The sequence below is a fragment of the Nocardiopsis sp. NPDC058789 genome (assembly GCF_042745575.1).
In the GTDB taxonomy this organism is placed as follows: domain Bacteria; phylum Actinomycetota; class Actinomycetes; order Streptosporangiales; family Streptosporangiaceae; genus Nocardiopsis; species Nocardiopsis eucommiae.
The window spans coordinates 100594-158264 of the sequence record NZ_JBHYOW010000013.1; the positions used below are offsets into that span (position 1 = coordinate 100594).

Below are 57671 nucleotides of genomic sequence, written 5' to 3' on the forward strand. Positions count from 1 at the left end.
GATGCGCCGACTCCGTTCTCAGCCGGATCGTGGAGGTCATCGGGCGGGACACGGGTCCCGCCGCACAGCGGAAGGGCAGCACCGTGTTCCACCCCGACTTCGTCCTCAGGGACGACCGCGCCCGCTCCGAGGCCGCCGCCCGTCGCAGCGAGCAGCTCACGGCGGTGCGCCGGGCCAGGGCCGAGGCCCGCGCCCGAGCCCGGGAACGGGCCGCGAAGCGCCGCCGACGCGCCTCCTGACCCCGCGCGCACCAGGCACGCCGCCCCGAGCACCGCACAGACACCACGGAAAGGACACCACCGTGCCCCTCAGAGACCTACGGGCGGCCACCGCCCAGGCGATCATCCAGGAGCGCCTCCGCCGGGCCGAGCTCCACCGCCGAGCCCGTCTCCTGAGTGCCGAGGAGCGGACCCGAACCGGGAAGACCCCGGAGCCGCCGCGACCCCGGCGCGCATAATGGGGGGTATGCCCCTGTTCTCCGCAGTGAGTCCCCTCTTCGTCGGCCGCCGGGACCACCTCCGGCTCCTGGCCGACCAGGCCGACCGCGTACGCACCGGCCCCCCGGAGACACTGCTGGTGGGCGGGGACGCGGGGGTCGGCAAGAGCCGCCTGGTCTCCGAGTTCGCCGCCACCCGGCCCGCCGGGACGGTGTTCGTCGGGGCCTGCCTGCAACTCGGCGTCGACGGCCTGTCCTACGCCCCTTTCACCGCCGTGCTCCGCCAGATCCTGCGCGAGCGCGGACGCGCCCCGTTCGACGCGGCCGCGCCGGGCGGGGTCGGCGAGTTCGCCCGGCTCCTCCCCGAGCTGGGCGAGCCCGCCTCGGACCGCCGGGAGAACCGGGGCATCCTCTTCGAGCAGGTACTGCGCCTGTGCGAGCAGGTGGCCGGGGAGGACGGGGTCACCGTCGTCCTGGAGGACCTGCACTGGGCGGACGGCGCCACCCGGGACCTGTTGGCCTTCCTCGCCCGCAACCTCTCCCGCCCCGGGACCCAGGTCGTCGCCACCTACCGCAGTGACGACCTGCACCGCGCGCACCCGCTGCGGCGGCTCCTCCCCCAGCTCGAACGCCTGCCGGGCGTGCGCCGGATCGTGCTGGAGCCGTTCACCCGGGAGGAGGTGGGCGTCCAGGCCGCGGCGATCCGAGGCGAGGAACTGGAGCACGACGCCCTGGACACGCTCTTCCGGCGCAGCGAGGGCGTCCCGTTGTTCGTGGAGGCCCTGGCCGCCGCCGAGACCTGCCCCTCCGACGACGACCCCGACCTGCCCGACCACTTCCGCGACCTGCTCCTGGAGCCGGTGCGCCGCTTCGACGAGACCACGCTCTCCGTCCTGCGGGCGGCGGCGGTGGGGGCCGTGGCCGACGGCATCGAGCACGAGGTGCTCCACCACGCGGCCGGGCTGCCCGAGCGTGACCTGGAGGCCGCCCTGCACGCCCTGGTGGACGCCAACGTGCTGCGGCCCGGACGCACCGGTTACCGCTTCCGGCACGCACTGCTGCGCGACGCGGTGCACGACGAGATCCTGCCCGGGCCGCACTCCCGGCTGCACCTGCGCTTCGCCCAGCTCATCGACGCGTACCCGGACGCCGTCCCCGAGGACCGCCGTGCCGCCGAGCAGGCCCACCACTACCACGCCGCGCAGGACCTGCCCCGGGCCATGGAGGCCGCCTGGCGGGCCGCCGTCCAGGCCAGCAGGACGCTCGCCTTCGACGAACGCCTCGGCATGCTGGACCGCGTCCTGGCGCTGTGGGACCGGGTGCCCGACCCCAGCGACCGGGTGGAGGGGAACAGCTGGGCGGAGGTGGTGAGCAGGGCGGCGGGCGCGGCGATCTCGGCCAACCGCAACCGGCGTGCGCTGGAACTCGTCGACGAGGCCCTGGCGACGCTGGACGAGGACGCCGACGACGACGGGACCCTCACGGCGCGGGCGGTCCTGCTGCGCCAGCGGGGCCAGGCCCGCTCCTCCCACGCGTGCACCGGCGGCGTCGAGGACCTGGTCCGGGCCCTGGAACTGCACCCGCCGCACATGCCGGGATACAGCCAGCTCCTGGCTCTCCTGGCCCGGGAGAGCGCCATGCTGCGCGAGGACCGGAACCCGACCCCCGAGGGGAGGGTCCTCCAAGAGCTGAACGACACCGGCCGCGGTTTCGGGACGTTGGCCGAGCTGGCGATCGACGCGGCCGACACGGGCAGTGTGTCCGACCGCTGCGCGGCCGCCGACGCCCGGATCACGTTGGGCGGGGTCCGTATGCGGGACGGTGACGTCGAACACGGGCGCCCGCTGGTGGAACGGGGGATGGCGGAGGCCATCGAGCTCCGCGAGCCCTACATGGAGGCGCGCGGAGCCGGGAACCTCGCCCACTTCCTGCGTGAGCTCGGCCACCACGAGGAGGGCCTGCGCGTGCTGGAGGAGTCCCTGGCCCGGCACGAGGCGTGGGGCTGGGCGCCCTACCACCGGTCCTTCCACCACCAGAACCGCGCCGAGATCCTCTTCGAGACGGGAGACCTGCGCCAGAGCCGCGAGGTCCACCGCCGCCACCTGGCCAGGAGGCACGGGGACGACAAGCACCAGCACTACGTCCAGGCGGTCGAGGCGCGTGCCGCGGCGGCGATGGGGGACGCGGTCGCGGCGCGTGCCGAGGCCGGGCCCAGCGGAGACCGTTCCATGCTGGACGCGCACCGGATGGACGTCGTGCAGCTGCGCACCACGGGCCTGCTGGACGCCGCCCTGGCCGAGGGTGACCTCGCCGAGGCGCTGTCCCTCTCCAGGGACGTCCTGGAGCAGGCGGCCCTGGAGCGTTCCCCGGGGTACACGTGGCCGCTGCTGGAACGGATGGCGGAGGCCGCCCGACTGGGCGCGGAGCGGGCGCGCGAAGAGGCGGGGTTCGGGGAGACGGCCCGGCTCGTGGTCGGGTTGGTCGGCACCGTCGCGGGGAGGCTCCCGCGCAACGGCCTGGTCCGGCCGGCGCACGCGGCGACCGTACGGGCCCAGATCAGCGAGGTCGAGGGCGCCGCGCCCCCGTCCCTGGCCACGTCGTGGGCCACCGCGGCGGCGGCCTGGGAGTCCACTCCCCTGCGGTTGCACCTGGCCCGGGCCCGGCTGCGCGAGGCCGAGGCCCGGGTGGCCGCCGGGGAGCGGGAGCGTGCCGTGGAGCTGACCCGCCTGGTCTTCGCGACCGCCGACGCGTGTGGTGCGTCACCCTTGGCCCGCGCCGCCGAGGACCTGGCGCGCCGCCTCGGCGCCGGTCTCTCCGGCGGGTCCGTCCCGCCTCCGGCACCCGCCGGGCTGACTCCGCGCGAGACGGAGGTGCTGCGCCTGCTGGCCACGGGCGCGACCAACGCGGCGATCGCGGAGGCGCTGTTCATCAGCCCCAAGACCGCGAGCGTGCACGTGTCCCACATCCTGGGGAAGCTCGGTGTGCCCAACCGGGCCACGGCGGGGGCCCGCGCCCGGGAACTCGGTCTGGCCCAAGCCGTCCCGAACCTCCTGATTCAGCGGTCATAATGCCTGTGCGGGGAGGTCCGGGCAGGCTGGTTGGCGTGTGCGGAAATACCCCGGAAATATCCGCACGGCAGACTGGCTCCGGGAGATCGTTCCCGGCACGGCTCACGTGCGCGGACCGGGCCGGAACCGACCGGCATCGAGGAGGGTCATCGTGAATCGACAGCAGGAATTCGTGCTCCGCACGTTGGAGGAGCGCGACATCCGGTTCGTGAGGCTGTGGTTCACCGACGTGCTCGGGTACCTCAAGTCCGTGGCGGTGGCGCCCGCCGAACTGGAGGCCGCCTTCTCCGAGGGCATCGGGTTCGACGGTTCGGCCATCGAGGGCTTCGCCCGGGTGTACGAGGCCGACATGCTCGCCCAGCCCGACCCCTCCACGTTCCAGGTGCTGCCCTGGCGCAACGAGCCGCACGGCACCGCGCGCATGTACTGCGACATCCTCATGCCCGACGGCTCGCCGTCCCCGGCAGACCCCAGGCACGTGCTCAAGCGCCAGCTCGGGAAGGCCTCCGACCTCGGGTTCACGTTCTACACGCACCCCGAGATCGAGTTCTACCTCCTGAAGAAGTTCCCGGAGCACGGTGAGTTCCCCGAGCCCAACGACTCGGGCGGCTACTTCGACCACACGCCGCACAACAGCGCGCACGACTTCCGGCGCAACGCCATCAACATGCTGGAGGCCATGGGCATCTCGGTGGAGTTCAGCCACCACGAGGGCGGCCCGGGCCAGCAGGAGATCGACCTGCGCTACGCGGACGCGCTCACCACCGCCGACAACATCATGACCTTCCGTTTGGTGATGAAGGAGGTGGCCATGGAGCAGGGCGTGTACGCCACCTTCATGCCCAAGCCCTTCACCCAGTACCCGGGGTCGGGCATGCACACCCACCTGTCGCTGTTCGAGGGTGACCGCAACGCCTTCTACGAGCCCGGAGCGGAGTACCAGCTCTCCAAGGTCGGGCGCGGGTTCATTGCGGGGCTGCTGCGCCACGCCGACGAGATCGCGGCCGTCACCAACCAGTGGGTGAACTCCTACAAGCGCATCTGGGACGACCCGGCCGCCTCGGCGGGGATGGGCGGCGAGGCCCCGGCCTACATCTGCTGGGGGCACAACAACCGCTCGGCACTGGTCCGCGTGCCGATGTACAAGCCCGGCAAGTCGAACTCCAGCCGGATCGAGATCCGCTCGCTGGACAGCTCCGCCAACCCGTACCTGGCCTACGCGGTGATCCTGGCCGCAGGTCTGAAGGGGATCGAGGAGGGCTACGAGCTGCCGCCGGGCGCCGAGGACGACGTCTGGGCCCTCACGGACTCCGAGCGCCGCGCGCTGGGCATCAAGCCGCTCCCCCAGAGCCTGGACGAGGCGCTGCGCCTGATGGAGAACAGCGAGCTCGTGGCGGAGACGCTCGGCGAGCACGTCTTCGACTTCTTCCTGCGCAACAAGAAGGCGGAGTGGAACTCCTACCGCCGCCAGGTGACCCCGTACGAGCTCCAGAGGTACCTGCCGACGCTCTGACCAGTACAGGACTCCGCATCGGGGGGGGTATTCCCGGAATCGGTGACAAGCACGTCACATACCCCGGGGGGTAGAATCCCTACCAAAGTCGTGGACTACCCCTTCTCCCCTGGAGTCAGACACACATGAGCGAGTCCGTCGACGCGGCGACCGTCAGAGCCCGGCTCGACAGCGGATCCTCCCCGCTCCTGGTGGACGTGCGCACCCCGGCCGAGTTCGAGAGCGCGCACGTCCCCGGAGCGGTCAACCTCCCGCTGGACGAGCTCGACCACCACGCCGGGAGGGTCGCCCGGGACGCCACCGAGCAGATCGTCCTGGTGTGCCAGAGCGGGTCCCGAGCCGAGCAGGCCCGGCGTCGGCTGGCCTCCTCCGGGCTGGAGGACGCCGTGGTGCTGACCGGCGGCATGAACGCCTGGGCCCAGACCGAGGGCCCGACCGTGCACGGTCCGGAGCGGTGGGCCCTGGACCGCCAGGTGCGCCTCGTGGCGGGTTCGACGGTGCTGGTCGCGGCGGCGGCGAGTCTGTGGTGGACCCCCGCCGTGCTCCTGGCCGCGTTCGTGGGCGCCGGGCTGGCCTTCGCGGCGGTCACGAACACCTGCGGGATGGCGTACCTGCTCTCGAAGCTCCCCCACAACCGGCCGACCGAGCGGGTGGACGTCGAGGCCTCCCTGGCCCGGATCAGTCGGGCGGGCTCCCGGGCCTGACCGGCCCGCCCTCCCGGAGCGCGACCCGCCCCAGGATCCCGGAGGCGAGTCCGGCGGCCGCGAGCGCCGTGAGGGCCACGGGCAGACTCGTGGCGGCGGCCAGCGCGCCGACCGCCAACGGCCCTCCGGCGTCCCCTACCTCCCGACCGAGTTCGGCGTTGCCCATCGTGCGTCCCAGCCGCTCCTCGGGCGTGGTCTCGGCCAGGTGTGCGAAGGCCAGCGGGGTGACGGTGCCGACCATGAGGCCGATCGCCACGGACGCGGCGACCAGCGTGACCACGTTCGGGGCCAGGGCCAGCGCCAGCAGGGCGGCCGCCGCCAGCCCCAGGCCGACGGCCCCGCCGTCGCGCGCGGAGATCCCGTGCCGGTCGCGTCGGCGGCCGACGATCGGCTGGACGATGGTGGAGACCAGGGCCAGCAGGGTGACCGCCGCCGCACCTGCGAGCGGGTGCAGGTCGAGCCGCACGGCCAGCAGCGGCAGGAACCCGACCGCGACGCCGAGGATCGCGGTCGTGGAGGCCAGCAGCAGCGTGGGGACCAGGAACCCGCGCTCGGTGGTCTGCCGGACGAGGTCGGCGACGGTGTAGCGCGGCCGGGGCACCACCGGCAGGGCCGGGAGCGCGAGCAGCACCCACGCCGCCGCGCCCGCCGCGAGCACGGCGAGCGCCAGGTACAGGGCCCCGATCCCCCACACGTGGGCCAGTGCCACACCGCTGAGCGGACCGAGCACGTAGCCGAGGCTCTTCCACGCCCCGTAGCGGCCGAACGACCGCCCCAGCCGTTCCCTCCCTGCCAGTCGCGCGACCGCCGCCGACGACGCCGGGGAGAACGCGGAGGCCGCCGCGCCCTGCCCGACCCGCGCGAGCCCCAGCACGAGCGGGGTGGGCGCCAGCAGGGCCAGGAGGGACGCCACGGAGAACGCGACCAGCCCGCCGAAGATCACCGGACGGACGCCGATCCGGTCGCTGAGCGCTCCGAAGACCGGCTTGAGGACCACCTCCGCCACGTCGTACAGGGCCAGCATGAGTCCGAGGCCCAGCAGGGAGAGCCCGAGGGAGTCGCTCTGGGTTCCCAGGACACCCGCGACGCCGTGGGCGCCGAAGGCCGTGGTGAACCCGGCGAGGTACAGGGGTGCGACCGACCACACCGGAGGAGATTGTGTCACGCACCAGACTGTAACACCTGCTACTCGCCCGAAGTCTCCCCTGCTCCGCCCGACTGTTACGGTCGGGTTCGTGACAGACGAAGCGGTGCGATGGATCCTCGCGGTGGTACAGGTCCCGGCCAAGCCCTCACGGCACCGGGTCGCGGTCTGGCGGGAACTGCGGCGCGCGGGGGCGGTGCCCGTCTCCCAGGGCACCTGGGCCCTGCCCGCGGCGGAGGCCTTCCGCCCGTTCGTGGAGCGCGCGACGGAGCTGGCGGTGGAGGGCGGCGGCCGGGTGGCCGTCTACGACGTCGAACCCCGGGACGCCGACGCGCGCGCGTTCGTCGAGGACGCGTTCCGGGCCGCCCGGATCGACGAGTGGGGCGAGTTCACCACCGACTGCGGCCGGTTCGAGGCCGAGATCGCGAAGGAGATCGCCAAGGAGAAGTTCACCTTCGCGGAACTGGAGGAGGAGGAACAGAGCCTGGAGCGGTTGCGCCGTTGGTTCCGCGACCTCAGGAGGCGCGACGTCCTCGCCCTGCCCGAGGCCCGGGCCGCCGCCGAGCGCCTGACCGCGTGCGCGGACGCCCTGGAGGCCTACTCCGAACTGGTCTACGCGGCGATGCACGGCCAGGGCGCGGTGGAGCCTCCGGCGCACTGACCGGCGCGGGGCGGCCCGCCCGGTACGGCGGGGTCGAACCCGGACGGGACGCCTCCGGCCGGGTCAGACCAGCCCGAGCTCCCGGGCCCGCGCCACCGCGGCCGTCCGGTTGGCCACCCCCAGCTTGCCCATCGCGTTGCTCAGGTGCACGCTCACCGTCTTGCCCGAGATGAACAGCGCCTCCCCCACCTCCCGGTTACTCGACCCACGGGCCACCTCCACCAGCACCTCCACCTCACGCGGCGTCAGCCCGGCGGGCGGTGCCGCCGCGGAGTCCGGGCCGAGGGCCGCGCGCATCTCCGCCACGAGCTGGCGCACCACGTACAGGTCGAACCCGGCCAGCACGGCCTCGCAACGTCGCAACAGGTCCCGGGCGCGTCCGGTGTCGGCCGTCCCGAGCGCGTTCCAGAAGGCCCCGAACAGACACTCGACCAGGCTGAGGCCACCGGCGCGTTCGGCCAGGGGCAGGGCCCGGTCCCAGTACTCCGCCGCGCGCTCCGGGTCCTCCTCCAGGAAGGCCAGCGCGGTCTCCCCGCTCAGTCTCCCCAGCGGGGAGACCGGCCAGTCGCCCCCCTCCAGCACGCTCACCAGAGGCTCCGCCAGTGTGTCGGCGAGCTCCCGGTCACCGGGTTCGGCACGGCGCCGCAGTCGCCACACCACCATCGCCGTGGCGGACCCGGTACTGGCGCTGAACCGGACGTGGGAGACCATGCGGACCTCCTGCTCGGCCTCCAGGATCACCCGGGCGGCCTCGGTCCACCGCTCCCCCGGCTCGAAGAGCAGCCCCAGGAGACGCGCGTAGTAGTGCGACATGTACTCCACGCGGGTGGAGGTCTCCCGTGGCAGCAGCCGCGTGAACTCCTCCAGGGCACCTCGGCTGGTCTCCCAGTCCCCCTCCAGCGCGGCCATCTGTGCGACGAGCACCTGGCGTCTGGCCCCCGACAGGTCCTCACCCGCGGGGGCCGCGTCCAGCCTCGCCCGCGCCTCCTCCAGACGCCCCGCCGCGACGAGGGCGCTGGCCAGCCCGTTGGCCAGGCCCGCCCCCTGGCTGCGGGCCACTCCCAGCTCGGCGCTGCGGTCCAGGGCCTCCTGGGCGCAGGCCAACCGCTCCCGTGTCTCGAACCGGCTGCCGAGGTTGCTGCCGAGGTTGTTGAGCCCGCGCATCTCCACCTGGACGTCACCCAGTTCGCGCGCGATGCGGATCCCCTGGCGCAGCATCTCCAGGGGCTCCTCCTCCCCCGTGTGGTCCAGGAGGGCCCCCAGGGTGACCAGCGCGTCCGCCTCGCTGGCCCGGTCCCCGCAGGCACGCGCCTCCTCGATCGCGGCGCGCGCGGCCCGCTCCGCCTCGGCGTCACTGCCCCGCATCATCAGCACCGAGGCCGTGTTGGCGCTGACCACGGCCGGTTCCGGGTGGTTCCGAGCGGCGGCGCGCAGGTCGTCCAGGGCCTCGAGCCGTCCCAGTTCCTTGTAGGAGAGGCCCCGGGCGACCAGGAGGCGCGCGGCGAGCTCGCTCCCCGGATCCAGCTCGGCCAGTGCCTCGCTGGCGTGCTCGACCGCCCGGCGCGGGTCACCCGCCGTCTGCGCGGCGAGGCAGACCCCCAGCAGGAGTTCCCCGTAGGTGGTCCCCAGGCGCTCGGCGGCGTCGGGGACCAGTTCCCACAGCTCCACCACACGTTCGAGCAGGGCCAGGTGCTCGGGGTGGGCGCTGGCGTCCCGGGCGTGTCCGGCCGACTCCCACGCGGCGCCCAACGCCCTGGGGTGGTCGTGGGCCGAGTACGCGTGGTGGGCGAGTTGGGCGACCGACTCACTGCGTGACAGACCGGGGACACCGCCTTCGAGCGCCGCCGCGTAGCGACGGTGGGCACGCACCCGCTGGCCCGGCAGCAGGTCGCCCTTGACCGCCTCGGCCAACAGCGCGTGCCGGAACACGTACCCCGTGTCCGTGGCCCCGAGCACCCGGGCGTCGACCGCCTCGCGCAGCGCCTCGTCCAGGTCGTCCTCGCCCACGCCGGAGGCCTCGGCCACCTCTGTGAGGAGCCCGTGGTCGACCCGGTCCCCGGCCACCGAGGCCAGCCCGAGGACCCTGCGGGTGGTGGCGGCGAGGGGTTCGACACGGCGCATGAGGAGTTCGCGCGGGCCCTCCGGGACGCCGCCCTCGGGGGCCGCGAGGAAGGACTCCACGAACAGGGGGTTGCCGCCGCTGCGTTCCAGCAGGAGCGCAAGGCTGTCGGGGTCGGGCACCGATCCGCTCAGCGCGGCGACCTGCTCGGCGACGGCCTCCCGGGTGAGCGGTGCGAGGTCGAGCCGGGTGACCCGGGGCAGCCGTTCGAGTTCGGGCAGGGCGCGGCTCAGGGGATGGGTGCGGTGCAGGTCGTCGGAGCGGACCGAGACGACCAGGTGCACCGGTGCGGCACCGAGGTTGCGCAGGAGGAAGACGAGCAGGTCGCGGGTGGAGGCGTCGGCCCAGTGCAGGTCCTCGACCACGAGGCTGAGCCCCGCCGGGGCCGCGCGCTCCTCCAGGTAGGTCAGCACCGCCTCGAACAGTCGGGCGCGGTCGTGGTCGTCGGTGCCGGACCGCGCGGAGGGAGCCTCGCCCTGTCCGGGCAGGAGTCGGGTGAGTTCGCTCCCGGCGGCCGGCACTGGGCCGCCCTCCCTGACCAGTTGGCGCAGGAGCGCGGTGAACGGGGCGAAGGCGAGGCCCCCGGCGCCCAGTTCCAGGCAGGCGCCCAGGGCCCGGTTCCGCAGGGGCGTGTGCTCCAGGTACTCCTCCAGGAGCCGTGACTTGCCGATTCCGGCGTCGCCGCGGAGCAGGACCGTCCTGGCCCCCTCGGTACGGGCCCGGGCGGCGTCGGAGAGGAGGTGGTCGACCTGCCGCTGCCGGCCGACGAAGGTTGAGGGGGACATACGCCCCAGTATGCCCGGGGCTCCCTGGTCCGAGGCCGGTCAGACCAGCCCGAGCTCGCGGGCCCGCGCCACCGCGGCCGTCCGGTTGCGCACCCCGAGTTTGCCCATCGCGTTGCTCAGGTGCACGCTCACCGTCTTGCCCGAGATGAACAGCGCCTCCCCCACCTCCCGGTTACTCGACCCACGGGCCACCTCCACCAGCACCTCCACCTCACGCGGCGTCAGCCCGGCGGGCGGCGATCCGGCCGCCGGGGTGGGCCCGGCGGGGAGCGCGGCCCGTTCCGGAGCGGGGCTGGTGGCGGCGTGTCCGTCCGGGTCGGGCAGGGCGTGGCGGGCCCGCAGCGCGCGGGTCTGCCTCTCGAACAGGGCCATGCCGTGCCGGACCGCCAGGCGGTGGACCGCGTCGACGTGCGCGGCCGCGCGGTCGCGGCGCCCCGCCCGCAGGGCCGCCTCCGCCGCCGCCAGCTCGTACTCGGCTCCGAGGACCACGTGGCCGGTGGGCGCGACCGCCGCCATCGCCGCCTCGAACAGCGCCAGGGACTCCTCCGGGTCCGGGGCCAGCCAGGCATCGGCGGCCAGCCGGGCGTGGGAGTCGGAGTGTTCCGTAACGGGGGGCATGTCGTCCAGGAGCTCGCGGACCTCCCGGGCCAGCTGGCGCGCCTCCTCTCCCGGTTCCTCCGCCAGGCGGGCGGCGACCGAGGTGTGCCGGACCAGGGTGGAACGGTAGAGACCCTGGGCGAGCGGAGTCCTGGAGCGTTCCCCCGCCGTCCGGTGGAGCAGGTCCCGGGTCATCCGTCCGGCGTCCAGCAGGCGTCCCTCGTACACGGCCAGCTGCTGGAGGACCCCGTGCACCGGAAGGTGCTCCACCGGGGAGCTCACGCGTGCGGGCAGCGCGCGATGGAACTCGTCGATGGTGGCGCGCAGCGCATCCGGACGCCAGCGGTACAGGTCCAGTTGCATGCGCAGGGTGAGGGCCCGCGCCCACGTCACCCCGCCCTCCGTGACCCTGGACAGCAGTTCCTCGCTCTCGGCGAACCTTCCCTGGTGGAACCGGGTCACCGCCAACCCGCAGGCGAACGCCCCGCCCTGGGTCCGGGTCAGGCCGAGCTCACCGCAGCGCCGCATCCCCTCCAGGGACACCCGGGCGCTCTCCTCCAGCCGGTCGAGGTTCTTGAGGTGGCCGCTGAGGTTGACCAGCCCCCGGATCTCGACCGGGACGTCACCGGCCTCGCGGGCCAGACCGATGCCCTCACCGAACAGGGCCAACCCCTCGTCGGTGTCGAGCGGGTCGCTGAGGCCGCCGAGGGTGATAAGCGCGTCCGCCTCGCTCCTCCGGTCACCGAGCGCACGCGCGCTGTCGAGGACCCGGCGGGCCATCCTGGCCGCCTGGTCGTGGTGGCCGCGCATCATGAGAGTGGCGGCCATGGTCGCGCCCACTGCCGTGGCGTCCGGGTGGTCGTGGGCGAGCAGCACGAGGCCGTCGGCCAGATCCTCCAGGGCACCGTCGCGACCCATCTCCTTGAGCGCCCGGCCCCGGGCGTGACGCAGCCGGGAGGCGCGTTCGAAGCTCTCCCTACGGGCTCCGTGCGGGTCACGGAATCCCGTGACCCCGAGTTCGTCCAGTCCCTCGGTGGCGTAGCTGACCGCGCGTCGCGGCGAACCCGCGACCAGAGACACCTCGGCGGCCCGGACCAGCACCTGGTCCCGGGGCAGCCCGACGCGTTCGACCGCGTCGGGCACCTGGTCCCACAGTTCCAGGACGCGTTCGATCAGTCCCAGGTGCTCGGGGTAGGCGTCCACGGCGGCGGCGTGGTCGGCGGCCCGCCAGGCCGCCGAGAGGGCGAGCGGCTGGTCGTGGGCGCAGTGCGCGTGGTGGGCGAGCTGGAGGGCCCGCTCGCGCTCGGGCATCCGCTCCACACCCGCCTGGAGCGCCTCGGCGTAGCGGCGGTGCGCGCGCACGCGTTCACCCGGCATGAGGTCGGTGTGCACCGCCTCCGCCAGCAGTGCGTGCCGGAACGCGTAGCCGTCCGCCGTCGAACGCAGGATGCGGGCGTCGACGGCCGGGCGCAGGGCCGCGTCGAGCTCCACGTCGGAGCTCCCGGCGCGGCGGTTCACGCTGGCGAGGAGTGTGTGCCGGACCCGGGTCCCCGCGGTCGCGACGAGGCCGAGGATGCGGCGGGTGGGTTCGGGCAGGGGTTCGACAGCGGAGAGCAGCAGGTCCCGGAGCCCTTCCGGTAGGGGCGCCCCGGCGGGGTCGTGCCCGGTGGCCAGGAATGACTCCACGAAGAGCGGGTTGCCGCCGCTGCGCTCGAACAGCAGGTCGAGGTCGGCCGGATCGAGTTCGCGACCGCTCAGGGCGGTGGCCTGGGCTCCGACCTCGTCCTTGGAGAGCAGTTCCAGGTCCAGGCGGCGGACCCCGGGGAGGCGTTCGAGTTCGGGGAGCAGACCGCGCAGCGGGTGGGTCCGGTGCAGGTCGTCGGTGCGCACGCTGATGAGCAGGTGGACAGGGGCGGACCCGAGGTTGCGCGGCAGGAACACGAGCAGGTCGCGGGTGGAGGCGTCGGCCCAGTGCAGGTCCTCGATCACCAGGGTGAGTCCGGCCGGTGCGGCGCGCTCCTCCAGGAAGGTGAGGACCGCCTCGAACAGACGGGCACGGCTCTCGACCACCGCCCCGGAGACACCCTTGAGATCGGGGAGGAGACGGCCGAGGTCGCCGGTGGGGTCGGCGGCGGGGCCTCCGGAGCGCACGAGTTCACGCAGGAGGGCGGTGAAGGGGGCGAAGGGGACACCCTCGGCGCCCAGTTCCAGACAGCCGCCCACGGCGGAGGGGGTGCCGGGGACCCGGCGCAGGTGCTCGGTGAGCAGGCGGGACTTGCCTACACCGGCGCCGCCGAGGACCAGGACGGTGCGGGCGCCCTCGGGAACGGTGCGGCGCGCGTCCGCCGCGAGCAGGGACAGGTGGTGGTGGCGACCGACGAAGGCGGGGGAGGGTTCGTGGACCAGCATGGTGCCCAGTATGGCCGCCGGGCCCCCGCGCGGTCGTGGCCCGGCGCCCGCTAGGACCTGTTCGCGGCCCGGTCGTTCGACTCGTGGCTCGGGGGTTCACGGGGCATCCACACCAGCACCACGACCAGACCGATGAGACCGATGCACAGCGAGACCAGCGCCGCCATGTGCAGTCCCGCCAGGAACGCCTGCTTGGCCGGGGCGACGAGCGCGTCGCCCGCCGGACCCAGTCTCTGGACCAGCGCCATGGTCGCCTCGATGGACTCGGCCGCCGTCTGAGCGTCCTTCGGGGTCACGTCGTGGGTCCGTTCCGCCACCGCGTTCAGGTCGCCCTCCATCCCCGCTCGGTACCGGTAGGAGATCACCGCGCCGAGGACGGCCACGCCCATGGCGGTGGCGATCTGGCGGGCCGTGTTCTGCACGGCGGAGGCGGCCCCGGCCTTGCCCGGCGGGACCGACGACATGATCGCGTTGGTGGCCGGGGTGAGCACCACCGCCATGGCCGAGGTCTGGAGGAAGAAGAACACGATGATCAGTGCGAGCGGGGTGTCCACCCGGATCTGCGTGTAGAAGACGAAGCTGCAGCAGACCACCCCCACACCGATCGCGGCGAGGACGCGCGGACCCACCCAACGCACCAGGGTCGGGCTCAACGGAGCGAAGATCAGCTGGCCCAGCGCGGACGGCAGCATCAGCAGGCCCGCGACGAACGGGGGGAAGCCGCGGACGCTCTGCCAGTAGAAGCTCAGGAAGAAGAGGATCCCCGCCATGCTGAAGAACAGGACCATGACCGTGGCGACGGAGACGCTGAACCGGGGGTCCCGGAAGAAGCGCACGTCGAGCGAGGGGTTGGGGGCGCGGGACTCGTGGACCAGGAACATCCCCAGCACCGCCAGGCCCAGGACCAGAGCGCCGTACACGTCCCAGTCCGCCAGTGAGGACCGCTCCCCAGCAGTGATGATGCCGTAGACGATCAGGACCAGGCCCGGGATGGACAACAGCACGCCGAGGACGTCCGGGCGCCCCGCGTTCTCGTCCCTCGACTCGGGGACCAGGAAGAACATCAGCGCCAGCCCGAGGAGCACGAAGGGCACGTTGACCAGGAAGATCGATCCCCACCAGAAGTTCTCCAGGAGGAGCCCTCCCGCCGACGGCCCGATCGCCATCGCCAGACCCACCGCGCCCGCCCACAGGCCGATCGCCCGGGCCCGTTCCTCCGGCGGGAACACGTTGGTGATCACCGACAGGGTCTGCGGCATCACCATGGAGGCGCCGAATCCCATCGCCGCGCGCGCCGCGACGAGCTGCTCCGGGCTCTGTGAGTAGGCGGTGAGTGTCGAGGCGGCGCCGAACACGATCAGTCCGGCCGCCAGCAGCCGCCGTCTCCCCCACCGGTCACCGAGCACCCCGAAGGTGAACAGCAGTCCGGCGAAGACCAGGGTGTAGGCGTTGATCGCCCACGCCAGCTCGGCCTGGCTGGCGCCCACCCCCCGCTGCGGGTCGGAGAGGGTCTTCAGCGCGACGTTGAGGATCGTGTTGTCGGCCACGATCACCAGCAGGCAGATGATCAGCACCGCCAACCCGCCCCACCTGCGCCGGTGTGCTGTCTGCTGGTCCACGGACGTCCCTTCAGCCACTCAACCCCGGTGCCGCTGTCATGCTAACCAGCCGCCTCTCACAGCGCCGGGACCACGGCTCCGGCTTGCCGGGCGCGCCCGGAAAAAGGCACCGTCCCGGGGAGGACGGCCCGCCCCCTCCCGTGCGATGATGCTGGCGTGCGCCCCCGCGCACCCGTCCTCCCCGCACCGGCTCCGCCGGGTGGACAGAGGCTGGTGGCGGGGAACGGGGAACAACCCGCCCCGGCACGCCGTTCCTCCCGAGGAACCCCTCCCTTCGGGGAACCGCGCGTGCAAGCGCGCACGACAACAGTTTTCGTCCACAGGTCCGGGGACACCCCAGCGGGTGCTTCGAGACAACGGAGGAAGAACCCATCATGAGCACCACAGCCAAGACCCCCTCCGCCGGGAACGCCCTGTACGGCGGGGTCACCAACCGGCGCGTCACCATCCGCGACCTGGCCCTGGCCAAGCAGCGCGGCGAGCGGTGGCCCATGCTGACCGCCTACGACGCCCTCACCTCCCGGATCTTCGACGAGGCGGGTATCCCCGTCCTCCTCGTCGGCGACTCCGCCGCCAACGTGGTCTACGGCTACGACTCCACCGTCCCGGTGACGGTGGACGAGCTGATCCCGCTCACCGCCGCCGTCACCCGCTCCACCAAGCGGGCCCTGGTCGTGGCCGACCTGCCCTTCGGCTCCTACCAGGCCTCCCCCCAGCAGGCTCTGGAGGCCGCCTCCCGGTTCATGAAGGAGGGCAACGCCCAGGCGGTGAAGTTGGAGGGCGGCCAGGCGGTCGCCCCCCAGGTAGAGCTGCTGACCTCGGCGGGCATCCCGGTGATGGGCCACATCGGTCTGACCCCGCAGTCGGTCAACACCCTGGGCGGATACCGTGTGCAGGGCCGGGGCGAGGCCGCCGCCGGTCTGCTCAAGGACGCCAAGGAACTGGAGCGCGCGGGCGCGTTCTCCGTCGTGCTGGAGGCGGTCCCGGCCGACCTCGCGGCCGAGGTGACCGAGCAGCTCGCCGTCCCGACCATCGGCATCGGCGCCGGCCCCTCCACAGATGCCCAGGTGCTGGTGTGGCAGGACATGGCCGGGCTGAGCCCCCGGGTGGCGAAGTTCGTCAAAACCTACGCCAACCTCGCGGAGACGCTGCGCGAGGCCGCCACGGACTACGCGTCCGAGGTCGTCGGCGGGAGCTTCCCCGCCGAGGAGCACACCTACGCGAGCTGATCCGGCGGCTGGGCGGTCTCCGTTTTTCCGGGGGCCGCTCCAGCCCCGTGGCCGTGCGGCCGAAGGCGGGCAGGCACACCGCCGCCAGGTACAGTGCGGCCCCGGCGACCAGGACCGGGGACACCCCGAACAGTCCGATCGCCACCCCGATCCCGGGTGCCGCGACCGGGGCTCCGATCCGGGTCAGCGCACCCACCATGGACATCCCCCGGCCGACCATGCGCGGAGGCAGCCGTTCGAAGATCACCGCGGACAGGATGGGGTTGATCAGTCCGCCGCCGACCCCGGAGACGGCCCACACCGCCAGGACCACCCACAGGGGCACGTCGAGGGCGAGCACCAGGACGCGCGGCGGCCCGGAGAGCACCATGGCGGCGAGGAACGTGGCGCGGCGCGGCAACCGGTGACCGATCCACACCGCCACCAGGGAGCCCAGCACGGACGCTCCTCTCGGGACTCCTTGGCCAAGAAGTCTTGGGCAAGAGGGTGAGAGCGGGACGGAAACCGAACGTGACTCGGTAGTACAGTGTCGGCACACCGAGCACCGACGCGGGCCGGGGGTCCGGCCCACCGGGAGGACAGCACATGCGCATCTCGATGCCGCTCCAGTACGCGGGCGAGCCCAAGGAGGCCGTCGAGCAGGTCGTCGAACTGGAGAAGGCCGGGCTGGACACCGTGTGGGTCGCGGAGGCCTACGGCTACGACAGCCCCACCCTCATGGGCTACCTCGCGGCCCGCACCGAACGCGTGTCGATCGGCTCCGCCATCCTGCCGATGTACACCCGTACCCCCACCCTCATCGCGATGACCGCGGCCGGGCTGGACTACCTCTCCGACGGGCGGGCCGTCCTCGGCCTCGGGGCCAGCGGCCCGCAGGTGATCGAGGGCTTCCACGGCGTCCCCTACACCAAGCCGCTCGGCCGCACCCGGGAGACCATCGAGATCTGCCGGAAGGTCTGGGCGCGCGAGGAGCGCCTGACCCACGACGGTCAGGTGTTCCAGCTGCCGCTGCCGCCCGAGCAGGGCACCGGACTGGGCCGGCCGCTCAAGATCATCAACCACCCGGTGCGCCCGCGGATCCCGATCCACGTGGCCTCCCTCGGGGAGAAGAACGTCGAGATGACCGCCGAGACCGCCGACGGCTGGTTGCCGCACCTGTTCATCCCGGAGAAGGCCGAGAGCGTGTGGGGCCCGTCCCTGGCCAGGGGCCGGGCCAAGCGCGACCCCGGCCTCGGTGAGCTGGAGATCTCCGCGGGCGGCCTGCTCGCCATCGGTGAGGACGAGGAGACCGCGCGCCTCGCGGACCTCACCCGGCCGATCATCGCCCTGTACGTGGGCGGCATGGGCGCCAAGGGGAGGAACTTCTACAACACGGTGGCCCAGCGGTACGGCTATGAGGAGGCAGCGGAGAAGATCCAGGACCTCTACCTCGCCGGGAGGAAGGACGAGGCCGCCGCCGCGGTCCCGGACGAGTTCGTGGAGCTGACCAACCTGGTCGGGCCCGAGTCCTACGTCCGCGAGCGGGTGGAGGCCTTTCGCGCCGCCGGGGTCACCCAGCTCAACGTGACCCCGGTCGGCGGGGACCCCGCCCGGCTCATCGCGAAGGTCAAGGAGTGGGCGGCCTAGGCCGCGCGGACCTACAGGCCGGTGATCCGGACACCCGCGTGCGTCCTGTAACGGCGGTTGACCGCGATCAGGTTGGCGGTGAGGGCCTCGACCTGGTGGGCGTTGCGCAGACGCCCGCCGAACACTCCGCGCACCCCCGGGATCCGGTCCGCCAGGGCGCGCACGGTGTCCGTGGCGTCGCGGTCCTCCCCCAGCACCAGGACGTCCAGCTCGATCTGGTCGACCTCGGGGTCCAGGAGGAGCACGGCGGAGACGTGGTGGAAGGCGGCGGTGACCCGGCTGCCCGGCAGGACCTCGGCGGCCTGCTGGGCGGCGCTCCCCTCCGGGACGTCCAGGGCGAAGGGGCCCTTCTTGTCGAAGCCGAGCGGGTTCACGCAGTCCACCACGATCTTGCCCGCCAGCCGGTCGGCCAGCGACACCAGCAGCTCGCGGTGGCCGTCCCACGGAACGGCGACGACCACGATGTCCCCCCGCTCCGCCGCGTCGGGGTTGGCGAGCCCGCGCACGTCGATCGCGGTGGACTCGGCCGCCACGAGGTCGTCCGCGGCCTTGGCGGCACGCTCGGCGTCGCGGGAGCCGAGGAGGACCGTGAGGCCGGACCGGGCGAAGCGCCGGGCCAGTCCCCGCCCCTGGTCGCCGGTCCCGCCCAGGACCGCGATGGTCAGCCCGGTGATGTCCGCGCCCTGCTGTGCGTCGTGTTCGCTCATGGGGCCGATCCTGTCAGAACGGGCCCGGAGGGGGAACGCGCAGGGCCGGTGGCGCCCCACACGGCCCCGCGCTCCGTCAGCCGTTGCCCTCGTTCTCGTCCTGCTCGTCCCAGGCCTCGTTGCGTTCGGCCGCGATGCGCAACGCTCGCGCGGCCGTGGCCTCGTCCGGGTAGGGCCCGAGCCGCTGGGAGTCGGGACAGCCCGCGCCGTGTTCCACCCCGCCGTGACGGAGGCAGTACCACCAGCCGTCGTCCTCTGCGTCGTTCACCACGACCACCTCTCGTCGTTCCGGGTTCGTGTGGCATCTACCCCTCCGCCGGGCGCTCCTCACCCGCCGCCCACGAACTACAATCAGTGTCCATGACTACTCCGCTGGTTCCTGGGCGCATCTCGCCCCAACGTTCGGTCCCCTCGCACATCGTCCGGCCGGAGTACGTGGGTCAGAAGCGTCCGGTGGAGGGTGTCCTGGGCGACGTCCAGACCCCGGAGACCGTCGAGAGGATCCGTGTGGCGGGGCGCATCGCGGCCCAGGCGCTCGAGGAGGTGGGCAAGAACGTCCAGCCCGGGGTGACCACGGACGAGCTGGACCGGATCGGCCACGAGTTCCTGCTGGACCACGGCGCCTACCCGAGCACCCTGGGTTACAAGGGCTACCCGAAGTCGCTGTGCTCCTCCCTCAACGAGGTCATCTGCCACGGCATCCCCGATGACACGGTGGTCCGCGACGGCGACATCGTGAACATCGACATCACCGCGTACAAGGACGGCGTGCACGGCGACACCAACGCCACCTTCCTCTGCGGTGACGTCTCCGAGGAGCACCGCCTCCTCGTGGAGCGCACCCGTGAGGCCACCATGCGCGCCATCAAGGCGTGCCGCCCCGGGCGCCAGATCAACGTGATCGGCCGCGTCATCGAGTCGTACGCCAAGCGCTTCGGCTACGGGGTGGTGCGTGACTTCACCGGCCACGGCGTGGGCCCGGAGTTCCACTCCGGCCTGGTGGTGCCGCACTACGACGACCCGCGCGCCACCACGGTGATGGAACCGGGCATGACCTTCACCATCGAGCCCATGATCACCCTGGGCGCCGTGGAGTACGACATGTGGGACGACGGCTGGACCGCCGTCACCGCCGACCGCCGGTGGACCGCGCAGTTCGAGCACACCCTGGTCATCACCGACTCCGGCGCGGAGATCCTCACCCTGCCGTAGTACCCCGAGCCCCGGCCGCCGACGGCGCCGGGGCTCTCTCACACCCCCCGGAGTGACTCCTGGTGACGCCACGACTCCGGAGAGCCCCTCCGTTCGCTGTGCCGGTGTGTCGCAGCGGAACCGCGTACTGACGGAGCGGCATCCTATGCTGTGCGGGATTCGAACGACCGCGAACCTGGGTACCCCTCCTTCGGTGATCCCGAGCGGGCCGCGTTCACGTCCGGAGTGACCCCGTCGACCGCTCGACGCCCCTCCCCCAGGGCCCTGGCCGCCCACCGGCACCGGGGCCCTCATGTGTGCGGACACCGCGGAGCCGGTCCGAACGGGTTGCGGAAAACCCCTGCACCAGGAGTGCCGTTGCGGATTGACTGATCCCCGCGACCCTCCACCCACCGTCACGACCCATCGACACACAGGAACCACACCATGGCGATGTTCGTCCACCTGACCCCCCGCGCCAACATCTCCCGAGTACGGAGGTCCGGTCTGGGGACCGCTGTGGGACCCGGCGGGGTGCGCGGGGTGTTCTGCTTCCCCGTGCTGCCCTCGTACACGGTGACGCACCAGTGGCTGCGTGAGCTGACCGGCCATCACGGGCCACGAGGCCTGATAGGCGTGTACCTCACCCTCTCCGACGACGAACCGGTCACCGTGGGGCACTTCGACGACAGCGACGGCCCCCGGCTGGTCGACGCCGCCGAGGCCGTGCGCGTGGTCGCCGGGCTCCGTGAACCCCGTGGCTGGGAGGTGTTCGTTCCCCGCCCGGTCGCCCGCCGCGAGGTGCACCGCATCCGCGAGGTCCGGCGGCTGTCCGAGACCCGTCCCCACCCCCGTCGCGCCCCGATCCCGATCGAACTCGTCGCCGACGCCTGCGACCGCCGCGACACGGTGGCCCTGCGGGAGGCGCTGTCCAGGATCGGCCAGCGCCGCCGGGGCCCCCTGGACCGCGTGGCGTCCCTGTCCGGTCACCCGGAACCCCTGGTCCGCGCCACTCTGGCGGAGACCATCGCGGCCTGGGCCCTCCCCGGTGTGACCGGCCTCCTGACCCGGCTTACCAGGGATCCCGACCACAAGGTCCGTGAGGCCGCCGCCGAGGCCCTGGAGTCCCGCGCCAGCGCTCCGATCCCCCGTCCCCGGGACCAGGACCCTCGAAGCGCGCACGAGGTCACGCTGCCACGGGCCACGAGCGCCCCGCTGTACCCCCGCACCCACCACTGAGGGCCCCGGGATCCACCGGGCCGGCGCGCGACGTCCGCCGCCGCCACGGCATGGCGCGCCGACCGGCTCCGGGCTAGGGTCTGCTGGATGAAGATCCTCATCTCCGCGGACATGGAGGGCGCCACCGGCGTCACCTGGCCCGCCGACTGCGAGCCAGGGACCGAGCAGTGGCAGCGCTGCCGTTCGATGTTCACCAGCGACGTCAACGCCGCGATCAGCGGACTCGTCGAGGGGGGCGCCACCGAGGTGCTGGTCAACGAGGCCCACTCGACCATGCGCAACCTCCTGCTGGAGGATCTGGACCTGCGGGCCACGATGATCACCGGCCGCCACAAGGAGCTCTCCATGGTGGAGGGCGTCCAGGCGGGCGACGTCGACGGGATCGTCTTCCTCGGATACCACTGCGCGGCGGGCGAGGACGGCGTGCTGGCGCACACCTACCTGCCGAACGCGATCACCGGGGTGTGGCTGGACGGCCGCACGGCGAGCGAGGGCTACCTCAACGCGGCGGTGGTGGCGGAGTACGGAACCCCGGTGATCCTGGTGACCGGGGACGACCGGGCCTGCGAGGACGCCGGGGGATACGCTCCGCACGCCCGCACGGTGGCGGTCAAGGACCACGTGAGCCGGTACGCGGCCCGCTGCCGACCTCCGGCCAGGACGGCGGCGGACATCCGCGCGGCGGCGGAGTCCGCCATGACGCTGGCCGGGCGGGTGGACCCGGTGCGGCGTGTCCCGAAGACGATGGAGGTCGAGGTCGACTCCGCGCAGCTGGCCCAGGCCGCGGCGATCGTTCCCGGGGTGACCCGTACGGAGGCCCGCCGTGTCCGCTACACCTCGCCGGACGCCTACGAGATGATCAGGACCTTCAAGGCGGTCTGCACCCTGATCTCGAACGCCATGGAGAAGGACTACGGGTGACCTCGCACGCGATGCGATGGGGCATCGCGAGGACAACGACCTGTGGAAACCGATAGAACTGTGGCGGGGAACGGCATCGAACCACGCGTGTGAAACGTGTGTCTGACGTGAGCAAGAAACCCTGCACCCTGCTGAGAGCGAGGCCGAGACCGTGGGCCAGACCAACACCTCCCTGACGGACAGCGCGCGTGGTGCCGCGCTGGCCGAGGCCGGAGAGGACGCCGTCCGTCTGACGCGGGAGCTGATCCGGCGGGACTCCACCAACCAGGGCAGGGGCGTGGGAGACGAACGCGCCGCCGCCGAGTTCGCCGCCGAGGCGCTCGGGGAGGCGGGGCTCTCCCCCGTGGTCCTGGAGTCCGCCGACCGGCGCGCGAACGTCGTGGTGCGCGTCCCGGGGACCGACCCGGACGCCGACGCCCTGCTCGTGCACGGGCACCTGGACGTGGTGCCCGCGGACGCCCACGACTGGACGTTCCCGCCGTTCGCGGGGGAGATCGCCGACTGTCCCGTGACCGGGGCCCCCTCACTGTGGGGGCGCGGCGCGGTGGACATGAAGAACACGGTGGGCATGGTCACCGCCGTGGTCCGCTACTGGGCCAGGCTCGGCCTGCGCCCCCGGCGCGACATCGTGCTGGCGTTCGTCGCCGACGAGGAGGACAGCGCCGCCTACGGGGCGGACTACCTGGTGCGCGGCCACGCCGACCTGTTCGAGGGCTGCACGATGGCGATCGGTGAGGGCGGTGGACACACCGTCCACGCCCGGACCGCGTCGGGGGCCGCCGCACGCCTGTACCCGATCAGCGCCGCGGAGCGCGGCAGCGCCTGGCTGACACTGCGCGCGTACGGGACGGCCGGGCACGGTTCCCGGCCGCCGAGGGACAACGCCGTGGGCGCGATGGCCGCCGCGGTGGCCCGGATCGACCAGCACCGTTGGCCGCTGCACCTGACCCCGGTCACCCGGTCCGCGATCGACGCGATCGCCCGCGCGCTGGAGGTCGAGCGCGTGGCCGGTGACACGGACACCAACGAGGCCGTGGACGCCCTGGTGGCGAGGTTCGGCACCGCCGCCTCCCTGGTCTCCGCCACCGTCCGCAACAGCGCCGCGCCGACGATGCTCTCGGCCGGGTACAAGGTGAACGTGGTGCCGGGCGAGGCGACCGCCGGTGTGGACGGGCGCGTGCTGCCCGGGAGCCGGGAACGGTTCGAGGCCACGATGGACGCGCTGACCGGTGACCATGTGGAGTGGGAGTACGCGCACGGGTCGCCGCCGGTCGAGGCCCCGGTGGACTCCCCCGTCTTCGACGCCCTGCGCTCGGCGGTCCTGGCCCACGACCCGGAGGGCCTGGTGGTCCCGGTGTGCCTGGGCGGCGGGACGGACGCGAAGGTCTTCGCGCGGTTGGGGATCGACTGCTACGGGTTCTCGCCCATGCGGCTGCCGGGGGGCGTCGACTACCCGGGGCTGCTGCACGGGGTGGACGAGCGGGTGCCGCTGGACGGACTCCGGTTCGGCGTGCGGGTGCTGGACAGTTTCCTGCGCGCCTGAGGCGGTGGGCACGGACGAAGGGATGGGGACCAACGTGGGCGAGTCGGTGACCGAGGTGCGTGAAGGGGAGCCCGTGGCGGACCCCCGCGGAGCGCGGGCGCTGACCCGTCCGCCGAGACTGCGCGTGGGGGACCGGGTGCGCCTGGTCGCCCCGTGCAGCCCCGTTCCGGACCAGCAGTTGGACGCCGCGGCGGAGGCGCTGCGGGGGTGGGGGCTGGAGGTCGAGCTCGCCCCCCACGTGCGCGACCGCCATCCGGTGCTGCCCTACCTGGCCGGGACGGACCGGGACCGCGCCCGGGACCTCCAGGAGGCCTGGTGCGACCCGGACGTGCGCGCGGTGTTCTGCGCGCGGGGCGGTGACGGCGCCCACCGGATGCTGGACCTGTTGGACTTCGACGCGATGCGCCGGGCCGCGCCCAAGGCGCTGATCGGCTTCAGCGACATCACCGCGCTGCACGAGGCGTTCGCCGTGGAACTGGGCGTGGTGACCGTGCACGGGCCGGTGGTGGGGACCCGCTACTTCGTGGGCGACGCCGTGGCCCAGAGGGAGCTGCACACCACGTTGTTCTCCCCCGAGCTGCGCACGGTCCTGACCTCGCCGGGGGCACGGGCCCTGGTGCCGGGCCGGGTCTCGGGGGTCACGTTCGGCGGGAACCTGAGCCTGCTCAACGACGGGCTGGCCACCCCGCACGGCCGGTTGTCGGCGGCGGGCGGTGTCCTGATCCTGGAGGACGTCAACGAGGACGCCGCGCGTCTCGACCGGATGCTCACCCACCTGCTGCGGACGGGGTGGATGGACGGCGTGGCCGGAGTGGCCCTGGGCACCTGGACGGACTGCCCGCCCGACCTGGGGGTGGTCTCGGAGCTGATGCGGGACCGGCTGGAGCCGTTGGGGGTGCCGGTGCTGTGGGGCCTGGAGTTCGGGCACTGCGCGGAGCAGCTCACCGTGCCGCTGGGTGTCCCGGCGGTGCTGGACGCCGACGCGGGCACCCTGGAGCTGGCCGTCCCCGGTCTGGCGTAGGCGGGGTCGGGACGAGTGCCCGCCCGTGCGCGCACGGGCGGGTCGGTGTCCCCGGCGAGGTCGTGCCCGGTCAGGGCAGGGTGAGCACCACGGGCCCGTCCTCGGTGACGGCGACCGTGTGCTCGCAGTGGGCGGCCCGGGTGCCGTCGTCGCTGAGGACGGTCCATCCGTCGTCACCGTGGGCGTAGCCGTCGGAGCCGCCGCGCACCAGCATGGGCTCGATCGCGATGACCAGACCCGGGACGAGCCTGAACCCCCGGCCGGGGCGGCCGTCGTTGAGCACGTCGGGGGCCTCGTGCATGGTGCGGCCGATCCCGTGGCCGCCGTGGTCGGCGGTGAGCCCGTACCCGGCCGCGCGGGCCTCGGTCGCGATGGCGTGCCCGATGTCGCCCACCCGGTCGCCGGGGCGCGCGGCCGCGATGCCCCGGGCCAGCGCGGCCTCGGTGTCGGCGATCAGGGCGAGGTCGGCGGGGTCGGCCTCCCCCACCACGAAGCTGATCGCGGAGTCGGCGGACCAGCCGCGCAGCCGCGCCCCGCAGTCGAGGCTGACCAGGTCCCCGTCGGCGAGGACGCGGTCGCCGGGGACGCCGTGCACGATCTCGTCGTTGACGCTCACGCAGGCCACCCCGGGGAAGGGCATGGGCGCCCAGGCGGGCTGGTAGCCCTGGAAGAGCGGTTCGGCGCCCGCCTCGGAGATGACCCGGGCGGCGGCGCGGTCGAGGTCGGCGGTGGTGCGTCCGGGCGCGGCGGCCTCGCGTCCGGCGGCGAGCGCGAGGGCGACGACGCGCCCCGCCTCGCGCATGAGGGCGATCTCTTCGGGGGTCTTGATCTCGACCATGGGGAACCTTCCCGGGCGACTCTGGGATAACAATACCGGCATTACTATACGGCTCCTCGGGCGCGGGTTAGACTCACGGCATGGTTCGAGAACCGCTCACCGAAGACCAGATCGAACGCGGTCGCGCGCTGGGGGCCCTCCTTCGCGAGGCCCGGGCCGACCGCACCACGGTGGACGTCGCCCGCTGCGCGGGGATCTCCGTGGAGACCCTCCGCAAGATCGAGGGCGGCCGGGTCCCCACCCCGGCCTTCTTCACCGTCGCCGCCGTCGCGGCCACGCTGGGGCTCTCCCTGGACACCCTGCTCGCCCGGATCGACCCCGAGCCGGTGCCCGCACCCGTCCCCCTGCGCGGCATCGCCGTCTGACCCGGCACCCTCCCCCGCTCCCCCACCCTCTACCTTGGGACTCACGAGGCCGTGGCCCGGGCGTGTACACGGCGGCCCTCCGGCGCGGAGTGGTAACAGGTGAAGGTCGCGTCAACGACGACCACAGGGGGAGCACATGAGCGAACAGTCGCTGTTGAAGCTGGACGAGGCCGAGCTGCGCGGCCTGCTCGACGGGCGGTGGGCCCACGTACGCGAACGCGCGCGTGACGTGATCCGGGGCGAGGAGTTCGCCCCGGTGTACGGCCTGTCCGTGGAGGAGCACCGCGCCCGCACCCTCTCCCAGCTCATGGCGCTGGCGCAGACCGGCGTGCCCGCCTACGGCTTCCCCGAGTCCGTGGGCGGCACCGACGACATCGGCGCCTCCGTGGTGGCCTTCGAGATGCTCGTCGCGGACATGTCCCTCATGGTGAAGATGGGCGTGCAGTTCGGGCTGTTCGGCGGGGCCATCCGGGCACTGGGCACCGACGAGCACCACCGGAGGTACCTGCCCGACGTCATGACGGTGGCCCTGCCCGGCTGCTTCGCGATGACCGAGACCGGGCACGGCTCGGACGTGCAGCGCCTGCGCACCACCGCCACCTACGAGCCGGAGACCGGGGAGTTCGTCGTCCACACTCCCGACGAGTCCGCGCGCAAGGACTACATCGGCAACGCGGCCCGCGACGGCCGCATGGCGGTGGTCTTCGCCCAGCTGCGCACCCCGGACGCCGACGGCGGTCTGATCGAACACGGCGTGCACGCGGTGATGGTCCCCCTCCGGGACGACGAGGGCACTCCGCTGCCGGGCGTGACCGTCGAGGACTGCGGGCCGAAGGCCGGGCTGAACGGGGTGGACAACGGCCGCCTGTGGTTCGACGGCGTGCGGGTGCCCCGCACCAACCTGCTCAACCGGTACGGCGACGTGGCCGCCGACGGCACCTACTCCAGCCCCATCGAGAACCCCAACCGCCGGTTCTTCACCATGCTGGGCACCCTGATCCGGGGGCGCATCAGCGTGGCCGGGGGCGCGGGCACCGCCACCAAGGCCTCACTGGCCATCGCGATCCGCTACGCCGACACGCGACGTCAGTTCACCCGACCGGCGACGGACACCCGGCCGGAGCAGGAGGTGCGCGTCCTGGACTACCTCGCCCACCAGCGCAAGCTCCTGCCCGCGCTGGCCCGCACCTACGGCCTGCACTTCGCCCAGGAGGAGCTGGTCACGCGCCTGCACGAGCTGTCCCGCTCCAGTGAGCGCGACGAGCACGCCCAGCGTGAGCTGGAGTCGCGCGCCGCCGGGCTCAAGGCGGTCGCCACGTGGCACGCCACCGAGACCATCCAGACCTGCCGCGAGGCGTGCGGCGGCTCCGGGTACCTCTCGGAGAACCGCATCCCGCAGCTCAAGGCGGACTCGGACATCTTCACCACGTTCGAGGGCGACAACACCGTCCTGCTGCAACAGCTCACCAAGGCCCTCCTCACCAACTTCAAGGACTCCTTCGGCGACCTCGACCAACTGGGGCTGGCCCGGTTCATGGCGGGGAAGGTGTTCGAGACCGTCATCGAGCGCACCGCCGCGATCCCGCTCATCGACCGGCTGGTCGCGGCGTCGCCGGGCCGGGACGAGGCGAGCCTGTACAACCGGGGCTGGCACCTGGAGCTGATGGAGGACCGCGAGAAGCACGTCATCGAGGGTCTGGCGGGACGGCTGCGGCGCTCCAGGAAGGACGGCAGCGACGCCTTCGACGTCTTCAACCAGGCCCAGGACCACGTGCTCGCGGCCGGTCGGGCGCACATGGACCGGGTGGTGCTGGAGGCGTTCGTGGCGGGCATCGACCGCTGCGGCGACCAGTCCACCGCCAAGCTGCTCAACCGTCTGTGCGACCTGTACGTGCTGTCCGTGATCGAGGAGGACCGGGCCTGGTTCCTGGAGCACGAACGCCTCTCGACCGCGCGGACCAAGGCGGTCACGTCCGCCGTGAACGACCTCTGCCGGGGTCTGCGCCCGTACGCGGTTCCGCTGGTGGACGCCTTCGGCCTGCGGGACGAGTGGCTGGGCGCGCCGATCGCCCTGGGCGCCGAGCACCGGCGCCAGGACGAGCAGCTGGCCGCCGACCAGCGGGCCTGACCCGGCCCGCGTGCCCCTCACCCAGTAGGCTGGTCCGCGTTGACCAACGGGGTGAGGGGTAGGGGATGTCGGCCATCCGCTTGCTGGTGCTCGGGGCGGTCCGGCTCCACGGGCGGGCGCACGGTTACCAGGTCCGCAACGACCTGGAGTCCTGGGGCGCGCACGAGTGGTCCAACGCCAAACCGGGGTCGATCTACCACGCGCTCAAGCAGATGGCCCGGCAGGGCCTGCTGGTGGCGCACGAGGTGGCCCCCTCCACGGCCGGTGGTCCGCCCCGGGTCGAGTACGAGGTCACCGGACGCGGCACCGAGGAGTACCTCACCCTGCTGCGCGCGGCGCTGTCGGCGCACGACACCAGGCCGGACGTGCTCTCCGCCGGTCTGGGCTTCGCCGTGGACCTGCCCCGGGGCGAGGCCCTCGCCCTGCTGCGGCGCCGGTTGGCGGGGCTGGAGCGGTGGCGGTCCGAGGTGGTCCGGCACTACGACCCCGAGCGCGGCCCGGAGCCGTTGGGGCACATCGGCGAGATCATGGACCTGTGGGTGCACACCTCGGACTCCGAGGCCGCCTGGACCCGTGGCCTGATCTCCCGGATCGAGGGCGGCGCGTACACCTTCGCGGACGAGGAGGGCACGCCCTTCGAGGGTGTCCTGGCCCCCGACACCGGGAGCTGAGTCCGACGCTCAGACCTCGGAGCCGTCGCCCTCGCGCCACTCGTCCAGGCGGATCGCGTGGTCCAGTTCCCGGTCGACCCGCTGGCGCTCCTCCTCAGTGAGCTCCACCGCCTCCAGCTCGGCCCGCCAGGCCTCGGCCTGGTCCGGGTCGTCCAGGGCCAGGGACAGCTCGACCAGGGTGGCGTGCGCCAGGGCCCGGTCCAGCGGGGAGGAGGTCTCCGCGTGCCTGCGCAGGGCGGACTTGAGGTGCCGGTACGCGGCGAGGTCGTCGTTCTTGAACTCCCGGAAGTTGCGTGCCTGGTCGAGTGCTCTGGCGATGCCCTCCAGTTCGGGCGATCCCCCGTAGTCCAGCCCCTCGGGCTCGTCCCTGCGGATGAAGATGAGGCTGTTCCCGGAGGGGTCCATCAGGGTGAACCGACTGGCGCCGGGCCGGAGGCGGGTGACGCGGGGGAGGCCCCGGGAGAGGACCTTTCCGTGGGCCGCGCGCATGGCGGCGGTGACGGCCTCGTGGTAGGGGGCCACGGCGTCGACCATGACCAGCGCGCCGCCGGTGTGCTCCTGGGCGGGGTCGAGGCCCCGGGGCGCGGCCCCGTAGTGGAGCTCGAACCCGCTCCACCGGAACGCCAGGTAGACGTAGGGCCGGACCTGCTTCCAGGTGACCTCGAAGCCGAGTGACTCGTAGAAGTCGAGGGTGGCCTGGGGGTCGTGGGTGTGCAGGACGGGCACGGTGGTCTCGTTGGGACGCATCGTCTCTGTCATGCCCCCCAGACTACTAGTCAAAGTTGACTAGATGCCCGTGCGCGACCCACACCCTTCCCCCACGGGCCGCGCCTGGCCTAACATGAACCACCCTCATGTTAGGTGGATCACACCGTGCGCACACCCCCGGCGCAGCCGCCCCCGGCCCTCGCCGAACCCACCCGTGACGTCCGCGCCCTGTGGGTGGCCGGAATCAGCCTCGCCAACCTCGGCATGTGGATGGCCTTCTTCGGCCCCCTCCAGGTCCTGCTCCCCGAGCAGGTCGGCCGGGTCAGCCCCGCCGACAAGGAGACCGTCCTGGCCTGGGTCACCGGGGTCGGGGCGGCCCTGGCGATGGTCGCCACGCCACTCGCCGGGGCCCTGTCCGACCGCACCACCGGTCCCCTCGGCCGCCGCCGACCCTGGGTCCTGACCGGGGCCCTGCTCGGCGCGGTCGGGCTGGTGGTCCTCGGCACCCGGGAGAGCGTCGGCGGCATCCTGCTGGGCTGGGCGTTCGTCCAGACCGCCCTGTCCTGTCTGAACGCCACCCTGCTCGCCGCCGTCCCGGACCACGTCCCCCGGAGCCAGCGCGGCGCCGTCTCGGGGTGGATCGGCGTCCCGCAGTCGGCCGGAGTCGTGGCGGCGGTCGTGCTGGTCACCGTCGTCGTCACCGAGGTGGCCCCCGGGTACACGCTCATCGGGGTCCTCACCCTCGCCTGCGCCCTGCCCTTCGCGCTCCTGTCCCCCGACCCTCCCCTGCCCCGGGAGCACCGACCGCCCTGGCGCGACCTCGCCCGGAGCATGTGGGTGTCGCCCCGGAGGCACCCCGACTTCGCCTGGGCCTTCCTCACCCGGTTCCTCATCGGCACCGGCAACGCGATGTTCGTCCTCTACCTGCTCTACTTCCTGCGCGACGCCGTCGGGTACGAGGACCTGTTCCCCGGCTCCTCCGCCTCGGACGGGCTGCTCACGCTGATCCTCGTCTACACGGCGGCGGTCGTGGCCACCACCGTGGTCGCGGGCGTGGTCTCCGACCGGATCGGGAGGCGGCGCGGCATGGTGGCGCTGGCCGGGGTGCTGATGGGCCTGCCCGCCTTCGGGCTGGCCCTCGCGCCCACCTGGACGACGGTGGTGCTCTGCGCCGTGGTCCTGGGGGTGGGGTTCGGCGTCTTCCTGTCCGTGGACGGCGCGCTGGTCACCGAGGTGCTACCGGCGGCCGAGGGCCGCGCGAAGGATCTGGGCATCGTCAACGTCGCCAGCACGGGCCCGCAGGTCATCGCCCCCGCCCTCGCCGGTCCCGTCGTCGTGCACCTGGGCGGCTACCCGGTGCTGTACACGATCTGCGGGCTCGTCTCCCTCCTGGGCGCGGCGACCGTCTGGGGGATCAGGGGGGTGCGCTGAGACAGTGCCCGCCCGCCTCTGGCGCCACCGCCCCACCAGGGGTGACCATGGGGGCATGGACGAGAGCAGGACGTGGGACTGGCTGGTCAGCGAGCTCACCGAGGGCACCGAGACGACCGTGCGGCCCTGCGGGATCGGCGCCCCGGTCACCTACCGCGCCGCCGCCCGGGCCGAGGTCCTGCCCGGGGAGCGCGGTATCCGGATCAACTGCTTCCAGGGCCGCGAACTGGAGGAGCCGATGCTCCTGCACCTGGACCCGCCCACGCTGGCCGCACGGCTGCGGGACCTGGTCGAGGACGCGGTGACCGCGTTCGGCACCCGGCGCGACGGCGGCCTGGTGGAGGCCTTCGCCCTGCTGATGCTCCACCTCCAGGAGACGGTGGACACCGCACGGCACGGAGAGGTCCACCTGGTACCGGCCCGGGGCGGGTTCGACTCCGTGCGCGAACCGCCGGTCAGTCGGTGACGGCGTCCAGGGTGCCGCTGTCCGCGCGGGTGTGGGAGGGGGTCTCCTCACCGCGCTGACGGGCCGGCTCCCACCACCACCAGTGCGTCTCCGGCACCCAGGCCGGGACCGCCTCGACGGTGGCGGGGCTGGCGTCGGCCGCCACCGCCTCCAGGGCGTCGTCGATACGCGGGAGGGCGTCGAGGTCGACGGGCCGCAGGAAACTCTCCAGCGGCACGAACGCGTCACCGAGGATCTGGATCATGGAGCGGCGCCAGCAGGCCGGACGGTAACCCTCGTGCCGACCGTTCTCGGCGGCGGTCTGGCTGCGCACCACGTAGAGGCTGAGCCGGACCGGGTTGTTGCCGCTCACCAGGAGGTCGGCGAGGGCCGCGTTGAACCCTCGTCCGGCCGGAGAGCCGCGTTCGGCCTCGGTCGTGGCCTGGTAGAGGTCGAAGAGCCGCGCGAACGCGGTGTCCATGAGGGCGTCGCGGTCCCTGCCCCGTGCGGCGCTCTCCGTGAACGCGTCCACCGCCCGTTTGGCCAGGCCGGGAAGGTCCCTGACCGCATCCGCACCCACCGGTCCACCGCCCTGTCCGCAGAACTGTTGTGAGGAACTGTCGGGTCGGTCCCCCGACCGACCACTTCGATCATAATCGCCCACCACGCCGGGCCGGTAGGCGGTCACCCACCGAAACTACCGTCCGGCTCCCAGGGCGTGGTCGAGCATGGCCGCCCACTGGCGGACGACACGGCGTCGACGGGGGCCGTCGTCGGTGAGGAGGCTGGCCAGGCCCAGCCCCCGGGCGAGGTCCAGGGTGGCCTGCACCGCCTCCCGGGTCCCGGGCACGGACTCGTCGGCGCCCAGCAGCTCCACGGCCGCGCGGTGCACCTCCCGCCCCACCTGTTCCTCCAGGGGGATGACGCGGGCGCGCAGCGCGGGGTCGCTCGCGGCCCCGGCCCACAGTTGGAGGGCGGCGTCGAAGCCGGTCCCGTTGAAGGCGTCCACCACCATCTGCACGACGGCCTCGGTACGGCCCGGGCCCTCCGGGACCGCCTCGGCGCGACGGCGCAGTTCGGCACCGCGCACGTCCACCATGTGCCGCAACGCGGCGAGAAGCAGGTCCTCACGGGTGGGGAAGTGGTGCTGCGCGGCGCCCCGGGACACCCCCGCGCGGTGGGCGACCGCGCCCACGGTGGCCCCGGCCACGCCGCGTTCGGCCAGGCACTCCACGGCGGCGCCGAGTAGCCGGGCCCGCGTGGCCCGGCTGCGTTCCTGTCTCGGCTCCCGGTCGGACGCCGCGCCCACCGCGCACCCCTTCTCTCCGTGTCAGTACGACTTGGGCAGCCCGAGGGACTGCTGGGCCACGTAGTTGAGGACCATCTCCCGGCTCACCGGGGCGATCCGGGCCAACCGGGCGGCGGCGATCGCCGACCCCAGGCCGTAGCCGCTGGCCAGACCGTTGCCGCCGAGGGTCTGCACGGCCTGGTCCACGGACCGCACGCAGGCCTCGGCGGCGGCGTACTTGGCCATGTTGGCGGCCTCCCCGGCACCCGCGTCGTCGCCGGAATCGTAGCGGAGCGCCGCGTGCTGGGTCATCAGGCGGGCCTGCTCCATCTCGATCTTCACCTGAGCCAGCGGGTGGGCCAGTCCCTGGTGCGAGCCGATGGGCCGGTCCCGCCACACGGTCCGTTCCTTGGCGTAGGCGACGGCCTTGTCGAGGGCGTGGCGGGCGCTCCCCGTGGCCAGGGAGGCGGCCATGATGCGTTCGGGGTTGAGCCCGGCGAAGAGCTGGAGGAGCCCGGCCTCGGGGTCGCCGACCAGGGCGTCGGCGGGCAGCCGGACGTCGTCCAGGAACAGCTGGAACTGGTGGTCGGGGCTGACCAGGTCCATCTCGATGCGCTGTGCCGTGAACCCGGGGGTACCGGTGGGGACGACGAACAGGGCGGCCGAGAGGCGACCGGTGTCCTCGTCCTGGATCCGCCCGACCACGAGGACGGCGTCCGCGACGTCCACCCCGGAGATGAAGGTCTTCTGTCCGTTGAGCACCCAGCCGTCGCCCTCGCGGCGCGCGGTGGTGGTGATGCGGTGGGAGTTGGACCCGGCGTCGGGTTCGGTGATGGCGAAGGCCATGATGGACGCACCGCTCGCCAGCCCGGGCAACCACCGGTCGCGCTGTTCGGGGGTGCCGAAGCGGGAGAGCACGGTTCCGCAGATCGCCGGGGAGACCACCATCATCAGGGTCGGGCAGCCCGCCGCGCTGAACTCCTCCAGGACGGCGGCGAGGTCACCGATGCCGCCGCCCCCGCCCCCGTGCTCCTCGGGGATGTTCACGCCGAGGTAGCCGAGCCCGCCCGCCTCCTTCCAGAGCTCGGTGAGGTAGGCGCCCTCCCTGGCCCTGGCCCGGTAGTACTCGGAACCGTACTTGGCGGCGAGGTCGGAGACGGCGGCACGGAGCTCGACGCGCTCGGGCGGTTCGTTGAAGGTCATGGCACCAGTCACTGATCAGGCCCTTCGTTGTCGGTGTGGTCGAGGACGGCCAGTGGGGCCCCGGCCGGGACCCGGTCCCCCGCGCCGACGGGCAGTTCCCGGACGGTTCCGTCGGCGGGAGCGGTGACGCGGTGCTCCATCTTCATCGCCTCCATGCGCAGCAGGGTCTGCCCCTCGCGGACCCGGTCCCCCACCGCGACGTCCACGGCGGTGACGGTGCCGGGCAGGGGCGCGGGCAGGGCGCCGGGGTCGACGGTGGGCACGGGTGCGGGGAGTGGGTCGACGGGGGTGAGGGTGACCGCGCCCAGAGCGGACTCGACGTGGACGTCCGTGTCGCCGGGGCGCGGCCCGTACACGTCGAAGGCCCGCCGGAGTCCGTCCACCTCCAGCACCACGTGATCCGCCGTGGCCGAGAGCACCCGGACCCCGTCCCGCTCGGGCAGGTGGGTCCCGCGCACGGAGCGGAAGGCGGAGGTGGTCTCGCGGCCGTCGGGTGTGGTGTGGCGCCGCCGGTGCGGCGCCGAGGGCAGGTTCCGCCACCCGGCCGGGACACCCGGAGGCAGGACACCGCTCCCCCGGGAGCCCTCGACCGAGGCCAGGGACGCGGCGAGAGCGGCGAGGTCCTCGGTGTCGGCGTCCGCGAGGGGCCGGGCGAGCTCGGCGAGGCGGTCGCCGGTGAGGAGGCCGGTGTGGAGGCGTTCGGGCCGCCGCTCGGCGTCCGCGAGGTCAGGGTGGCGCAGGGCCCGCACGAGCAGGTCCCGGTTGGTGCCCACCCCGTGCAGGCGGGCGTGGGCGAGGGCGGCGGACAGGCGGCGCAGGGCGTCGCGGCGGTCGCGGCCGTAGGCGATGACCTTGGCGAGCATGGGGTCGAAGTCGGTGCCGACGGTGTCGCCCGCCTCCACCCCGTGGTCCAGGCGCACCCCGGGTGCGGTGAGCGGCGCGAAGGAGACGTCGGCGGCGGGGACGTCGAAGGCGTGCAGCGTGCCGGTGCGGGGCCGCCAGCCGTCGCGCGGGTCCTCGGCGTACAGGCGGGCCTCCACGGCGTGGCCGCGCGGGGCGGGCGGCCCGGTGTCGGGCAGGGGCTCGCCCTCGGCGATCCGCAGCTGCCACTCCACCAGGTCGAGGCCGGTGACGCACTCGGTGACGGGGTGCTCCACCTGGAGGCGGGTGTTCATCTCCAGGAAGACCGGTTCCCCCGTTCCACCGTCCGTGACCGGGACCAGGAACTCGGCCGTTCCGGCCCCCGTGTAGCCGATGGCGGCGGCGAGGTCGCGGGCGGCGCGGTGCAGGCGTTGGCGGGTCTCCTCGGGCAGCCCGGGCGCGGGCGCTTCCTCCAGGACCTTCTGGTGGCGGCGCTGCGCGGAGCAGTCGCGCTCGCCCAGCGCCCAGACGGTGCCGTGGTGGTCCGCGAGGATCTGCACCTCCACGTGGCGCCCGCGTTCCACGTAGGGCTCGCAGAACACCGCGGGATCACCGAAGGCGGAGGCGGCCTCGGCACGGGCGGTCTCGGCCTCGAAGGCGAGGGCGTCGAGGTCGCGGACCACGCGCATGCCGCGTCCGCCGCCCCCGGACACCGCCTTGACCAGGACGGGGAGGTGTTCGGCGCGGACGTCGGCGGGGTCGAGGGCGTCCGCGACCGGCACCCCGGCGTCGCGCGCGACCTTCTTGGCGAGGGTCTTGGACCCCATCTGCTCGACCGCCTCGGCGCCGGGCCCGACCCAGGTCAGTCCGGCGTCGACGACCGCGCGCGCGAAGGCGGCGTTCTCGGAGAGGAAGCCGTAGCCCGGGTGGACCGCGTCGGCCCCGGCGGAGCGGGCGGCGGCCACGAGCGCGTCGGAGTCGAGGTAGGCGTCGACGGGTCCGCGCCCCTCGGGGACGGGCAGGCGCACGGCGGTGTCGGCCTCACGCACGTGGGGGGCGTCCTCCTCGCCGGGGGCGTGCACGGCGACGGTGGCCACGCCCAGGGTGCGGCAGGTGCGGAGGATCCGGCGGGCGATCTCGCCCCGGTTGGCGACGAGCAGTGTGTTGATGGGTCGGGTGGGGGTCATGGTCCTTCCCCTTCTCACATTCGGAAGACACCGAAGCGGTCGGTGCCGCGTACCGGTGCGTTGCTGGCGAAGGACAGGCACAGCCCGAGGACGGTGCGGGTGTCGCGGGGATCGATGACGCCGTCGTCGTAGACCCGTCCGGACAGGAACGTCGGCAGGGACTCGGCCTCGATCTGGTGCTCGATCAGCTCCCGCATCGCGGCGTCCTGGTCGTCGTCGTAGGGCTGGCCCTTCTTGGCGGCGGAGGCGCGCGAGACGATCGAGACGACCTCGGCCAGCTGCTTGGGCCCCATGACGGCGGAGCGCGCGCTGGGCCAGGAGAAGAGGAAGCGGGGGTCGTAGGCGCGGCCGCACATGCCGTAGTGCCCGGCGCCGTAGGAGGCGCCGATGAGCACGGAGAAGTGCGGGACGGTGCTGTTGGAGACGGCGTTGATCATCATCGAGCCGTGCTTGATGATCCCGCCCTGCTCGTACTCGGCACCGACCATGTAGCCGGTGGTGTTGTGCAGGAAGACCAGCGGTGTGTGGGAGCGGTTGGCGAGCTGGATGAACTGGGTGGCCTTCTGCGCCTCGGCGCTGAACAGCACGCCGTTGTCGTTGGCCAGGAGGCCGACCGGGTACCCGTGCAGGGTGGCCCAGCCGGTGACCAGGCCGGGGCCGTAGGACGGTTTGAACTCGTCGAACTCCGAGCCGTCCACCACGCGCGCGATGACCTCGCGCGGGTCCACCGGGACCTTGAGGTCGGGCGGCATGATCCCCAGGAGCTCCTCGGCGGGCAGCAGGGGTTCGCGGACCTCGCGGGCGGGGACGGGTCCGGCCTTGACGTGGTTGAGGCGGGCCACGATTCGGCGGCCGAGCCGGATCGCGTCGTGCTCGTCCTCGGCCAAGTGGTCGGCGAGGCCGGAGACCTCGGCGTGCATGCGGGCGCCGCCCAGGGACTCGTCGTCGCTCTCCTCGCCGGTGGCCGCCTTGACCAGCGGTGGACCGCCGAGGAAGACCTTGGAGCGGTCCCGGACCATGACCACGTGGTCGCTCATGCCGGGGACGTAGGCCCCACCCGCTGTGGAGTTGCCGAAGACCAGGGCGATGGTGGGGATCCCCGCGGCGGACAGCTGGGTGAGGTGGCGGAAGGTGCCGCCGCCGGGGATGAAGATCTCCTTCTGCGTGGGCAGGTCGGCGCCGCCGGACTCCACGAGGCTGATCATGGGCATCCGGTTGCGTTCCGCGATCTCCCCGGCCCGCTGCGACTTGCGCAGGGACCAGGGGTTGCTGGAGCCGCCGCGCACGGTGGGGTCGTTGGCGACGATCACGCACTCGACGCCCGAGACCACGCCCACCCCGGTGACCACGCTGGCGCCCACGTGGAAGTCGCTCCCCCACGCGGCCAGCGGGGACAGTTCGAGGAAGGGGCTGCCCTCGTCCAGGAGGAGTTCGATCCGTTCCCGGGCCAGCAGTCCGCCCCGGGCACGGTGCCGCTCCACGTAGCGTTCACCGCCCCCGGCCAGGGCCTTGGCGTGTTCGGTGTCGAGCTCGGTGAGTTTGGCGAGCATGGACTCCCTGGCCTCGGCGTAGGCCGGGCTCCGGGTGTCGAGTCCGGAGGTCAGGACGCTCACGGGCCCTCCTCGTGTCGCGGGGTCTGGGGCAGCGGGGTCTCGGGCAGCAGGGACGCGGGGACGGGCAGACGGCGGGCGCGCAGCCACTCACCGAGCCCCTTGGCCTGGGGGTCCAGTCCCTCGCGGCGGGCGGAGCCGGTGGCGAGGATCCCCTCGATCCAGAAGTTGGCGGCCCGTAGTCGGGGCAGCAGGTGGCGAGTGACCCGGAGGTCGGCGGTCTCGGGCAGGAGCTCGCGCAGGGTGTCGGCGGTGAGGGTGTGGGCCAGCCAGCGCCAGCCCTCGTCGGAGGTGGCCCACACGCCCACGTTGGCGTCAGCGCCCTTGTCGCCGCTGCGCGCGCCCAGTACCAGGCCCAGGGGTGCGACGCGGGTCGGCCCCTCGGGCAGGGGTTCGGGGAGCGGGGGTTCGGGGACCTCCGTGAGTGCTCTGGTGCGCTCGGGGTGCGGGACGTGTTCCCGCTCCCCGTCCGGGGTGATGACGGTGTGCTCGACCTCGGCCGCCGGGACCAGCGCGTGGGAGACGGTGACCCCGTCCGGGCGGGCGTCGCGGGGCGGCGCGGTGATGTGGAACCCGGCGTAGCTGGCGAGCGCCAGTTCCACCGCGGCGGCACCGAAGCGGCGCCCGATGACGGCGGGGTCGTGGTCGCGGGCGACCACGCGCAGCCGGGCGGTGGCGTCGTCCTGGGTGTCACCGTGGGGATCGCGGGCCGGAACGAACGCGAACCGGAGGTCGGCGGGGCCGCCCCTGGCCAGTGCGGCGCGCATCTGGCGCTCGGCCCGGGCGGCCTTGTCCTCCGCGTCCAGTCCGGTGACGAGGAACTCGACCTCGTTGCGGAAGCCGCTGATCCCGGTGAGGCCGACCCTGAGCTCGGGCGGCGGGGCCTCCCCGGTGACCCCGCTGATCCGTACCCGGTCCTCGGCCTCCTGGTCGAGCCGGACGGTGTCCAGGCGGGTGGTGACGTCGGGGCCGGGGTAGCGGGCGCCCCGGATCTCGTAGACGAGCTGCGCGGTGACGGTGCCCACGGTGACCGCGCCGCCGGAACCCGGGTGCTTGGTGATCACCGAGGTGCCGTCGGCGGAGATCTCCGCGATCGGGAACCCGGGGTGGTCCAGGTCGCGTCCGGCGAGCTCGCGCGGCAGGGCGTAGTTGCCGCCCGTGGCCTGGGCTCCGCACTCGATGACGTGTCCCGCGGCGGTCGCTCCGGCGAGGGCGTCGAGGTCGTCCCGGGTCCAGCCGAAGTGGGAGATGGCGGGGCCCACCGCCAGGGAGGCGTCGGTGACGCGGCCGGTGACGACGATGTCCGCCCCGGCGTCCAGGCACCGGGCGATCCCGAAGGCGCCCAGGTAGGCGTTGGCTGTGAGGGGGGTGCCGAGGTCGAGTTCCTCGGCCCGGTGCAGCAGGTCGTCCCCGGTGACGCAGGCGATACGGGGCTCGAAGCCGAGACCCTCCGCTAGTTCGGTGAGGCGGTCGGCCAGGCCCCGGGGGTTGAGGCCGCCCGCGTTGGTGACCACGCGGACCCGGCGTTCCATGACGGTGGCCAGGCACGCACGCATCTGCCGCAGGAAGGTGCGGGCGTAACCCCTGCTCGGGTCGGCCAGCTGGTCGCGACCGAGGATGGCCATCGTGAGTTCGGCCAGGTAGTCGCCGGTGAGCACGTCGACGGGGCCTTCGGTGAGCATCTCGTGGACGGCGGCGAGGCGGTCACCGTAGAAGCCCGAGGCGTTCCCGATCCACAGGGAGGGGGCTGCTGTAGCGGTCATGGGAAAGAGGGTGACACCGGACACAGAAAAGAACAAGCACCCGTGATTGTTTTTCCCCTGAACGACGACCTCGGGCGAAATGGCCGGAACCGGCCGCAGTCAACCGGTTACGGTGCCGCGAAACGGGACGGACGCGGGGTATTTTGGCGCGCGTGAGTACCTCCTCAGAAGACACCACGTCCCCCACCTCCCCCGACGAGTCCACCGAGACGCCCGGGTCCGAGCCCACCCCCGAGACCCCGGCCGCCGCGGTGTCCTCACCCGCCTCCGAGGCGTTCCTGGAGGGCCAGCACGCGCCGCGCCGCGCTCCCCTGTTCGGTCCCGGGACCCTCAGCGTGACCGGGCTCCTCATGCTGGCCACCACCCTGCTGTCCACCCAGCTGATCGGGATCTTCAACACGCAGACCCTCATCGGCGCCGAGGGCACCCTCGGCCCGGCGGTCCAGGGTGAGCTCACCGGCGCCGGACTGTTCTCGGCGCTGGCCGTCCTGTGCTCGGCCGCCGCGCTGTTCCGCTCCGGACCGGAGACCAGCCCGTGGGTGCGCGCCCTCTCCGCCGCCACCGTGCTGGTCGGGCTCCTGTTCGTCGTACTGACCGTGCTGTCGTACGTGCTACTGACCGCACCGACCTCCGCCGCCTGACCGGAAATTGGCGGTATCCCTTGCCTGAGCAGGTGATTCTTAGGTCCCGCTTATCCCGATACGCGGGTACGTTGGCCGCGTGAGTACCGCACCGGAAGACAACGACAAGCCCGAGAACACCACGAGCACCGGCGGGGGCTCGCCGCAGCCGAAGTTCGAGCCGGGGTACCCCGCCGAGGCCTCCGGCACGGCGCGCACCGCCGAGCCCGACGCCCCGGAGGGTGAGGCCGCCGAGGAGGAGGCCGCCGACGACCACGAGTTCGAGGTCACCGAGACCGAGCCCCGCCCCGGCGGCGCCTTCTCCAGCGAGACCCTGAGCATCGTGGGCCTGGCCCTGCTCGCCGTCACCATCTTCTCCAGCCAGCTGCTGGAGCTCCTCACCAGCATGATCATGCTCGGTGGCCAGCCCATCGAGGGCGGCCAGATCCGCTCCATCGAGGCCCAGCTGTGGATGGGCGGCGCGGTGTCACTGCTCACCGTGCTCGCCTCCACCCTGGCCCTGGCCCTGCTCAACCGGGGAACCAGCCCGTGGGCGCGCTGGTCCGCCACGGCGACGACGGTGGTCGGTTTCCTGTTCGTCCTCGTCGCCGCCGCCGCGTTCCTGCTGGTGCCGGACGCCGCCCCGCAGCAGATGATGCCGCCGATGCCCAACTAGGGGTCAGGAGACCCGGTCGATGACCAGGGGGTTCGCCGTCCGCTCGGCCGCGCCGCCGATGTCGAGGGCGCCCTCCAGCGCCCGGGCGGCGCGGTCGAAGCGTTCGGGCTCGTCCGCGTGCAGGGTGAACAGCGGTTCACCCGCCGAGACCTCCTCGCCCGGCTTGGCGTGCAGGGTGACCCCCGCGCCGAACGAGACCGCGTCCTCCTTGCGGGCCCGGCCCGCGCCCAGACGCCACGCGGCCAGGCCCACCTGGTAGGCGTCCAGCCGCGTGACCACACCGCTGGTCGGAGCCAGGACCGTACGGCGTTCGGCCGCCACCGGCAGCGCCGCGTCCGGGTCCCCGCCCTGGGCGCGCACCAGCGCCTTCCAGGACTCCAGCGCGCTGCCGTCGCGCAGCGCGTCGGCGGGGTCCTTCACCCCGTTCTCCCCGGGCGTCATGCCCGCCGCGAGGAGCATCTCGCGGGCCAGCGCCACCGTGAGCTCCACGACGTCGGCGGGGCCGCCGCCCGAGAGCACCTCCACCGACTCCGCGACCTCCAGCGCGTTGCCGACCTGGCGGCCCAGGGGCGTGGCCATGTCGGTGAGCAGGGCGACCGTGCGGACACCGTGGTCGTTGCCGATGTCCACCATCGTCCGGGCCAGCTCGCGGGCGGAGTCGGCGTCCTTCATGAACGCGCCCGAACCCACCTTGACGTCCAGCACCAGCGCGGCCGTGCCCTCCGCGAGCTTCTTGCTCATGATGGAGGCGGCGATCAGCGGGATGGACTCCACCGTGCCGGTGACGTCGCGCAGGGCGTACAGCCTGCGGTCGGCGGGTGCCAGTCCGCTTCCGGCCGCGCAGATCACCCCGCCGGTGTCGGTGATGACCCGCCGCATCTCGTCGGTGGACAGCGACGCCCGCCACCCGGGGATGGACTCCAGCTTGTCGAGGGTGCCGCCGGTGTGCCCGAGCCCGCGCCCGGACAGCTGCGGGACGGCCGCCCCGCAGGCCGCCACGGTGGGGGTGAGCGGAAGGGTGATCTTGTCGCCCACTCCTCCGGTGGAGTGCTTGTCCGTGGTGGGCCGGTCCAGGTCGGTGAAGTCCAGGCGGTCACCCGAGGAGAGCATCGCCTCGGTCCAGCGGCTCACCTCCGCGCGGTCCATGCCGCGCAGGAAGATCGCCATCGCCAGCGCCGCCATCTGCTCCTCGGCCACCTCGCCACCGGTGTAGGCCCCGATCACCCAGTCGATCTGTTCCGGGGTCAGGCGTCCCCCGTCTCGTTTGGCGCGGATGATCTCGATGACGTCCATGTCATGTTCCTTCCGTGTCGTGAAGAGGTGGTGCGCAAAGACGTCTCCCCGGCCGCCGTGGGTCGGCGGCCGGGGAGACGACCGTTGGTGCTCCGCCGGTCAGGCGAGGTTGTGCGGTCCGAAGGCCTGGGGCAGCACGCGTTCCATGGGCAGGATGCCCTCGGGCGTGTCCACCAGCAGGTCCGGCCCGCCGTGTTCGTACAGGAGCTGGCGACAGCGCCCGCACGGCATCAGGGTCCGCCCCTGGCCGTCCACGCAGGCGAAGGCGACCAGTCGGCCGCCACCGGAGGCGTGCAGGGCGCTGACGAGCCCGCACTCGGCGCACAGGCCCACACCGTAGGAGGCGTTCTCCACGTTGCAGCCGCTCACCACCCGGCCGTCGTCGACCAGCGCCGCCGCGCCCACCGGGTACTTCGAGTACGGCGCGTAGGCGTGGCCCATGGCCTCCCGGGCGGCCTCGCGCAGGGCCTCCCAGTCCACTTCCCGTGCGGTCATGACCTGCTCGCCCTCCACTGTTTTCCGATCCCGGCGGGTGCCCGCAGCCGTTGCGAGGCCAGCGAGAGCACCAGCAGCGTCGCGATGTGCGGGCTGTAGGTCGCCAGCTCACGCGGCAGCGAGTCGGTGCTGAAGTACCAGAAGAGCAGGACGATCGCGGCGAGGACACCCGCCACGGCGATGCCCTTGCGGTCCTTGCGCACCTGCCACACGGCCACCACGAGCAGGACCACGGCCAGGAGCAGCAGCAGTGCGTGGATGGCCGCTCCGCCCCCGCGCAGCTGGAGCGCGTCGGTGTAGCCGAACAGGGTGGCGCCCATGGCCAGACCGCCGGGGCGCCAGTTGCCGAAGATCATCGCGGCCAGACCGATGTAGCCCCGGCCGCCGGTCTGCCCCTCCTGGTAGATCTGGGAGGCGACGATCGCGAGGAACACGCCGCCCATACCGGCCAGACCACCGGAGATGACCACGGCGACGTACTTGAGCGTGTACACCGGCACACCGAGGGACTCGGCGGCGTCGGGGTTCTCACCGACCGAGCGCAGCCGCAGGCCGAAGGTGGTCTTCCACAGCACCAGGTAGCTGATCGGGACCAGCAGGATGGCGATGAGGGTCAGCGCCGACATGCGGGTGGTGAGGCCGATGACCAGCGCCGCCAGGTCGCTGACCAGGAAGATGCCGCTCTGCGCGACCGGCGCGAGCGCCTCCGGCAGCCACGGCAGGTTCAGGGTCGGGAACGACGGGGCGGACGGGGACTGGGCCGCGCCGGCTCCGGGGATGTCGGAGTAGACCAGGATCGACAGGTAGCGCATGGCGCCCAGGGCGAGGATGTTGATCGCCACACCGGACACGATGTGGTCCACCGCGAAGGTCACGGTGGCCACCGCGTGGACCAGGCCGCCGAGCATGCCGCCCAGGGTTCCGGCCAGCAGGCCGATCCACGGGTCGTTGAAGCTCCACGCGAAGTAGGCGCCGAACCACGTCCCGAAGATCATCATGCCTTCGAGACCGATGTTGATGATGCCCGCGCGCTCGGCCCACAGACCGCCGAGGGCGGCCAGACCGATCGGGACCGCGAAGGTCAGCGTGGTGCGGACGGTGCCCGCGTCGGTCAGCATGTCCTGGCCGGTGATGACCCGCAGGCCCGCCAGCGACACGAAGACCGCCATGAGCAGGGTGAGGCCGCGCCAGCGCGACCATCCCCGGGGCCGGGACGCCCTGTTCACCGGCTCCATCACGTTGAGTTCCTGGCTCACTGTGCCTCCCCGCCGCGCTTGTCGTCGGTGCCGTCGGTGACGGGACCGTCGGAGGCGCCGCCGTCGGACACGGCGGCGGGCTCCGGGGTGGACTCGGTCGTGCGGCCGAGCTGCCTGCCGATCTGCTGCTGCTGGTAGCGGCGGCCCCAGCGGTGCACGACCTCGTAGACCACGACGACCGTGAGGACGATCGTGGCCTGGGCGATGACGGCGATCTCCTGCGGGATGCCGTCGAAGGGCAGGATGCCCGCCGCCTGGGTCAGGAAGGCCCAGAACAGGGAGGCGAAGACGATGCCCACGGGGTGGTTGCGTCCCAGCAGCGCGATCGCGATGCCGATGAAGCCGATCCCCGTCGGGAAGTCCAGGGCGTAGTAGTGGGAGTTGCCGAGCAGCTGCGGCAGACCCACCAGACCGGCGACCATGCCCGAGAAGAGCATGGACAGGAAGACCATCTTCCGCACGTTCACACCGCTGGCCTCGGCCGCCGACTGCGACTGGCCGGTGGCCCGCAGTTCGAAGCCGAACCGTGTGCGGTTGAGCATGATCCAGTACCCGATGCCCACCGCGACGGACAGCAGGATCAGACCGTAGATCTCCCGGTCCGAGCCGAGGAAGGTCGCCGGGATGCCGGGGACCCAGCCGGACTCGGGGATCGGCGGGGTGCCGATGTTGTTGGTGCTGATCTCGACCGCGAGGCGGCCCTCGCTCAGCAGGTAGGCGGTGATGCCGGTGGCGATCGCGTTGAGCATGATCGTGGAGATCACCTCGGACACGCCCCGGGCCACCTTGAGGTAGCCCGCGATGCCCGCCCACACGCCGCCGACCACGACGGCGGTGAGGATGACGACGAACTGGCTGAGCACCGGGGGCAGCACCAGGTAGCCGCCGACAGCGGCCGCCAGCAGCGCGGCGAGCCGGTACTGGCCGTCCACGCCGATGTTGAACAGCTTCATCTTGAAGCCGATCGCCACGGCCACGGCGGCCAGGTAGTACGTGGTGCTGTCGTTGATGATCTGCACCAGGCTGTTGGGCCGGGTGCCGTACTCCAGCATCCGCTCGAAGGTGGGCAGCGGCGCGATGCCGCTGAAGTACAGGACCGCGGCGGTGACGCCGATCGCGATCACGCCCGCCGTCAGCACGGCGGCGAAGGACAGCGCCATCATCGCGGAGAGGCGGTGGAAGAGCACGAACGCGAGCAGCGAGCCGACCACGGCGCCCAGCGCGGCGGCGACGGAATCGATCAGCGAGAGGTCGAACATCCATGCGGCGACCAGGCCGCCCGCGACCGAGAGCACCAGGGCCATCGGGACGACGAGGATCCGGTGGAGGGGTGTGCCCTCCTCCTTGGTCCCGTCGGAGCCCACCCGGTTCCGGTCGGGGGTCATCGGGGCCAGGACGGCCACGAGGGAGAAGGCGAGGACGACGCCGATGATGAGCGCGGCCCACCACAGCAGGAACAGGTCCAGGACGACGGTGCCCCCGCCGCCCAGGAGGACCGCCAGGAGGATCACGACCGGTGTCGCGACGGTCCGGCGTACGGGGTCACTCATGCGCCGTCCTCGCTCTCGTTGCTGTGGGTGCCCTCAGCACCGCTGTCACCTTCCGTGTGCGCGCCCGCGCCGTCCAGTCCGGCGCCGGTCATGGCGGAGCCGAGCTGCTCGGGGGTGACGCTGGTCGGGTCGGCCTCCGCGACCAGGCGGCCGCGCAGGATGACGTGGAGTGTGTCGGACATGCCGATGAGCTCGTCGAGGTCGGCGGAGATCAGCAGCACGGCCAGCCCGGCGGCGCGGGCCTCGCGCAGCTGCTCCCAGATGGCCGACTGCGCGCCGACGTCCACGCCTCGGGTCGGGTGGGCGGCGACCAGGAACCGGGGGTTCCCGCTCATCTCCCGGCCGATGATGAACTTCTGCTGGTTGCCCCCGGACAGCGCGTCGGCGACGACGTCGATGTTGGGGGTGCGGACGTCGTACTCGGCGACGATCCGCTCGGAGTCGGCGCGGGCTCCGGGCCGGTTGATCCAGGGGCCGTTGACGCTGGGTGCCCGGGTCTGGTGGCCGAGGACGCGGTTCTCCCAGAGCGGGGAGTCCAGCAGGACGCCGTGCCGGTGGCGGTCCTCGGGGATGTAGCCGACCCCGGCCTCGCGGATGCGCAGCGTGGACCAGTGGGTGATGTCGTGCTCTTCGAGGGTGATGGTGCCGGAGCTGGCCCGGCGCATCCCCATGATGGCCTCGATGAGCTCGGACTGGCCGTTGCCCTCGACCCCGGCGATGCCGACGATCTCGCCCTCGCGGATGTCCAGGGTGACGTCGTCGACGACGGGCCGGCCCTCGGCCGAGAGCAGGGTGACCCCGGCCAGGGCGAGCACGACCTTGTCGGTGACGGTGGACTCGCGCAGCTCGGGCACGGGCAGTTCGCCGCCGACCATGAGCGTGGCGAGCTGGCGGGCCGTGGTCGTGCGCGGGTCGGCGGTGGCCACCGTCGTGCCGCGACGGATCACCGTGATGTCGTCCGCGACCGACAGGACCTCGTCGAGCTTGTGCGAGATGAAGATGACCGTCAGGCCCTCGCGCTTGAGCACGCGCAGGTTGTCGAAGAGTTCGTCGACCTCCTGCGGCACCAGCACGGCGGTGGGCTCGTCCAGGATGATGGTCCGGGCGCCCCGGTAGAGGACCTTGAGGATCTCCACGCGCTGGCGGTCGCCGACGCCCAGGTCCTCCATGAGGCGGTCGGGGTCGACGCCGAGCCCGTACTGGGCGGACAGCTCCTGGATGCGGGCCCGGGCCTTCCGGCCGATGCCGTGCCTGCGCTCGGCACCCAGGACCACGTTCTCCAGGACGGTGAGGTTGTCGGCCAGCATGAAGTGCTGGTGGACCATGCCGATGCCGTGCCTGATGGCGTCGGAGGGCGAGTGGAAGCGCACCTCCTGGCCACGGATGTGGATGGTGCCCTCGTCCGGCCGGTGCATGCCGTACAGGGTCTTCATCAGCGTGGACTTGCCCGCCCCGTTCTCGCCGACGATGGCGTGCACGGTACCGGGAGCCACGGTGATGTCGATGTCGTGGTTGGCCACGACGCCGGGAAAACGCTTCGTGATCCCGCGCAGCTCAACGGCGGCGGGTTCGTTCGACCCGCCGCCCGATGGCGTGCTGCTCATCAGACTCCTCTGTGGGAATGTGCGGCGGGGCGCGGACGGGCCTGGGATCGGCCACGGCCGGGACGCCTTCGTCGCGGTGCGGCTACCGGGCGGAGCCGAAGGGGGCTGGCCCCTCCGGCTCCGTGTTCCTTCGTGTCACGGTGCGGGCCCGGTGCCCGCTCCGTGGAGTGTCCCGGAGCCGTTACGGCTGGCTGGGAACCTCGATCTCACCGTCGATGATCTGCTGCTTGAGCTCGTCGAGCTCGTCCTGGACGGGGGCGATCGCCTCTTCGTTGGTCTGCGTGTAGTCCACGCCGCCCTCGCTGAGGTCGAAGCGCTTGATCCCGGCCTCGACGTCGCCCTCGGTGGCGGAGCGGATGAACTCGAAGACCGACACGTCGACCTGCTTGATGGCGGAGGTCAGGACGTACGGCTTCTGCTCCTCCTCGGCGTTCTCGTACTGGTCGCTGTCGACGCCGATGAAGGTGAAGTCGTTGTCCACGGCGGACTGGAGGATGCCGTTGCCGGAGGCGCCGGCGGCATGGTAGATGACGTCCGCGCCGCGGTCGTACTGGGCCTGGGCGGCCTCACGGCCCTGGGCGGGGTCGTTGAAGCCGGCGAAGTCCGGCGGCTGGCTGAGGTAGTTGATCTCCACCTCGATGTCCTCGTCGACGTGCGCGACGCCCGCGACGTAGCCCGCCTCGAACTTGCGGATCAGCGGGGTCTCGACACCGCCGACGAAGCCGACGTGGTCCTCTTCGGTGGTCAGCGCGGCGGCGGCACCGGCGAGGAAGGAGGCCTGCTCCTCGGCGAAGACGAGGCTGGTGACGTTGTCGATGTCCTCGATCTCGGAGTCGACGATCGCGAAGTCGACCTCGGGGTACTCGGTGGCGACGGCCTGGACGGAGGCGTCGTAGGCGAAGCCCACGGCGATGATGACGTCGTAGCCCTCCTCCGCCATGGTGGCCAGGCGCTCCTCCTTGGCGGACTCGGCCTCGCCGTCGGCGGGCTCGAAGTCGTTGGTCTCGACGCCCAGTTCCTCAGCGGCCTGCTCCAGGCCGCGGTAGGCGGAGTCGTTGAAGGAGCGGTCACCGCGACCACCCACGTCGTAGGCCAGGCCGACCTTGAGGTCGGAGGAGACCTCTCCGTCGCCGCCACCGTCGCCACCACCGTTGTCGGCCGCGTTGTCGCACGCGGTGAGTGCGAGCACGCCCGCGGCGGCGACCGCCGCGAACTTGGCTGCGTTGCTGCGCTTCACTAGAAAGTCTCCCCTTCGCCCTCTCAGCGGACCGCATTCCGCGCGGGACCGACCTGAGTTCTGCAGCCGGACGATATCCGCTGGCCGAATGTACTTCTAACCAACGGACGGAGTTGTTATGAAGGCGAGAGCAGAGTGAAACGGGGCCTTACCGGGAAGTTACCAAGAGCACACCGGATCCGGGCAACCTCCGGCCTAATCGCCGTTTTTGACCTCCGGTTCCCCCGAGGAATCCGGCGGTGCGACCGCGCGTGTCGTGACCTTCACCTGTGGTCACACCGCCCCGCCGGAGCCCCGTGCGACCCCACCCGGTCTAGACCGGACTGACCCACTCGGACACGCACGGACTCAGTCGTCCAGGAACCCCACCGCCGCCTGCTTGAAGACCCGCGAGGAGACCGCGTTGGCGTGGTCGCGCCCGGGGATCTCCACGAACGACCCGCCGCAACGCTCCGCGAGCCCGGCGGCGCCCTCCGCGACGGTGTCCCTGGCACCGGAGACCAGGAGCATCGGGACCCCGACGGGACGGGGTTCCTCCTGGAAGGGGCGGGCGGCCTGGCCCCGGACGCAGGCCGCGAGCGCCTCGGTGTCGTTCCCCGGAAGCGCGGCGACGGTCCGGTACACGTGGTCGAAGGGGGTGTCCCCCGCACCCGGGTCGGCGGCGTCCACGCCCGCCAGCGCGTCGCCCGGACCGAACCCGCCCAGGACCGCCCTCCGCAGCCGCTCGGGGGCGGTGAGCGCGAGCTCCCAGGCGAGCCGGGAGCCCATGGAGTAGCCGACGACGTCGACGCGCTCCACGCCCAGGTCGTCGAGCAGCCCCAGGAGGTCGTTGACGAAGTGTTCGGGCAGGTAGAGCCCGCTGTCGGTGGGCTTGTCGCTGGCCCCGTGACCGCGCAGGTCGGGGCCGATCACCCGGCGACCCTCGGCGTCGAGCGCGCGCGGCCATCCGGCGGCGCTCCAATTCATCTCGAAGTTGGTGCCGAAACCGTGCAGCAGAAGCACCGGGAGGTGATCGCCGGGCGCCTGCGGAGGCAAATCCGCATAACGCATTGTCACGCCTCCGACGAGATTCGCGTTCATGAATCTTTTCCGTTCTCGTGCCGGGTTGGGATTTGCTGGAAGCGAACGAGGGCCCATTCAGATGTTCCTATAAACAGAATGACCGGAATCATCGCTCTGTTCGTGTCGACATCCGAACGGGCCCTCGCCGGAACGGCGTCAGTTCGTCGGTGGCCTGAGCCGGACCCGGCGCCGCGGTGTGGCGTCCTCCTCGGGAACACGTCCCACGATCCCGGCCTGCGGCGCCTTTTCCTCGACCTCCACCGCGAAGGTCACCAGGGCGTCCCCGACCGGGACCACCTGCTCCTCCTCCGCGTGCAGTTCCACCACGCGCCCCGCCTTGGGCGAGGGGATGACGACGGCGGACTTGGTGGTCTCGACCTCGACCAGCGGGTCGTTGCGGCCGATCGTGTCCCCGACCGCGACCTGCCACTCCAGGACGGTCGCCTCGACCAGGCCCTCACCCAGGTCGGGGAGGGTGAAGGTGATGTTCTCTTCGGGCATGGGGGCTAGTACTCCAGGGTTCGCTGGACCGCGAGCAGCACGCGGTCGATCGTCGGCAGGTACTGGGACTCCAACGGCCCGGCCGGGTAGGGCACGTCGAATCCGGTGACGCGCTGGACCGGGGCGGCGAGCTCACGGAAGCAGTTCTCGGTGACGAGCGCGGCCACCTCCGCGCCGAGACCGGCGGTGAGCGGAGCCTCGTGGACGACCACGGCCCGCTTGGTGCGGGCCACCGAGGCGGCCAGCCCCGCGGCGTCGATGGGCTTGAGCCAGCGCAGGTCCAGGACCTCCAGGTCCACTCCGTCCTCGGCGGCCAGCTCGGCCACCTGGAGGCAGCGGTGCACCATCGCGCCCCAGGCGACGAGGGTGGCGTGGGTTCCGGGACGCACGATCCGGCTGGTGCCGATGGGGTCGGTGGGCTCGCTCAAGCGGACCGGACGACGGTCCCAGTAGCGGGCCTTGGGCTCCATGAACACGACCGGGTCGTCGGAACGCACGGACTGGAGCAGCAGGCTGTAGGCCTCACCCGGGTCGGAGGGGGCCACGACCTTGAGCCCGGGGGTGTGCGCGAAGAGCGCCTCCAGGCTCTCGCCGTGGTGCTCGGGGGCCTGGATGCCGCCGAAGGACGGCAGGCGCAGGGTGATCGGCATGGGGGCGGCGCCACGGGTGCGGTAGTTCATGCGCGCCACCTGGTTGACGATCTGGTCGACGGCCGGATACGCGAAGCCGTCGAACTGGAGCTCGGGGACCGGCCGCCAGCCGTTCATCGCCAGGCCGACCGCCATGCCCATGATGGCCGACTCCGCCAGCGGAGTGTCGAAGACGCGCTGGTCACCGAACTCCTTCTGGAGACCGTCCGTGACACGGAAGACACCGCCCAGGGCTCCGACGTCCTCACCGAAGACCAGGACCTCCGGGTCCTCCTCCAGCAGCACGCGCAGGGCCCGGTTGATGGCCTGCTGCATGGACAGCTCGACCGTCCGGGTCACGACCGGCGTGTCGGTGTGTTCGATCAGCTCGGTCACAGCTCGACCTCTTCCTGCCAGGTGCGGTGCTGCCGGGCCAGCTCCTCGGTGGTCTCCCGGAAGACGTGGGTGAACAACGCGGAGCCGTCGGGCTCGGGGGCCTCCGCGACCCCGTCGCGGATCTCCTCGGCGCGCTTCGCTGCCTCGGCGTCCACGGTGGCGAGGTCGGTCGCGTCGGCGTGTCCGGCCTCGATCATCGCCGCGCGCAGCAGCTCGAGGGGGTCGCGTCCGCGCCAGCGCTCGGCCTCCGCCTGGTCCCGGTAGCGGCCCGGGTCGTCGGAGGTGGAGTGGGGTTCGACGCGGTAGGTGAGCGCCTCGATGACCGTGGGACCGCCGCCCGCACGGGCACGCTCGACCGCCTCCGCCGTGGCCGAGTACACGGCGCCGACGTCGTTTCCGTCGACGAGGACCCCGGCCATGCCGTAGCCCTCGGCACGCGCGGCGACGGAGCCTCCCGCCACCTGGCGTTCGTTGGGCACCGACAGGGCCCACTGGTTGTTCTGGCAGAGGAAGACGACGGGGGCCGTGAACACGCCCGCGAAGTTCATGGACTCGTGCACGTCGCCCTCGGAGCTGGCGCCGTCACCGAAGTAGGCCATGGCGACGCCGTCACCGCCCCGGAGCCGCTCACCGACCGCCCAGCCCACGGCGTGCGGCACGGGACCGCCGACCACCGCGTTGATCGCGCCGAAGCGGGACTCCATCACGTCGTAGAGGCCCCCGTGCCACAGGGCGCGGTGGGTGGCCATGTAGCCGACCATCTCGACCCCGTAGGCGAGGGCGGAGGCCATCTCGCGGTAGGTGGGGAAGACGAAGTCGCGGGTGGGGTCGAGCGCGCTGGCGCTGCCCACCTGGGCGGCCTCCTGTCCCCGGACGGAGACGTAGGCGGGGAAGACGCCCTGGCGCTGGAGGGCGATGGCCTCGGTGTCCAGGTCACGCGCCGTACGCATCGCGCGGTACAGCTCGCGGGTGAGTGCGGGGCTCAGGTGCTCCACGGTGGTGGCGCCCTGGCCCGTGGGCTCTGGGGTTGGCATGTCGAGCGGCTCCCAACGTGGCCCCGCTCGCGTGGTGGCGCGACCCGGGCTCGGGGTGGTCACGGTCTGCCTTTGATTCTCCGTACAACTGGACAGTTTCGCTAGATACGACCGTACAGTCGATACGATCAGGAACGTGAGACCTGGTTTGGTTCGTATACGTCCAGGATTCACCCCCTCGAACGAGGGAAAACGACACGCAGTGCCAAACATCACGAATCACCATCAACACCACCCAGCTTCCACCCCACCCGAGGACCCCCGGAGGCCACACACAGGGAGTCGTCGTATGCCCGGACAGTCACGACAAATATGCGGAGAATGGGCGTCAAGACAAGAATTTCTGGCGGATTCTGCTGGTTCGGGTGTAGTTACTGCTCAGTCAGGGAAACCCTCGACCTACTCCGTGCGTCAACCATGAGTACAGTCGGAACTCCTCCGCCACTCCCCCGTTTGGCGGATCCCACCAGAGGTCCGTACGCACGAATCCCCCGAAACCCCCCACCCCGACCCGAGCACCACGGAACGCGCGTCCGTCATCTCTCCGACCGGCTTTTCCCGGCTTCCTGTCAATGACGACAGCACGGAGCAGAGCCCTGCGACAAGAGCACACGAGGAGCACGCACATGGCCATGGGCGAACAGCACAGGAACGGCCGGCGGCCGGACACGACCGACCAGACCATTCTGAGCGCGCTCGCCAAGGACGCCCGGACCGGCATCACCGAGATCGCCGCGCTGGCCAACGTCTCCCGAGCCACGGCATACAACCGGATCAAGCGCCTCACCGACGAAGGGGTCATCCGCGGCTACTCCGTGGTGACCGACCACTCCAAGATGGGGCTCGGCGTCACCGCGCTGGTACTCATCTCGGGCAGCCAGCCCGACTGGCGGGCCAACCGGGAGATCCTCTCGTCCTACCCCGAGATCGAGTACTGCTGGTACGTGGTGGGGTCGGCGGACATCGTGCTGCTGGTCCGCGTCGCCAACACCAACCAGCTGCGCGACCTCATCCTGAGCCGACTCCAGTCACTCCCCGGTGTGACGTCCACCCAGACGCTCACCGTCATCGACGAGGTCGTGCACCGGCCGGTCGTGGAACCCTCCGAAGGGAGCGAGTGACCCCGCCCCGGCCCCGGATCATCCCCTGACCACCACGGCGACCGCCGCCATCAGCTCGGACAGCAGTGCCGAGCCGCGCGCGCGGCTGGCGGCGATGTCGCCGTCGACCTCCGACACCACCTCGGCGTAGGCCTTCAGTTTGGGCTCGGTGCCCGAGGGACGCAGCGTCACCCGCCCCCGCGTCCCACCGAGCTCGAAACGCACGGCGTCCGTCGGCGGCAGACCCTCGTGCCCGTCGACGAAGTCCACGACCCCCGACACCTTCAGGGGGCCGAACGCGGCGGGCGGTTCGGCGCGCAACCGCCGCATCGCCGCGGTGATCTCGGAGAGGTCCCGTACCCGAACCGACAGCTGGTCGCTCAGGTGCAGACCGTACCGCCGGGCCTGGTCGTCGAGGAGGTCCACCAGGGTACGGCCCCGGCTCTTCGCCTCGGCCGCCAGTGCGAGCGCCACGAGCGCCGCGCTCACACCGTCCTTGTCGGCCACCGGTCGGCCGTCGTCCCCGCCCACGCAGTAGCCCAGGGCCTCCTCGTAGGAGAACACCCTGCGCTGACCGGGCGCGCCCGCGCGGGCCAGCCACTTGAACCCGGTCAGCGTCTCCTCGTAGTGCACGCCCCGGTCCCGGGCGACGGCGCCGAGCAGGCTGGAGGAGACGATCGAGGTGGCCACCACCCGGTCGGACCCTCCGGTGTGGTCGAGCACGTACTCGGCGAGCAGGCCGCCGACCTCGTTCCCCGTCAGGAGGCCGTAACCGGGCACCGCGAGGGCCAGCCGGTCGGCGTCGGGGTCGTTGGCCACCACCAGGTCCGCCCCGTGCGCCTCCCCCGCCGCCAGGGCCAGGTCCATCGCCCCCGGCTCCTCCGGGTTGGGGAAGGCGACCGTCGGGAAGTCCGGATCCGGCTCGAACTGCTCGGCGACCACCTCGGGAGCCGCGAAACCGGCCCTGCGCACCGCCTCCACCAGCACCCGGCCGCCCACGCCGTGCAGGGGCGTGTAGACCACCGAGAGATCCCGGGGGCCGTCCGGGACCAGTGCGGTCACCGCGTCCAGGTAGGCCGACACCGCGTCGTCGCCCAGCACCTCCCAGTCCCGGCCCAGCGGCAGCGCGCCGACCGGCCCGACCGCGTCGATGGCGGCGGAGATCTCGGCGTCCACCGGGGAGACGATCTGGCTGCCCGCGTCGTCGCCGGACCCGCCGACGTACACCTTGTACCCGTTGTCCTGGGGCGGGTTGTGGCTGGCGGTCACCACGATCCCCGCGTCAGCGCCCAGACGGCGCAGCGTGTAGGCCAGCACGGGCGTCGGCAGCGGACCCGACAGCACGGTGACCCTGTGCCCGGCCCCGGTGAGGACGGCGGCGCTGTCCCGGGCGAAGTCCGCCGACCGGTGTCGTGCGTCGTGACCGATGACCACGTGTCGGGGTTCCGCACCGAGCCAGCCCGCGATCCCGGCCGCCGCGCGCATGACCACCACACGGTTCATCCGGTTGGGCCCCGCCCCCAGAGCGCCGCGCAGCCCGGCCGTGCCGAACTCCAGCCGCGCGGCGAACCGGTCGGCGAGGTCGGTCAGGGCCTCCCCGTCACCCACCTCGACCCGGGCCAGCAGCGCGCCCAGTTCCCCCCGGGTCTCGGGGTCGGGGTCCTGGTCGAGCCAGTCCCTGGCCTGGACGAGGAGGGCGGAGTCGGTCATGGGGATCTCCTGTCTGGGTGATGGGCGCCCGACGGGGCCGGGGCGGAGCGGGACTGGGGCCTAGAACCTCTTGACGATGTCCGCGAGCAGACGGCCCACGGTGGCGGCGGAGTCGCGTCCGGTGGCGAGGACGTCCTCGTGGTCGAGGTTGGCCCCCTCCAGCCCGGCGGCGATGTTGGTGACCAGGGACATCCCCAGCACGCGGGCCCCGGCCTCACGGGCGGCGATGGCCTCCAGGACCGTGGACATACCGACCAGGTCGGCGCCCATGGCCCGGAGCATGCGGATCTCGGCGGGGGTCTCGAAGTGCGGCCCGGGCATGGCCGCGTACACGCCCTCGGGCAGGTCCGGGTCGACCTCGCGCGCCACCGCGCGCAGCTCGGCGGTGTAGGTCTCCGTGAGGTCGACGAAGGTCGCGCCGGTCAGCGGGGAGCGCGCGGTCATGTTCAGGTGGTCCGCGATGAGCACCGGTGAACCCACGGCGTAGTCGGGGTTGATGCCGCCCGCAGCGTTGGTCAGCACGATGGTCCTCGCGCCCGCCGCGACCGCCGTGCGGACGTTGTGCACGACCGCGTCGGTGCCGTGGCCCTCGTACAGATGCGTGCGGCCGAGGAAGGCGAGCGTGTGGCGGTCGCCGTCCACGATGCTGCGGAGCGTCCCGCTGTGGCCCTCCACCGCCGGGGGGAGGAAGCCCGGCAGTTCGGAGGTGGGGAACTCGTGCTTGGAGTCACCGAGCAGGTCGGCGGCGGGCGCCCACCCCGACCCCATCACCAGGGCCACGTCGTAGTTGTCCACACCGGTGCGCGAACGCAGCTCGGTCGCGGCCTCCTCGGCGGCGGCCTGGGGTGTGCGAGTCACTGGGGATTCTCCGTTCGTCGGTACCGCTGGTGCGGTTCGGGGTGGGTTCCGGTCTCCAGGGGGCGCGACATCACTTCCTGGGGGCCCGCGCCTCCGGGGACGACCGTGCCGGTGAAGTCGAAACCCGAGGCCTTGTAGACGCGCTGCGCCGCCTGGTTGGCGCGGTTGACGCAGAGCACGATCTCCTCCGCGTGCGGAGCGACCTCGTGGGCCAGCGCGTCGAGCAGGGGTGCGGAGCACGAGGCCCGGCCGACGCCCCGGCCCTGCCATTGTGGCGTGACGTAGTAGGCGCGCAGCAGCACCGCGCGTTCCGGCGCGTCGACCAGTTCCGATCGCAGGACCCGGTCCAGGACCCCGAACCCCGCACAGGCCTCCTCGGCCCGGTCGGGGCCGGTGACCGGCCCCTCCAGGGCGACGATCGCGTACGGGAAGCGTTCCGGGTCGCCGTCGGCGTCCGGCAGGGTCCGCGCGGGCAGCCCGGTGAAGCGCAGCTGTTCGGGCGGCAGGTGGTGGCCGAGGGCGGCCTCCCGGAGCAGGGCGGCCTCGGCCGTCCCGGTGTCCAGCCGCACCAGGCGGACCTGGTCGGCGCCCCAGCGCCCCGCCGCCCTCCTGCGCGAACCCCGCCAGCGCGTCATCGGTGTTCCGGCAGCTGCGGCACGGGGTGGGAGCCGGTCTCGACCGGTCGGGTGAACACGCTCTGCATGCCGTGCTCCCCGGCGTCGTGGCGTCGGCCGTTGGGAAGGAACCCGGCCGAGCGGTAGGTCCGCTCTCCCAGGTCGTTGCCGTCGTTGACGCACAGCGCGATCTGGGTGGCCCCGGGCGCGATCGCCGCCACCAGGAGGTCGAGCAGCGGCGCGGAGCAGGCGGCGCGGCCGATGCCCTTCCCCTGGTGTTCGAGCGGGACGTAGAAGGCGCGCAGCTGCACGGCGTGCTCCGGGTCGTCGACCAGGTCGCGGAGCCGACCGACCCGGTCGATGACCCCGAAGCCGACGCAGGCGGCCTGGGCGGAGCTCCGGTCGGTCAGGGGACCGTCGTTGAGGACGATCGCGAACGGGTGCCGTGCGGGGTCGTCGTCGGCGCGGGGCAGGGTGTGCACCGCCTCGTCGATGAACCGGCGCTGTTCGGGGGCGACCCGTTGGCGGGGCAGGACCTCGCGCAGCAGGGCCACCTCGGGGGTGGTGCGGTCCAGGCGCACCAGACGCAGCCCGGGGACGCGCACCGGTTCGGGGGTGTTCGACTCGCTGGTTCGGGGCTCGGCCTGCTCGGGGGTGTTCGCTGACACCGTTCCTCCACTCGGCTGTCGGACCGTGCCCGCCCCCGGAAGGTGGGAGCGGGCCGGACCGTCAGTCTTACACTCCGACCGGATGCCAGACCGTCTTGGTCTCCAGGAAGGGGGTCAACCGGGAGGTCCCGGGGTCGACGCCGATCCAGGCGTCCTCCCCGCCGGTGGCCTCCGGGCCGGGACGCAGCACGCGCGTGAGGGTGGTCGCGGCCGCCCTCTCGAACTCCACCGCGTGTTCCCCGGCCCCGGTGAGGTCCAGGGCGTTGACGTCGGCGTGCGAGGCCAGGTGCGGGCCGATCTCGCCCGCGCCGCCGGTGAGCAGGTTGACCACGCCGCCGGGCAGGTCGGAGGTGGCCAGCACCTCGGCCAGCTCGATCGCGGCCAGCGGCGCGGCCTCGGAGGTGACCACCACGGCGGTGTTGCCGGTCGCGATCACCGGGGCGAGCACCGAGGTCAGGCCGAGCAGCGGGGCGTCCTGGGGCGCGAACACCGCGACCACGCCGGTGGGTTCGGGCGCCGAGTGGTTGTGGAAGGGGCCCGCGACGGGGTTGGACCCGCCGAGCACCTGGACGTACTTGTCGGTCCAGCCCGCGTAGTACACCCAGCGGTCCACAGCGGCGGACACGGTGCGTTCCGCCTCGGCCGGTGTCACTCCCCCGGCCTCCACGAGGCGGGCGGCGAACTGTTCGCGGCGCCCCTCCATGACCTCAGCGACCCGGTACAGGATCTGGCCCCGGTTGTAGGCGGTGCGCCCGGACCAGCCGCCGAAGGCCTTGCGTGCCGCGACGACGGCGTCGCGCGCGTCCTTGCGGGAGGCCCGGGAGGCGTTGGCGAGGTGGGTGCCGTCGGCTGAGGTCACGGGGTAACTCCTGCCGGACTCCGAGCGGGGGAAGGCCCCGCCCAGGTAGAGCTTGTAGGTCTTGCGGACCGCGAGCCGCGCCGGGACGGGGGTGTCCGCCTCGGTGCCCCTGCTCTTCTTCCTGCTGCCGCGCCGCTCAGCCAAGGTAGGCCTCCAAACCGTGGCGGCCGCCCTCGCGGCCGTATCCCGACTCCTTGTAGCCGCCGAAGGGGCTGGTCGGGTCGAACTTGTTGAACGTGTTGGACCAGATCACGCCGGCGCGCAGGCGCTCGGCGGTCCAGAGCATGCGTGAGCCCTTCTCGGTCCACACTCCGGCGGACAGCCCGTAGGGGGTGTTGTTGGCCTTGGCCACGGCCTCCTCCGGGGTGCGGAAGGTCAGGACCGACAGCACCGGGCCGAAGATCTCCTCGCGGGCCACCCGGTGCGCCTGGGTGACCCCGGTGAGCACGGTGGGCGCGAACCAGTAGCCGCGCTCGGGC

The 57671-nt window shown here is 72.6% G+C and carries 51 protein-coding genes (1 of these 51 running past the window's edge); 20 read left to right on the forward strand and 31 right to left on the reverse strand.

The features are described from left to right. Window positions 1-83: 83 nt before the first annotated feature. From ACFW3L_RS20035 to ACFW3L_RS20050, 4 genes are all read left to right on the forward strand, one after another. Window positions 84-239 carry a hypothetical protein gene (locus tag ACFW3L_RS20035; protein WP_378742653.1) on the forward strand — a complete coding sequence of 52 codons (156 nt, stop codon included), beginning with the start codon at window positions 84-86 and terminating at the stop codon, window positions 237-239. Between the two features lie 217 nt (window positions 240-456). Further along, window positions 457-3504, forward strand: coding sequence for an AAA family ATPase (locus ACFW3L_RS20040; RefSeq protein ID WP_378742655.1), 3048 nt, complete (start codon window positions 457-459; stop codon window positions 3502-3504). A gap of 151 nt (window positions 3505-3655) precedes the next feature. Continuing rightward, a complete protein-coding gene (locus ACFW3L_RS20045) occupies window positions 3656-5017 on the forward strand; it encodes a glutamine synthetase family protein (RefSeq protein ID WP_184365415.1) in 1362 nt (453 codons plus the stop codon). A 125-nt stretch (window positions 5018-5142) separates the two neighbouring features. After that, a complete protein-coding gene (locus ACFW3L_RS20050) occupies window positions 5143-5721 on the forward strand; it encodes a rhodanese-like domain-containing protein (RefSeq protein WP_378742657.1) in 579 nt (192 codons plus the stop codon). Here ACFW3L_RS20050 and ACFW3L_RS20055 read toward each other — a convergent pair. Beyond that, entirely contained in the window at window positions 5696-6886 is a 1191-nt protein-coding gene (locus ACFW3L_RS20055) for an MFS transporter (RefSeq protein WP_378742659.1), read from the reverse strand. The two genes, ACFW3L_RS20050 and ACFW3L_RS20055, sit on opposite strands and share 26 nt — an antisense overlap. A gap of 70 nt (window positions 6887-6956) precedes the next feature. Between ACFW3L_RS20055 and ACFW3L_RS20060 the strand changes: the two genes are divergently transcribed. After that, window positions 6957-7526, forward strand: coding sequence for a Chromate resistance protein ChrB (locus ACFW3L_RS20060; protein ID WP_378742661.1), 570 nt, complete (start codon window positions 6957-6959; stop codon window positions 7524-7526). 63 nt (window positions 7527-7589) lie between these two features. Here the strand turns inward: ACFW3L_RS20060 and ACFW3L_RS20065 are convergent, their stop codons facing one another. The 3 genes from ACFW3L_RS20065 to ACFW3L_RS20075 are packed head-to-tail and all read right to left on the reverse strand — an operon-like array spanning window position 7590 to window position 15055. Then, on the reverse strand, window positions 7590-10430 hold the full coding sequence (locus ACFW3L_RS20065; protein ID WP_378742663.1) for a helix-turn-helix transcriptional regulator: 2841 nt from the start codon (window positions 10428-10430) through the stop codon (window positions 7590-7592). Between the two features lie 39 nt (window positions 10431-10469). Then, complete coding sequence (locus ACFW3L_RS20070; RefSeq protein WP_378742665.1) at window positions 10470-13436, reverse strand: AAA family ATPase; 2967 nt, start codon at window positions 13434-13436, stop codon at window positions 10470-10472. Between the two features lie 50 nt (window positions 13437-13486). Further along, complete coding sequence (locus ACFW3L_RS20075; RefSeq protein ID WP_378742667.1) at window positions 13487-15055, reverse strand: MFS transporter; 1569 nt, start codon at window positions 15053-15055, stop codon at window positions 13487-13489. 374 nt (window positions 15056-15429) lie between these two features. Between ACFW3L_RS20075 and panB the strand changes: the two genes are divergently transcribed. Further along, a complete protein-coding gene (panB, locus tag ACFW3L_RS20080; protein ID WP_378742669.1) occupies window positions 15430-16284 on the forward strand; it encodes a 3-methyl-2-oxobutanoate hydroxymethyltransferase in 855 nt (284 codons plus the stop codon). Here panB and ACFW3L_RS20085 read toward each other — a convergent pair. Continuing rightward, window positions 16175-16855 carry an MFS transporter gene (locus ACFW3L_RS20085; protein ID WP_378742670.1) on the reverse strand — a complete coding sequence of 227 codons (681 nt, stop codon included), beginning with the start codon at window positions 16853-16855 and terminating at the stop codon, window positions 16175-16177. The genes panB and ACFW3L_RS20085 overlap by 110 nt on opposite strands. 14 nt (window positions 16856-16869) lie before the next feature. Here ACFW3L_RS20085 and ACFW3L_RS20090 point away from each other — a divergent pair, with 14 nt between their 5' ends. Continuing rightward, a complete protein-coding gene (locus ACFW3L_RS20090) occupies window positions 16870-17910 on the forward strand; it encodes an LLM class F420-dependent oxidoreductase (protein ID WP_378742672.1) in 1041 nt (346 codons plus the stop codon). Between the two features lie 11 nt (window positions 17911-17921). On the opposite strand, the gene npdG is transcribed toward ACFW3L_RS20090, so the two are convergent. Further along, window positions 17922-18617 carry an NADPH-dependent F420 reductase gene (gene npdG, locus ACFW3L_RS20095; RefSeq protein WP_378742674.1) on the reverse strand — a complete coding sequence of 232 codons (696 nt, stop codon included), beginning with the start codon at window positions 18615-18617 and terminating at the stop codon, window positions 17922-17924. A 76-nt stretch (window positions 18618-18693) separates the two neighbouring features. Beyond that, on the reverse strand, window positions 18694-18885 hold the full coding sequence (locus ACFW3L_RS20100) for a hypothetical protein (protein WP_378742676.1): 192 nt from the start codon (window positions 18883-18885) through the stop codon (window positions 18694-18696). Between the two features lie 92 nt (window positions 18886-18977). Between ACFW3L_RS20100 and map (ACFW3L_RS20105) the strand changes: the two genes are divergently transcribed. The 5 genes from map (ACFW3L_RS20105) to ACFW3L_RS20125 all read left to right on the forward strand — a co-directional run bounded on the left by map (ACFW3L_RS20105) (window position 18978) and on the right by ACFW3L_RS20125 (window position 24532). Beyond that, complete coding sequence (map, locus tag ACFW3L_RS20105; protein ID WP_378742678.1) at window positions 18978-19829, forward strand: type I methionyl aminopeptidase; 852 nt, start codon at window positions 18978-18980, stop codon at window positions 19827-19829. A 426-nt stretch (window positions 19830-20255) separates the two neighbouring features. Then, entirely contained in the window at window positions 20256-21047 is a 792-nt protein-coding gene (locus ACFW3L_RS20110) for a HEAT repeat domain-containing protein (RefSeq protein WP_378742680.1), read from the forward strand. 87 nt (window positions 21048-21134) lie between these two features. Further along, window positions 21135-21968 carry a M55 family metallopeptidase gene (locus tag ACFW3L_RS20115; protein WP_378742682.1) on the forward strand — a complete coding sequence of 278 codons (834 nt, stop codon included), beginning with the start codon at window positions 21135-21137 and terminating at the stop codon, window positions 21966-21968. A gap of 151 nt (window positions 21969-22119) precedes the next feature. Further along, window positions 22120-23511, forward strand: a complete 1392-nt coding sequence (locus ACFW3L_RS20120) for a M20/M25/M40 family metallo-hydrolase (protein ID WP_378742684.1) — start codon at window positions 22120-22122, stop codon at window positions 23509-23511. Between the two features lie 22 nt (window positions 23512-23533). Continuing rightward, a complete protein-coding gene (locus ACFW3L_RS20125) occupies window positions 23534-24532 on the forward strand; it encodes an LD-carboxypeptidase (protein WP_378742686.1) in 999 nt (332 codons plus the stop codon). Between the two features lie 70 nt (window positions 24533-24602). On the opposite strand, the gene map (ACFW3L_RS20130) is transcribed toward ACFW3L_RS20125, so the two are convergent. Then, complete coding sequence (map, locus tag ACFW3L_RS20130; protein ID WP_378742688.1) at window positions 24603-25370, reverse strand: type I methionyl aminopeptidase; 768 nt, start codon at window positions 25368-25370, stop codon at window positions 24603-24605. Between the two features lie 80 nt (window positions 25371-25450). On the opposite strand from map (ACFW3L_RS20130), the gene ACFW3L_RS20135 reads away from it, so the two are divergent. From ACFW3L_RS20135 to ACFW3L_RS20145, 3 genes are all read left to right on the forward strand, one after another. Beyond that, window positions 25451-25735: a helix-turn-helix domain-containing protein gene (locus tag ACFW3L_RS20135; RefSeq protein ID WP_378742690.1), complete on the forward strand. Its 285-nt coding sequence runs from the start codon at window positions 25451-25453 to the stop codon at window positions 25733-25735. Between the two features lie 136 nt (window positions 25736-25871). Beyond that, complete coding sequence (locus tag ACFW3L_RS20140) at window positions 25872-27863, forward strand: acyl-CoA dehydrogenase (protein WP_378742692.1); 1992 nt, start codon at window positions 25872-25874, stop codon at window positions 27861-27863. 65 nt (window positions 27864-27928) lie between these two features. Next, window positions 27929-28534, forward strand: coding sequence for a PadR family transcriptional regulator (locus tag ACFW3L_RS20145; RefSeq protein WP_378742694.1), 606 nt, complete (start codon window positions 27929-27931; stop codon window positions 28532-28534). Window positions 28535-28543: 9 nt separating this feature from the next. On the opposite strand, the gene ACFW3L_RS20150 is transcribed toward ACFW3L_RS20145, so the two are convergent. Continuing rightward, entirely contained in the window at window positions 28544-29293 is a 750-nt protein-coding gene (locus ACFW3L_RS20150) for a glyoxalase (protein ID WP_378742696.1), read from the reverse strand. A gap of 114 nt (window positions 29294-29407) precedes the next feature. Here ACFW3L_RS20150 and ACFW3L_RS20155 point away from each other — a divergent pair, with 114 nt between their 5' ends. Further along, entirely contained in the window at window positions 29408-30673 is a 1266-nt protein-coding gene (locus tag ACFW3L_RS20155) for an MFS transporter (RefSeq protein ID WP_378742698.1), read from the forward strand. A gap of 55 nt (window positions 30674-30728) precedes the next feature. Then, window positions 30729-31139 carry a hypothetical protein gene (locus ACFW3L_RS20160; protein WP_378742700.1) on the forward strand — a complete coding sequence of 137 codons (411 nt, stop codon included), beginning with the start codon at window positions 30729-30731 and terminating at the stop codon, window positions 31137-31139. On the opposite strand, the gene ACFW3L_RS20165 is transcribed toward ACFW3L_RS20160, so the two are convergent. From ACFW3L_RS20165 to ACFW3L_RS20190, 6 genes are all read right to left on the reverse strand, one after another. Further along, window positions 31129-31650, reverse strand: coding sequence for a hypothetical protein (locus ACFW3L_RS20165; protein WP_378742840.1), 522 nt, complete (start codon window positions 31648-31650; stop codon window positions 31129-31131). The genes ACFW3L_RS20160 and ACFW3L_RS20165 overlap by 11 nt on opposite strands. A 165-nt stretch (window positions 31651-31815) precedes the next feature. Then, the gene (locus ACFW3L_RS20170; protein WP_378742702.1) at window positions 31816-32427 is read right to left on the reverse strand and encodes a TetR/AcrR family transcriptional regulator; all 612 of its coding nucleotides are present in this window, start codon (window positions 32425-32427) and stop codon (window positions 31816-31818) included. Window positions 32428-32448: 21 nt separating this feature from the next. Further along, window positions 32449-33609: an acyl-CoA dehydrogenase family protein gene (locus ACFW3L_RS20175; protein WP_378742704.1), complete on the reverse strand. Its 1161-nt coding sequence runs from the start codon at window positions 33607-33609 to the stop codon at window positions 32449-32451. An 8-nt stretch (window positions 33610-33617) separates the two neighbouring features. Beyond that, window positions 33618-35657 (reverse strand): acetyl/propionyl/methylcrotonyl-CoA carboxylase subunit alpha, encoded by a 2040-nt coding sequence (locus ACFW3L_RS20180; protein WP_378742706.1) that lies wholly within the window; start codon window positions 35655-35657, stop codon window positions 33618-33620. Window positions 35658-35671: 14 nt separating this feature from the next. Next, window positions 35672-37270 carry an acyl-CoA carboxylase subunit beta gene (locus ACFW3L_RS20185; protein WP_378742708.1) on the reverse strand — a complete coding sequence of 533 codons (1599 nt, stop codon included), beginning with the start codon at window positions 37268-37270 and terminating at the stop codon, window positions 35672-35674. Then, entirely contained in the window at window positions 37267-39030 is a 1764-nt protein-coding gene (locus tag ACFW3L_RS20190; RefSeq protein WP_378742710.1) for an acyclic terpene utilization AtuA family protein, read from the reverse strand. The genes ACFW3L_RS20185 and ACFW3L_RS20190 overlap by 4 nt, the downstream gene beginning before the upstream one ends. A 152-nt stretch (window positions 39031-39182) precedes the next feature. Between ACFW3L_RS20190 and ACFW3L_RS20195 the strand changes: the two genes are divergently transcribed. Together ACFW3L_RS20195 and ACFW3L_RS20200 are read left to right on the forward strand one after the other, a co-directional pair. Next, entirely contained in the window at window positions 39183-39671 is a 489-nt protein-coding gene (locus tag ACFW3L_RS20195; protein WP_378742712.1) for a hypothetical protein, read from the forward strand. Between the two features lie 79 nt (window positions 39672-39750). Further along, entirely contained in the window at window positions 39751-40326 is a 576-nt protein-coding gene (locus tag ACFW3L_RS20200) for a hypothetical protein (protein WP_378742714.1), read from the forward strand. Between the two features lie 3 nt (window positions 40327-40329). Here ACFW3L_RS20200 and ACFW3L_RS20205 read toward each other — a convergent pair whose 3' ends face one another. The 10 genes from ACFW3L_RS20205 to ACFW3L_RS20250 form a co-directional block, all read right to left on the reverse strand. After that, window positions 40330-41619 (reverse strand): thymidine phosphorylase, encoded by a 1290-nt coding sequence (locus ACFW3L_RS20205; protein WP_378742716.1) that lies wholly within the window; start codon window positions 41617-41619, stop codon window positions 40330-40332. A gap of 99 nt (window positions 41620-41718) precedes the next feature. Further along, window positions 41719-42132, reverse strand: coding sequence for a cytidine deaminase (locus ACFW3L_RS20210; protein WP_378742718.1), 414 nt, complete (start codon window positions 42130-42132; stop codon window positions 41719-41721). Next, window positions 42111-43370: an ABC transporter permease gene (locus tag ACFW3L_RS20215; RefSeq protein ID WP_378742720.1), complete on the reverse strand. Its 1260-nt coding sequence runs from the start codon at window positions 43368-43370 to the stop codon at window positions 42111-42113. The genes ACFW3L_RS20210 and ACFW3L_RS20215 overlap by 22 nt, the downstream gene beginning before the upstream one ends. Further along, window positions 43367-44920: an ABC transporter permease gene (locus ACFW3L_RS20220; RefSeq protein WP_378742722.1), complete on the reverse strand. Its 1554-nt coding sequence runs from the start codon at window positions 44918-44920 to the stop codon at window positions 43367-43369. Before ACFW3L_RS20220 ends, ACFW3L_RS20215 begins: the two co-directional genes overlap by 4 nt. After that, the gene (locus ACFW3L_RS20225; protein ID WP_378742724.1) at window positions 44917-46524 is read right to left on the reverse strand and encodes an ABC transporter ATP-binding protein; all 1608 of its coding nucleotides are present in this window, start codon (window positions 46522-46524) and stop codon (window positions 44917-44919) included. Before ACFW3L_RS20225 ends, ACFW3L_RS20220 begins: the two co-directional genes overlap by 4 nt. 181 nt (window positions 46525-46705) lie before the next feature. Then, window positions 46706-47761, reverse strand: a complete 1056-nt coding sequence (locus ACFW3L_RS20230) for a BMP family protein (protein ID WP_378742726.1) — start codon at window positions 47759-47761, stop codon at window positions 46706-46708. Between the two features lie 348 nt (window positions 47762-48109). Next, window positions 48110-48841 carry an alpha/beta fold hydrolase gene (locus ACFW3L_RS20235; RefSeq protein ID WP_378742728.1) on the reverse strand — a complete coding sequence of 244 codons (732 nt, stop codon included), beginning with the start codon at window positions 48839-48841 and terminating at the stop codon, window positions 48110-48112. Between the two features lie 138 nt (window positions 48842-48979). Further along, the gene (locus ACFW3L_RS20240) at window positions 48980-49324 is read right to left on the reverse strand and encodes a biotin/lipoyl-containing protein (RefSeq protein ID WP_378742730.1); all 345 of its coding nucleotides are present in this window, start codon (window positions 49322-49324) and stop codon (window positions 48980-48982) included. Window positions 49325-49329: 5 nt separating this feature from the next. Continuing rightward, on the reverse strand, window positions 49330-50349 hold the full coding sequence (locus ACFW3L_RS20245) for an alpha-ketoacid dehydrogenase subunit beta (RefSeq protein ID WP_378742732.1): 1020 nt from the start codon (window positions 50347-50349) through the stop codon (window positions 49330-49332). Further along, window positions 50346-51383 (reverse strand): thiamine pyrophosphate-dependent dehydrogenase E1 component subunit alpha, encoded by a 1038-nt coding sequence (locus ACFW3L_RS20250; protein ID WP_378742734.1) that lies wholly within the window; start codon window positions 51381-51383, stop codon window positions 50346-50348. Before ACFW3L_RS20250 ends, ACFW3L_RS20245 begins: the two co-directional genes overlap by 4 nt. A gap of 626 nt (window positions 51384-52009) precedes the next feature. On the opposite strand from ACFW3L_RS20250, the gene ACFW3L_RS20255 reads away from it, so the two are divergent. Next, the gene (locus tag ACFW3L_RS20255) at window positions 52010-52504 is read left to right on the forward strand and encodes an Lrp/AsnC family transcriptional regulator (RefSeq protein WP_378742736.1); all 495 of its coding nucleotides are present in this window, start codon (window positions 52010-52012) and stop codon (window positions 52502-52504) included. 18 nt (window positions 52505-52522) lie between these two features. On the opposite strand, the gene ACFW3L_RS20260 is transcribed toward ACFW3L_RS20255, so the two are convergent. The 6 genes from ACFW3L_RS20260 to ACFW3L_RS20285 form a co-directional block, all read right to left on the reverse strand. Beyond that, entirely contained in the window at window positions 52523-54193 is a 1671-nt protein-coding gene (locus ACFW3L_RS20260; protein WP_378742738.1) for a phospho-sugar mutase, read from the reverse strand. Between the two features lie 60 nt (window positions 54194-54253). Beyond that, window positions 54254-55051: a purine-nucleoside phosphorylase gene (locus ACFW3L_RS20265; RefSeq protein ID WP_378742740.1), complete on the reverse strand. Its 798-nt coding sequence runs from the start codon at window positions 55049-55051 to the stop codon at window positions 54254-54256. After that, window positions 55048-55686 (reverse strand): GNAT family N-acetyltransferase, encoded by a 639-nt coding sequence (locus ACFW3L_RS20270; RefSeq protein WP_378742742.1) that lies wholly within the window; start codon window positions 55684-55686, stop codon window positions 55048-55050. Before ACFW3L_RS20270 ends, ACFW3L_RS20265 begins: the two co-directional genes overlap by 4 nt. Then, window positions 55683-56333, reverse strand: coding sequence for a GNAT family N-acetyltransferase (locus ACFW3L_RS20275; RefSeq protein WP_378742744.1), 651 nt, complete (start codon window positions 56331-56333; stop codon window positions 55683-55685). Before ACFW3L_RS20275 ends, ACFW3L_RS20270 begins: the two co-directional genes overlap by 4 nt. A 67-nt stretch (window positions 56334-56400) precedes the next feature. Beyond that, complete coding sequence (locus ACFW3L_RS20280; protein ID WP_378742746.1) at window positions 56401-57336, reverse strand: aldehyde dehydrogenase family protein; 936 nt, start codon at window positions 57334-57336, stop codon at window positions 56401-56403. Further along, window positions 57329-57671, reverse strand: partial view of an aldehyde dehydrogenase family protein gene (locus ACFW3L_RS20285; RefSeq protein WP_378742748.1) — the end only. It continues 1088 nt past the right edge of the window; 343 of the gene's 1431 nt are visible here — the last part of the coding sequence; its start codon lies beyond the right edge, outside the window; the stop codon is at window positions 57329-57331. Before ACFW3L_RS20285 ends, ACFW3L_RS20280 begins: the two co-directional genes overlap by 8 nt.

Bases quoted from the DNA above. Each gene is read 5' to 3' on its own strand.
- npdG (WP_378742674.1), bottom strand. From the start codon at position 18,617: ATGAGCGAACACGACGCACAGCAGGGCGCGGACATCACCGGGCTGACC.
- ACFW3L_RS20050 (WP_378742657.1), top strand. From the start codon at position 5,143: ATGAGCGAGTCCGTCGACGCGGCGACCGTCAGAGCCCGGCTCGACAGC.
- ACFW3L_RS20110 (WP_378742680.1), top strand. From the start codon at position 20,256: ATGGCGATGTTCGTCCACCTGACCCCCCGCGCCAACATCTCCCGAGTA.
- ACFW3L_RS20125 (WP_378742686.1), top strand. From the start codon at position 23,534: ATGGGGACCAACGTGGGCGAGTCGGTGACCGAGGTGCGTGAAGGGGAG.
- ACFW3L_RS20040 (WP_378742655.1), top strand. From the start codon at position 457: ATGGGGGGTATGCCCCTGTTCTCCGCAGTGAGTCCCCTCTTCGTCGGC.
- ACFW3L_RS20070 (WP_378742665.1), bottom strand. From the start codon at position 13,436: ATGCTGGTCCACGAACCCTCCCCCGCCTTCGTCGGTCGCCACCACCAC.
- ACFW3L_RS20145 (WP_378742694.1), top strand. From the start codon at position 27,929: ATGTCGGCCATCCGCTTGCTGGTGCTCGGGGCGGTCCGGCTCCACGGG.
- ACFW3L_RS20175 (WP_378742704.1), bottom strand. From the start codon at position 33,609: ATGACCTTCAACGAACCGCCCGAGCGCGTCGAGCTCCGTGCCGCCGTC.
- ACFW3L_RS20220 (WP_378742722.1), bottom strand. From the start codon at position 44,920: ATGAGTGACCCCGTACGCCGGACCGTCGCGACACCGGTCGTGATCCTC.
- ACFW3L_RS20065 (WP_378742663.1), bottom strand. From the start codon at position 10,430: ATGTCCCCCTCAACCTTCGTCGGCCGGCAGCGGCAGGTCGACCACCTC.
- ACFW3L_RS20225 (WP_378742724.1), bottom strand. From the start codon at position 46,524: ATGAGCAGCACGCCATCGGGCGGCGGGTCGAACGAACCCGCCGCCGTT.
- ACFW3L_RS20135 (WP_378742690.1), top strand. From the start codon at position 25,451: ATGGTTCGAGAACCGCTCACCGAAGACCAGATCGAACGCGGTCGCGCG.
- ACFW3L_RS20250 (WP_378742734.1), bottom strand. From the start codon at position 51,383: ATGCCAACCCCAGAGCCCACGGGCCAGGGCGCCACCACCGTGGAGCAC.
- ACFW3L_RS20260 (WP_378742738.1), bottom strand. From the start codon at position 54,193: ATGACCGACTCCGCCCTCCTCGTCCAGGCCAGGGACTGGCTCGACCAG.
- panB (WP_378742669.1), top strand. From the start codon at position 15,430: ATGAGCACCACAGCCAAGACCCCCTCCGCCGGGAACGCCCTGTACGGC.
- ACFW3L_RS20240 (WP_378742730.1), bottom strand. From the start codon at position 49,324: ATGCCCGAAGAGAACATCACCTTCACCCTCCCCGACCTGGGTGAGGGC.
- ACFW3L_RS20270 (WP_378742742.1), bottom strand. From the start codon at position 55,686: ATGACGCGCTGGCGGGGTTCGCGCAGGAGGGCGGCGGGGCGCTGGGGC.
- map (WP_378742678.1), top strand. From the start codon at position 18,978: ATGACTACTCCGCTGGTTCCTGGGCGCATCTCGCCCCAACGTTCGGTC.
- ACFW3L_RS20205 (WP_378742716.1), bottom strand. From the start codon at position 41,619: ATGGACGTCATCGAGATCATCCGCGCCAAACGAGACGGGGGACGCCTG.
- ACFW3L_RS20180 (WP_378742706.1), bottom strand. From the start codon at position 35,657: ATGACCCCCACCCGACCCATCAACACACTGCTCGTCGCCAACCGGGGC.
- ACFW3L_RS20150 (WP_378742696.1), bottom strand. From the start codon at position 29,293: ATGACAGAGACGATGCGTCCCAACGAGACCACCGTGCCCGTCCTGCAC.
- map (WP_378742688.1), bottom strand. From the start codon at position 25,370: ATGGTCGAGATCAAGACCCCCGAAGAGATCGCCCTCATGCGCGAGGCG.
- ACFW3L_RS20090 (WP_378742672.1), top strand. From the start codon at position 16,870: ATGCGCATCTCGATGCCGCTCCAGTACGCGGGCGAGCCCAAGGAGGCC.
- ACFW3L_RS20235 (WP_378742728.1), bottom strand. From the start codon at position 48,841: ATGAACGCGAATCTCGTCGGAGGCGTGACAATGCGTTATGCGGATTTG.
- ACFW3L_RS20255 (WP_378742736.1), top strand. From the start codon at position 52,010: ATGGCCATGGGCGAACAGCACAGGAACGGCCGGCGGCCGGACACGACC.
- ACFW3L_RS20160 (WP_378742700.1), top strand. From the start codon at position 30,729: ATGGACGAGAGCAGGACGTGGGACTGGCTGGTCAGCGAGCTCACCGAG.
- ACFW3L_RS20190 (WP_378742710.1), bottom strand. From the start codon at position 39,030: ATGACCGCTACAGCAGCCCCCTCCCTGTGGATCGGGAACGCCTCGGGC.
- ACFW3L_RS20115 (WP_378742682.1), top strand. From the start codon at position 21,135: ATGAAGATCCTCATCTCCGCGGACATGGAGGGCGCCACCGGCGTCACC.
- ACFW3L_RS20140 (WP_378742692.1), top strand. From the start codon at position 25,872: ATGAGCGAACAGTCGCTGTTGAAGCTGGACGAGGCCGAGCTGCGCGGC.